This is a genomic window from Rahnella sp. P4_A8, assembly GCF_056402435.1.
In genome coordinates this window covers 1-57,671 of record NZ_JBFUHK010000025.1, presented here as the reverse complement: position 1 = coordinate 57,671, position 57,671 = coordinate 1, and the positions used below count along the sequence as shown (strand labels likewise).

Sequence of the window (57,671 nt, the reverse complement as noted above, 5' to 3'; positions counted from 1 at the left end):
AAAAGGCAATCCGCAGATTGCCTCGTTGGCTTATGAGGAAGGACTACTGAGCGGAAGACTTACGTTTTTTCAGCTTCAGACCTATCCAGAAGATCAGTGCCACACAAATCAGCGACGGCAGGAAGTTTGAGCCCAGTTCAGGGTATTCTGCGCGCACGATGGTGCTGTACAGTAACAGACCCAGCAGGAAGCAGGCTGCGGCCAGAACCGGTAACCCTTTCGGCATTTCACCGCGGTGGTAACGAACGTGCAGGCAATACACCGCTAACACCAGAGAAATGATCGGGAAGATCGAAAACGTTACGACAGAACTGAATAACGCATCGAAAGTGCCATTAATTGACAGCCCGGCAATCAAAGCCAAAACCAGAGTGCCATTATCCTGGTTCGGTTGTTCGGTCATCTTCTTTACCTCGGGTCATATTAGTGAGGGGGGTCACAGCCGTCCGTTCCTGCTGACGGCGATACCAGTAATATGCGCCTTTGGAAATCATCCGCAGCTGCAACACCAGGCGTTCCTCCAGCTGGCGGCGCTGTGCAATATCCACATCCAGCGCTTCCGCCCCGGCGTTGAAAACGATGATCACCATGGCTTCAGCCTGCGCTTCAGTAAAACTGCGCGGCATATGGTTTTCGAGTTGCAGATAGTCGGCAAGTTCCGCAATAAAATGCTGAATTTCACGGGCGACGGCGGCACGAAACGCCGATGACGTACCGGAGCGTTCACGTAACAACAGGCGGAATGCGTTGGGATTGTTACCGATGAATTCCATAAACGTGGAGACGGATGTGCGGATCACGCTGCCCCCTTTCGCAATGCGCTGGCGTGCCTGGCGCATCAGCTGACGCAGCATCAGACCACTTTCATCAACCATTGTCAGACCCAGTTCATCCACATCGCGAAAGTGCCGGTAAAAGGAGGTTGGCGCAATGCCTGCCTCGCGGGAAACCTCACGCAGACTCAGACTGGCAAAGCTACGCTCGGCACTAAGCTGGCTAAAAGCCGCCTCAATCAGTGAGCGGCGCGTGCGCTCTTTTTGTTGTGCTCTTACGCCCATAACCTTCATCCGGATAGTATTCTTCTTTTTGATTATTCGCCCGATATCGCTTCACTATACCAAAAATTTTAACGGCCGGAGCCAAAGATACAACAGCATAAAGTGGGTCAGAATGTTGCTGCATTACCATTAAATGACAACTGCATGTGGGGTAAATAGGTGTAATATGTTACTTTCTCGTTGTGATTTTGTATAAAAATAGGTTTCGAACCATGCCACTGCACTCACATTTTGATGCCATCATCATTGGCTCAGGCCCTGGCGGAGAAGGCGCCGCGATGGGACTGGTTAAACAAGGCGCCCGGGTTGCTGTCATCGAACGCTATAACAACGTCGGTGGCGGATGTACTCACTGGGGAACTATCCCTTCCAAAGCATTACGCCACGCCGTCAGCAGAATCATCGAATTTAACCAAAACCCGCTCTACAGTGATAACTCCCGCACTATGAGTTCGAGTTTCCCGGACATCCTGCGTCACGCCGATTCGGTTATTAATCAGCAAACACGTATGCGCCAGGGTTTCTATGAGAGAAACCAATGCCAGCTGTTTTCCGGAGATGCCAGTTTTGTGGATGCCAACACCATCAGCATCCGCTATGCCGATAACACACACGAACAAATTACCGCTGATAACATCGTTATTGCCTGCGGCTCCCGTCCTTACCGGCCAGCCAATGTCGATTTTGGCCATCCGCGGATTTACGACAGCGATCTCATTCTTGAACTGAGCCATGAGCCACGCCACGTGATTATCTACGGAGCGGGTGTAATCGGCTGCGAATATGCGTCGATCTTCCGCGGTCTGAACGTCAAAGTGGACTTAATCAACACCCGTGACCGCTTGTTGTCTTTCCTCGATCAGGAAATGTCAGACGCCCTGTCCTATCACTTCTGGAATAACGGTGTGGTTATCCGCCACAACGAAGAGTTCGAGATGATCGAAGGCGTGGAAGACGGTGTGATCATGCATCTTAAATCCGGTAAAAAAGTGAAAGCTGATGCACTGCTGTATGCCAACGGGCGCACAGGTAACACCGATAAACTGGGTCTGGAGAACATTGGTCTGGAAGCTGACAGCCGCGGGCTGCTGAAAGTGAACAGCATGTATCAGACTGCGCTGTCGCATATTTATGCGGTCGGTGACGTCATTGGCTATCCAAGCCTGGCATCAGCGGCTTACGATCAGGGACGTATCGCCGCGCAGGCCATGATTCAGGGCGAAGCGAAAGTCCACCTTATAGAAAACATTCCGACGGGTATTTACACCATTCCTGAAATCAGTTCCGTGGGTAAAACCGAACAGGAACTGACAGCGATGAAAGTGCCCTACGAAGTGGGCCGCGCACAGTTTAAACATCTGGCACGCGCACAAATTGCAGGCATGAACGTGGGTAGTCTGAAGCTCCTGTTCCACCGTGAGACCAAAGAAATTCTGGGAATTCACTGCTTTGGTGAACGCGCCGCCGAGATTATTCACATCGGTCAGGCCATCATGGAACAGAAAGGTGAAGGGAATACTATCGAGTATTTCGTTAATACCACCTTCAACTATCCGACCATGGCAGAGGCCTATCGCGTTGCGGCACTGAACGGCTTAAACCGCCTGTTTTAAGACTGCAGTTCGGTCCATGTAAGGCTGCATGTGCTCTTTGATGGCTTCCGCCAGCTGCTCGTAACGCCCGCGCAGTGGCGAACCGGGACGATATACCAGCGCGATGGTGCGTCGTGGTTCCGGTTTGTCACACATCAGATACGTCACGCCGTCACGGCTGCGCTCATTGGGCACAGCCAGTGATGGCAGCAACGTAATCCCGCTTCCCGCCGCCACCATATTACGCAGCGTTTCCAGACTGGTTGCCCGGAAATGGGTATCTTCATCCGCGCCTGCCTGGAAGCAGAAACCGAGCGCCTGATCACGCAGGCAGTGCCCGTCTTCCAGCATCAGCAGTTTTTCACCGGCCAGATCGGCCATCGCCACACGATCGCGAGATGCCCATGGATGATCGTCGTAGATCGCCAGCCTCATCGGCTCATCAAACAGCGGCACTTCAATAAACGCTTCGCTCTCTTTCACCAGCGCCAGAATGGCACAGTCGAGTTTTCCGCTGTCCAGCTGAGCCAGTAACTGATGGGTTTGCGCTTCGTGCAGATACATTTCCAGCTTCGGGAAGGTTTTGTGCAGCGAAGGAATAATCTGGGGCAGCAAATAAGGCCCGACGGTCGGGATCAGCCCGATATGCATCGGCCCGGACATCGCTTCACCCTGTTGGCTTGCCATCTCTTTCAGAACTTTCACTTCACGTAACACCGTGCGCGCCTGATCCACCAGCAACAAACCGGCTTGTGTAAACAACACTTTGCGGCTGGTTCTTTCAAGCAACATAACGCCAAGTTCATCTTCCAGTTTACGAATCTGACCGCTTAACGTCGGCTGACTGACATGGCATGAATCTGCTGCGCGGCGAAAGTGACGGAACTCCGCCAGCGCCACCAGATACTCTAGATCGCGAATGTTCATTTTTCCTCCAGTCCCTAAAAGGCAATGAGATAGCTGTTAACGATAGATAAGATAGCAATCAACGATTATATCTATCAACCATTATTGTGAATAATGCCTCCCAGCGAAACGGCAATGCCGAAAATATTTTGTATTTTATTGATTAATTAAGAGGTTATTCATGTTTGCAAGCCAGGAAGGGAAACACGTACCGCACGTTACTTTTCACACCCGACAGGGCGACCAGTGGGTAGATCTCAGCAGCGAGCAGCTGTTTAAAAATAAAACAGTGATTGTGTTTTCATTACCGGGAGCCTTCACCCCGACCTGCTCTTCAAGCCATCTTCCACGTTACAACGAACTGGCTCCGGTCTTTAAAAACCACGGCGTCGACAGCATTCTGTGCGTTTCCGTGAATGACACCTTCGTGATGAACGCCTGGAAAGCCGAACAAAACGCGTCCAACATCACTTTCATTCCGGACGGTAACGGTGAATTCACCAAAGGCATGGACATGCTGGTTGAGAAAGCGGATTTAGGCTTCGGCCCGCGTTCATGGCGTTATTCCATGCTGGTGCGCAATGGTGTAGTCGAGAAAATGTTCGTTGAGCCAAACAAACCGGGTGACCCGTTTGAAGTGTCTGATGCAGACACCATGCTCAAATATCTGGCACCAGAATTTAAAGTACAAGAATCCGTGTCCGTATTCACCAAACCGGGCTGTCCGTTCTGTGCGAAAGCCAAACAAATGTTGCAGGAACGCGGCATTCAGTACGAAGAAATTGTATTAGGTAAAGACGCGACCACCGTCAGTCTGCGCGCCGTGACAGGGCGGGCGACAGTGCCGCAAGTCTTTATCGGTGGACGCCACATTGGGGGAAGTGACGACCTGGAGGTTTACCTCCATTCAGAAACAGAAGCGTTGTGCGAAGTCGCACAATAAGCGTCGGGAAACCAAACAGTAAAATCAGGCGGACTTCGGTCCGCCTTTTTTATTTTACGCTAAACGCGCTTTCGCATCGGCAATCGCCTGCGCGACCTGCTGCGGAGAAACGCCACCTTTGGCGGCACGTTTGTCGAGACAGGATTGCAGTTCAAGGATCGCGTAAACGTCATCGCCAATCACATTGCTGAATTTCTGCAAATCAGCCAGCGGCAATTCTTCCAGCGCCTTCCCCTGATTAATCGCTTCGACCACCGCTTCACCCACAATATGGTGTGCTTCGCGGAACGGCACGCCTTTGGCAACCAGATAGTCTGCCAGTTCGGTGGAATTAGCGTAGCCTTGCTGTGCAGCTTCTTTCGCACGCGGGCGTTTCACCTGAATGCCGTCCAGCACCAGCGACGCCATATTCAGGCAATCCATCCAGGTGTCGAGCGCATCGAACAGCCCTTCTTTGTCTTCCTGCATGTCTTTGTTGTACGCCAGCGGCAGGCCCTTCATGGTCATCATCATGCCAGTCAGTGCGCCTTGTACGCGGCCACATTTGCCGCGGATCAGCTCCAGCGCATCCGGGTTTTTCTTCTGCGGCATCAGGGAGGAACCTGACGTTACGCGATCGGACAAATCAATAAACGCCGCTTCGCCGGTGTTAAAGAAGATCAGGTCTTCGGCAAAACGGGAAAGGTGAACCATACTGATGGCCGCGTTGGACAGCAGTTCAAGAACATGGTCACGGTCAGAAACGCTGTCGAGGCTGTTACGGGTCGCAGAAGCAAAACCTAACCAGCCCGCCAGCTGTTCGCGATCCATCGGATATGCCGTACCGGCCAGTGCGCCACAGCCCAGCGGGCTGACGTCCAGACGGGTCAGGGTATCTTTCAGACGGCTTTCGTCACGCGCCAGCATTTCAACATACGCCATGCACCAGTGCGCAAAGGTCACAGGCTGAGCGCGTTGCAGATGGGTGTAACCCGGCATCACCGCGTCCTGATTGGCTTCGGCGGTGGCAACCAGCGCCTGCTGTAAATGATGCAATGCATCGCCCAGTTCAACCACCTGCGCTTTACACCACAGTTTGATGTCGGTCGCGACCTGATCGTTACGGCTGCGGCCGGTATGCAGTTTCTTGCCAAGATTACCGACTTTGTCGATCAGTTTACCTTCGACCCAGCTATGAATATCTTCGGCGTCGCTGGCTAAAATAGCGCGGGGATTGGCACGGACTTCTTCCAGCAGCACGGTCAGCGCCTCTTCCAGCTGGATTTGCTCGTCAGCGGTTAATACGTTGACGGTCACCAGCGCTTTGGACCAGGCTACTGAGCCCACGATGTCCTGCTCTGCCAGCCGGTAATCGAAACGCAGTGAGTCATTGAGTTCTTTAAACCGCTGATCCGCTGCCTGAGTAAAACGTCCGCCCCAAAGTGCCATTTTCCTGCTCCTGAATTTTTTATGCAAAAGGGCGCACTATGCTGCGCCCTTGAAAAGGGTATACCGAATGCGCCGCCGGTGCGTTACGCCAGAATACGTGTGCCGATGGCGACGCCGTTAAACAGTGCCGGTAATTGTTCGGCATGACGCCAGCTGGCAATATCAACCGGACGTCCCAGAGAACGGGCGGCGTCCAGCGCAGCGTGAACTTTGACGATCATGCCATCGGTGATAATACCCTGCGCGATAAGCTGCTCGGCTTTCTCTGCGCTCATTTCCGGGATACGCTGACCTTTGCCGTCAAGAATGCCACTGACATCAGACAGCAGGATCAGATCCGCGCCCAGCGTGGCCGCCAGTGCGGTCGCAGCCTGATCAGCGTTAACGTTCATCAGCTCGCCGTTTGCGGTGATGCCGATAGAACTGACAATCGGCAGGTAGCCTGCGCCGTGCAGCGTGTTAATCAGCGCCGGGTTACCCGCTTCGGCTTTACCGACGAAGCCCAGTGATTCATCCAGTTGTGTAACGCTGACAGTACCGCCGTCTGCCAGAGACAGGCCAACGGCGTTGATATGATTTTTAACCGCCCACGCCAGCAGGGTTTTGTTAGCGCTGCCAGCAAGTGCGCCGGTGATAATGTCAATCTGATCAGCCGGAGTCACACGCAGACCGGCTTTTTTCACCACCGGCAGATTCAGCTTTTTCATCAGCTCGTCAACCAGGCAGCCGCCACCGTGAACAATAACCAGCGGGCGGTGATATTCCTGACGATAAGCCACTACCGCCATGAACAGGCGCTCGAGCGCTTCTTCATTGTCCAGCAACACACCACCTAATTTTATGACTAACGGATTCATAGCTGTTCGCGCCCCGACCGGTTGAGAATGTTAATTAATAACAATACATTTAATTTAATCTAACACCCCTGCACGTCTGAATAAACGCTCAGGGGCGGTTGTTTTTTGTTTGCTGACAATCTGACGAAGTATTAAAGCAGTGATTGTGTTTCCGGGAAGCCGAAACGGATATTCATGCACTGAACCGCCTGCGCGGACGCGCCTTTAAGCACATTATCCTCCGTCGCCACCACAATCAGATGTTCGCCTTTCACCGCAAAACCGATATCGCAAAACGGCAGGCCAACCACGTCTTTCAGCGCCGGAACGCCTTTGGTGTACAAACGCACCAGCGGTTTATCGTGATAAGCATTATGGAAGGCTTCCGCCACGTCCTGCTCCGTGACACCCGCGTTCAGACGGCAGGTGATGGTCGCCAGAATACCGCGCGGGAAGTTGCCCAGATGCGGTGTGAAAATCACCGGCACGCCAAGGTGCTCGGCAATTTCTGGCTGATGACGGTGGCTGAAAAGTTTGTATGGCTGAAGGCTGACTTCGCAGAAGCTGTTGCCGAGCGTGGCTTTACGGCCTGCACCACTAACACCGCTGGTGGCGTTGATCACCGGCCACTGGCTGTCATTGAGCAAACCATTTTCGATAAGGGGTTTAAGCGCCAGCTGCGAAGCGGTCGGGTAACAGCCCGGAACGGCGATCAGCTGTGCGTCTTTTAATTTGTCAGCCTGCCATTCGGCCAGGCCGTACACAGCTTGGTCGAGCAGGTCGAGATGCTGATGCTCAAAACCGTAGAATTCGGTATAAAACTCAGGTTTGCTGACGCGAAAAGCACCGGATAGATCAAACACCACGCAGCCCGCCGCCAGAAACTGTGGCGCTAAATCGTGRCTGACTTCATGCGCGGTCGCCAGAAATACCACATCGACACCTTTCGCGGCTTCCGCCACGTCAGTCAGTGGCGAAACAGGCAAATCGACGATGCCTTTTAATTGAGGATGCAAATCAGAAAGTAATTTTCCTGCATCTGCACTTTGCGCTGAAACCGTTAAACCGGTTATGTTCATATGTGGGTGGCGATTCAGGTAAGCAGCGAGTTCGGCTCCGGCATAACCTGTGGCACCAACAATCAGCGTATTTAACATAGGGCTTGTTCACCTTCTCAATTTTTGGGTAGGGGCCGGATGAATTTTTTTCCGGTTTCCTTACGCGCTGGCTTATTGTATTTTTATTCACAATTATTGCATGAATATGAATACTACCCTAACTAAAGGCTGTCAACAGTGAAGATGAAATTACCTCCTTTTATTGAGCTCTACCGGGCGTTAATCGCCACCCCTTCCATCAGCGCCACAGACGCTGCACTGGACCAGAGCAATGAGACGTTAATCAATCTACTGGCAGGCTGGTTCGGTGATTTAGGCTTCAAAGTCGAAGTGCAACCCGTGCCAGGAACACGCCATAAATTCAACATGTTAGCCAGTACCGGTGAAGGTGCAGGCGGGTTGCTGCTGGCGGGTCATACCGATACCGTTCCGTTCGATGACGGCCGCTGGACACGTGATCCTTTCACCCTGACCGAGCATGAAAATAAGCTCTATGGTTTAGGGACTGCCGATATGAAAGGTTTCTTCGCGTTCATCCTCGATTCATTGCGTGATGTCGATCTGACCAAACTGACTAAACCGCTGTATATTTTGGCGACCGCCGATGAAGAAACCACCATGGCCGGTGCCAGCTATTTCTCTAAAAATGCCAAAATTCGCCCTGACTGCGCGATCATCGGTGAACCCACGTCGCTCAAGCCGGTTCGTGCGCATAAGGGGCATCTGTCGAATGCAATCCGCATCACCGGTCAGTCCGGCCATTCCAGTGATCCGTCCCGCGGCGTGAACGCTATTGAACTGATGCACGAATCGATTACCCATTTAATGACGCTGCGCAATACGCTGAAAAGCCGTTACAACCACAGTGGTTTCGTGATCCCGTACCCGACCATGAACTTTGGTTATATCAACGGCGGCGACGCACCAAACCGTATTTGTGCCTGTTGTGAAATGCACATGGATATCCGCCCGCTGCCGGGTCTGACGCTGACCGACATTGATGGTCTGTTGAACGAGGCACTGGCCCCCGTCAGCGAACGCTGGCCGGGACGTATTGTGATTGAAGAACTGCATCCACCGATCCCGGGCTATGAATGTCCGCCGGATCACCCGCTGGTGCAGGTGGTCGAGAAATTACTGGGCGTGGAAACGGAAATCGTTAACTACTGCACCGAAGCGCCGTTTATTCAGGAACTGTGCCCGACGCTGGTGCTCGGACCTGGTTCTATCGATCAGGCGCATCAGCCAGATGAATATATTGATACTGCGTTCATTAAACCGACTCGTGAGCTGATTTCTCAGGTTGTTCATCATTTCTGTTATCACTGATACTGAATGAAGGATTGATGAAGAAACAATCAGGGCGCTCACGGGCGCCCTTTGATACTGTACAAAAGGTGGATTAGCCAAACTGATATCGCCGCTGTTGTAATTAAATTTCAGCGACATCGCCAAAAAGACCATTTTTCACGTGAGTGTTCAGGGGTTTTTGGGTTAAAACATGTGCTGCATTTAAAAAGTATGGCCAGGTTGGCAGGGTGAACGGGGCAAGAATGCCTGACGGGTGAAAGTTATTTACAGAATATAAAAATTAAACGAGAGAACGGGTCAGAGGTAATATGAACGAACAATATTCCGCAATGCGAAGTAATGTCAGTACTTTAGGTAAATTGCTGGGCGACACGATCAAAGATACGTTGGGAGAGCATATCCTGGATCGTGTTGAGAAAATCCGTAAGCTGTCGAAATCCTCCCGTGCCGGAAATGACGCGGATCGACAGGAGTTACTGTCAACGTTGCAAAACCTCTCAAACGATGAGCTGCTGCCTGTTGCCCGTGCTTTTAGCCAGTTTCTGAATTTAGCCAACGTGGCTGAACAATATCACAGCATTTCGCCGCACGGCGAAGCGGCCAGCAATCCTGAAGCGCTGGCGCAATTGTTCGATCGTCTGAAATCCAAAAACCTCTCTGAGCAGCAGTTACGGGATGCCGTTGACCAGCTTTCTATCGAACTGGTGCTGACCGCGCACCCGACAGAAATCGCCCGCCGTACGCTGATCCACAAACTGGTGGAAGTGAATAACTGCCTCAAGCAGCTCGACCATAACGATCTGGCCGATTACGAGCGCAAACAAATCATGCGCCGCCTGCGTCAGTTAATCGCGCAGTCATGGCATACCGATGAAATCCGCAAAAACCGCCCTTCTCCGGTGGATGAAGCCAAATGGGGTTTTGCGGTAGTCGAAAACAGCCTGTGGGAAGGCGTGCCGGCTTTTCTGCGCGAACTGAACGAACAGCTGGAAACCTCACTGGATTACAAAATGCCAGTGGAAGCCGTGCCGGTTCGCTTCACCTCCTGGATGGGTGGCGACCGCGACGGTAACCCGAACGTAACCGCCGATATCACCCGTCACGTGCTGTTGCTGAGCCGCTGGAAAGCGACTGATCTGTTCCTGCGTGATATCGCGGTGCTGGTGTCAGAACTGTCGATGACCGAATGCACACCGGAACTGCGTGAGCTGGCCGGCGGTGCGGACATCATCGAACCTTACCGCGAAATCATGAAACAGCTCCGTTCGCAGCTGACCAATACTCAGGTGTATCTGGAAGCCCGTCTGAAAGGCGAACGTGTTGCACGCCCGCACGATTTGCTGGTGAAAAATGACCAACTGTGGGCGCCGCTTTACGCCTGCTACCAGTCATTGCAGGCCTGCAACATGGGCATTATTGCCAACGGCCAGTTGCTGGATACCCTGCGCCGCGTGCGCTGCTTCGGCGTGCCGCTGGTGCGTATCGACGTGCGTCAGGAAAGCACCCGCCACACCGACGCTATCGCAGAAATTACCCGTTATCTGGGTCTTGGCGATTACGAAAGCTGGTCAGAATCCGACAAACAGGCTTTCCTGATCCGCGAACTGAACTCAAAACGTCCGCTGGTGCCACGTCACTGGGAACCGAGCGCCAACACCAAAGAAGTGCTCGATACCTGTCAGGTGATTGCCGAAGCGCCGGAAGGCTCGATTGCAGCGTATGTCATCTCGATGGCGCGCACGCCGTCTGATGTGCTGGCCGTACACCTGCTGCTCAAAGAAGCCGGTTGTCCGTTCCCGATGCCCGTTGCGCCGCTGTTCGAAACGCTCGACGACCTGAACAATGCCGACGATGTCATGAAGCAATTGCTGAGCATCGACTGGTATCGCGGTTTCATTCAGGGCAAACAGATGGTGATGATTGGCTATTCCGACTCCGCAAAAGACGCGGGCGTGATGGCCGCATCGTGGGCGCAATATCGTGCGCAGGATGCTCTGATCAAAACCTGCGAGAAAGCCGGAATTGCCCTGACTCTGTTCCACGGACGTGGCGGTTCTATCGGCCGTGGCGGCGCACCGGCACAGGCAGCGTTATTGTCTCAGCCTCCGGGCAGCCTGAAAGGTGGCCTGCGCGTTACCGAACAAGGCGAGATGATCCGCTTCAAATTCGGTCTGCCGGAAGTCACCATCAGCAGTCTGGCGCTGTACACCTCTGCAATTCTGGAAGCCAACCTGTTGCCACCGCCTGAGCCGAAACAAGCCTGGGTGGATATCATGGAACAACTGTCTGACGTGTCCTGCAAAATGTACCGTGGCTACGTTCGCGAAAATAAAGACTTCGTGCCTTACTTCCGCGCCGCAACGCCGGAACAGGAACTGGCCAAACTGCCTCTGGGTTCACGCCCGGCGAAACGTAAAGCCAGTGGTGGCGTCGAAAGCCTTCGTGCCATCCCGTGGATTTTCGCCTGGACGCAAAACCGCCTGATGCTGCCAGCCTGGCTGGGTGCCGGTGCCGGTTTGCAGGCTGTGGTTGATGACGGAAAACGCGACGAGCTGGAAACCATGTGCCGCGACTGGCCGTTCTTCTCCACGCGAATCGGTATGCTGGAGATGGTGTTTGCGAAAGCTGACCTGTGGCTGGCGGAATACTACGATCATCGTCTGGTTGGGAAAGAATTGTGGCCGCTCGGTCAGCAGTTGCGCGATCAGCTGGCAAGCGACATCAAAGTCATTCTGGCGATTTCTAACGACGATCATCTGATGGAAGATTTGCCGTGGATTGCAGAATCCATCGCACTGCGAAACGTCTACACTGACCCGCTGAACGTCTTGCAGGCTGAATTGCTGCACCGTTCCCGCGAGCTGGAAAAAGACGGCAAGCAGGATGCCAACGTCGAACAGGCGCTGATGGTGACGATTGCCGGTGTGGCAGCGGGTATGCGTAATACCGGCTAGTTTTCGCTGACATCAGCCCAAGAAAAACCCGCGAATTCGCGGGTTTTTTGTATTCAGTGTCGGGCAAAAAGATTAAGCGCGAACCGGCACGGCGATGTCTGGACGCACACCCAGCGTGTGGCAAATCGCGTAACTCATTTCTGCACGGTTCAGGGTGTAGAAATGGAAGTCCTTCACGCCTTCGCGGCTGAGGATTTTCACCATGTCCATCGCGATATTGGCACCGACCATTTTGCGGGTTTCGGCGTCGTCATCCAGCCCTTCAAACTGGCTGTTCATCCAGTGCGGTACACGCACATTGGTCATCGTCGCAAAGCGGGTCAGCTGTTTGAAGTTAGACACCGGCAGGATGCCAGGCACGATTTCCACGTCAATCCCCTGACCGGCGCAGCGGTCGCGGAAACGCAGGTAACTTTCCACATCAAAGAAGAACTGCGTGATGGCGCGGTTCGCACCGGCATCGATTTTACGTTTCAGGTTAATCAGATCTGACTGCGCGCTTTTGGCCTCAGGATGCACTTCCGGATAGGCTGCGACGGAAATATCAAAGTCGCCCACTTCTTTCAGCAGATGCACCAGATCGGTGGCGTACATTTCCGGCTTGCCGCCGCCTGCCGGCAAATCGCCACGCAGAGCCACAATGTGGCGGATGCCACTGTCCCAGTAATCCCGCGCGATCTGACGCAGTTCATCGCGGCTGGCATCGATACAGGTCAGGTGAGGTGCCGCTTCCAGACCGGTACGTTCTTTAATGCCTTTGATGATGCTGTGTGTACGATCACGCTCGCCGGAGTTCGCGCCGTAAGTCACAGAGACAAACTTAGGCTTGAGGCTGCTGAGACGATCAATAGAGCTCCACAACGTATCTTCCATCTCGCTGGTACGAGGCGGGAAAAATTCGAAAGAAACGTTAATCTGACCCTGTAATTCAGCCAGATTCTGATTCAGCGCTTCGCGCTGGTTTGCGTGGAAAAAGCTCATAAACACTACCTCATGGATCACTGCGTTTTGATTATGGTTCGTTATAATGGACGTTTGGACGTCTAAACGTATAGATAGAAAATGACGGAAAGAGAACAAAGTGTCAACGTTAAAATGAAGGCAGGGGATGATTAATCTTCACGCAAACTGAAAGAATTTCACGTTGCGAAAATGAGGCTGAGGGGAAGCTGAGGAAAGTTAGAGGTTTTTTACGCCTTCCCCTCATGGGAGAGGAAGGCGTAAGGAATTACAGAAGTTGCGTCAGACGATTAAGATCAGATTGCAACGCACCTGCGGTCACGTCACGTCCTGCACCCGGCCCGCGGATCACCAGCGGATTATCGCGATACCAGCGACTTTCGATAGCGAACACGTTATCGCACGGCAGTAATGCGGCCAGAGGATGGTCGTCACGCACCGCTTCAACACCCACACGGGCTTTGCCATTGGCATCGAAACGGGCCACGTAGCGCAGCACCAGGCCCATTTCACGGGCGGCTTCCAGACGTTGCAGCATTTGCTGGTTCAGCGCCTCACCGTCTTCAAAAAACTGATCTACGGAACCGTTCGCGCAACTTTCCGGCACCAGAGATTCCACGCGAACCTGCGTCGGTTCGATGTCATACCCCGCTTCGCGCGCCAGGATCACCAGCTTGCGCATGACGTCCTGACCGGATAAATCATCGCGCGGATCCGGCTCAGTCAGCCCCTGCTGCCAGGCTAAATCCACCAGTTCGGTGAACGGCAGCGTGCCGTCAAATTGCAGGAACAGCCAGGACAATGTTCCCGAGAAAATGCCGCTGATGGCCAGAATGCTGTCGCCGCTTTCGCGTAAATCACGCACCGTATGGTTAACCGGCAAACCAGCGCCGACAGTGGCGTTATACAACCAGTGGCTGCCGGTTTTTGAAAACGCGTCGCGGATCTGACGGTATTTATTCGTGTCCGACGCGCCTGCCTGTTTGTTGGCACTGATGACATGGAAACCGTAGCTGGCGAAATCCAGATACTGATCGGCCAGTTCAGCGCTGGCGGTGACATCCAGAACCACTAAATCGTCATAAGGATGCGCGCGCATCCACAGGAACAGCGATTCTTCGTCATGCGCCTGCGATTCATCATCAAAGAAGGCCAGCGCACGGCTGGCGTCCAGCCCTTCATAATTGAGCAGACTGCGCTTGCTGTCGACCACACCGGCCAGCACAAACTCAAAACCGCTGCGGGCAGAAATATTCTTTTGTTCACGGGCGAACAGTTCCAGCCAGCGTGAACCGATATTGCCTTTACCAAACAGCATCAGACCGATTTGCTTTTCAGCACGGAACAACGTTTTGTGCAGCCCCTGAATCAGGTGCGCGGTCGGGCCGATACGCAGTACAGCCACCAGACTGATACCGTCTTCGGCCTGCCAGATAAACTCCACCGGCTGATCTTTCATTTCCTGATAAAAACGGTGGCTGTGCAACGGATTCTTGCACACGCCCGCCCCGACCAGCGCCACCAGCGCCAGCCCTTCACGCAGGGTCAGACGCGCCGGAAGGGCCGCCTCTTCGAGAACCTGCAACGCGCTGCCCGCCACTTCAGAGGTGTAGCAAAGTTGCAGCAGATTACGGTCAGGATGAATGCCGGTACACAGCGGTTTGATCTGCGCACGTTTAAGCAGCAGCTCAACATCTTTTTGTGCCAGACCAAAATCGTGGCCGGAAGGAATGACCATTTCGATCAGACAAATATCATCATGGCTGGTGACAATTTTCGCGCCGGTACCGGAAGCCAGCACGCGTTCAATACGCGTTGAGCCCTGCTCCGGCTGGTAACTGCACCGCAGTTGCAAATCAATATCGCTGCCGGAAACCGGCTGAAGGGTACGGGTGTGCAGAACCGGTGCCGCCAGACGCGCCAGTTCACTGGCTTCATCGAGACGCAATAACGGCAGCAGGCAGGCATCTTTCACTTTGCGCGGATCGGCGCTGTAGACACCGGCCACATCACTCCAGATGGTCACACGGCTGGCATTAGCCAGTGCGCCAATCTGGGTGGCGGAATAGTCACTGCCGTTACGGCCAAGCAGTACGGTTTCACCCGCGTCACTGCGGGCGATAAAGCCGGTCACCACCAGATATTGCTGAGGATGCTGCGCGAGAAGTTGTTGCAGCAGCGGATACGAACGGCCTTCATCAACCTGAGGTTGCGCAGCGCGTTCAGCCCGCAGGAATTCACGGGCATCCAGCCAGGCGGCCGGTAATTCCAGCTTACACAGCACTGCAGACATCAGGCGTGCAGACCAGACTTCGCCGTGCCCGACGACTTCAGCATAAATTGCATCGGTCATTTTGCCGTCAAGCAAAACAGCCAGACGTTCGAGATCATGAATAAAAGAAGCAATAAGCGGTTCGGCCATTTCCGGCGGCAACAGACCGGTTATCAAATCACTCTGATAACGGCGCAAAGCCTGCTGAACCTGATGCGCAGAAATTCTGTCTGTCTGGCTGAGCTTCAGCCAGCTGATCAGCTGGTTGGTTGTGCTGCCAGCCGCCGACACCACCATCATGTCACCCGGCTTCGCATACTCGGCCATAATGCCAGCGACACGCAGATAACACTTCACGTCGGCCAGACTGCTACCACCAAATTTGTGCAACTGACGACTTCCCGCCGGCGCTGCAACCGCTATTGCATTCATACTTACCTCGTTGCCACTGACTGGAATGCATTTTCCAGATCAGCAATCAAATCTTCGCTGTCTTCAAGACCTACAGAAATACGGAGCAAGCTGTCAGAAATCCCGGCGGCTTTGCGCGCTTCCGGCGCCATGCCAGCATGTGTCATGGTCGCGGTATGAGAAATCAGGCTTTCGACGCCTCCCAGTGATTCTGCGAGGGTAAATAACTTCAATTCTTTCAGGAAATGGCGCAACTGAGCTTCATCCCCGTTAAATTCAAAACTGATCATGGCACCAAAGCCACGTTGCTGGCGGCAGGCAATTTCATGTCCCTGGTTTTCCGGCAGCGACGGATGATACAGCTTTTTGACCTGCAATTGTTTTTGTAAATAAGCAACAATTGCCAGTGCATTTTCCTGTTGCTGTTTCACGCGAACCGTTAACGTGCGCAAACCGCGCAATAACAGATAGCTGTCAAAGGCCGCAGCGGTAACGCCAATGTTGTTCGCCCACCAGGCGAGTTCTGTCGCATGTTCTGCGGTCTTAGATATTACCGTACCGGCGACCACATCAGAATGCCCGTTCAGATATTTAGTACATGAATGGACGACTAAATCCGCACCAAGCTGCAATGGATTTTGCAACGCCGGACTCAGGAAGGTGTTGTCCACCACTGTCAGGGCACCGGCGGCGCGGGACGCGTCGCAAATCGCCTGAATATCCACCACACGCAGCAAAGGATTGCTCGGCGTTTCAATCAGCACCAGCTTCGGCTTTTCTTTCAGCGCATCGGCCAGCGCCTGTGGATCACCCTGATCCACAAACAGCACGCGATACGCGCCACGTTTGCTCAGGCTGTCGAACAACCGGTAACTGCCGCCGTAGCAGTCGTGCGGCGCAACCAGTAAATCGCCAGGTTTCAGAAAGACCGTACACACCAGATGAATGGCTGACATACCGCTGCTGGTCAGAACCGCACCGGCGCCGCCTTCCAGATCAGCCAGCGCACGCTGGACAACATCCCGTGACGGATTGCCGCGACGTGAATAGTCATGGGCTCTTGGCTGATTGAAATCTTCAAAGTTATAGGTACTGGAAAGGTAGATTGGCGGAACTACACAACCATATTGCTGATCATTGTTCAGGCCACTGCCCACGGCAATGGTGGCTTGCTTGTGCGTCATAATCGTTTCTTCCTGACGAATTGCGAAGGATGAGGATATAAAGAGTAACGTCCGGATTTATAGACGTCAATACATCTGGACATCTAAACTTCTTTGCGTATAGATTGAGCAACAGCGCAATACCCGCTAAAATTATGGCGTTAATGAAGATGTCAGGCAGATCTGTCGTGCCGGGAGACGTAAGCTCAAGGTAACAAAATGAACAGTGCCGCAGGGAAAAACGTGAAATGTCCCTGTTAAATTCCGACATTTACTTAGTGAGAACAGTGAAAATCGGGCATAATCACGCGGTTTTCAGAATTTTATTTTTTGATAAATTTAAGGTGTCCCATGGCTGAGTGGAACGGCGAATATGTCAGCCCTTACGCTGAACACGGTAAGAAAAGCGAACAAGTTAAGAAAATCACGGTATCCATTCCGCTGAAAGTCCTCAAAATTCTCACCGATGAACGCACCCGTCGCCAGGTAAACAACCTGCGTCACGCGACCAACAGTGAATTATTGTGTGAGGCTTTTCTGCACGCCTTCACCGGTCAGCCTTTGCCGAATGACGAAGACCTGCGTAAAGAACGCAGTGACGAAATACCGGAAGCGGCGAAGATCCTGATGCGTGAACTGGGTGTGGATCCTGATACCTGGGAATACTGATCGCAACATCGCAAAGATGTGCTGAAAGACCGTGCGGCTCCCGTCGCGCGTTTTTTCAGTATCTGCGCGAAGAAAGAGAGTGCGGGAACGGGCATTTTATCTGGCGGGACGTCAAACGACAGGTAACAAAAAAGGCGCCAAAGGCGCCTTTTTTTGCTCTCAAGCGAAGCTTATTTGCTGCCTGGAACGCTGAAACGCTTGTTGAAGCGGTCAACGCGGCCACCGGTAGCCACTTCACGTTGCTTACCAGTGTAGAACGGGTGGCATTCGCCACAAACGTCCAGGTTCAGATCGTGACCCACAGTTGAGTGAGTTTTGATAACGTTACCGCATGAGCAAGTTGCAGTAACTTCTACATATTTAGGGTGAATACCTTGTTTCATGGAAAACCTCTTCTTAAGGCCGCGTCGCTATCCAACCCTGTTCTGTCAGACACCACGCGTAGTGGATGATAGGCTTTGAGTACGAAATGCACCAAAGGCGGCGAATCATACAGAATCTCTGACAACCGCGCAATCATGTTCATGCATTTCGAAGGACACAGTGTACACTATCTCGTCATTTTTTTATAGTCTGGACCCCCAATGCCTGTTGCCCACGTTGCTTTACCCGTCCCGCTCGCCCGTACTTTCGACTATCTGTTGCCGCCTGATATGCAGGTTTCAAAGGGTTGCCGGGTCAGTGTGCCTTTCGGAAAACGCGACGCCATTGGCATCGTCACTCAGGTCAGCGACTTCAGCGAATTTGGCCTGGAGAAACTGAAACCGGTGCGGGAAGTCCTCGACAGCTCCAGTCTGTTTACCCCTGATCTGTGGCGCATCTTGTTTTGGGCCGCCGACTATTACCATTACCCGATCGGCGAAGTGCTGTTCCATGCGCTGCCGGTATTGTTACGTCAGGGGAAAGCCGCTGAGCTTACACCGCTGTGGCAATGGTTCGCCACCGAGGAGGGGCGCGCGACGCCGCTCGACAGTCTCAAACGTGCGCCAAAACAACAGCAGGCGATGGCAGCACTGATGCAAAAACCGTTGTATCGTCATCAGGTTGCCGATCTTGATCTTACCGATACGGCCCTGCAGGCATTACGAGCCAAAGGGCTGACGGATTTACGCAGTATTGCGCCCGCCACGCACGACTGGCGCCAGGATTTCTCGGTGATCGGCGAACGTTTACGACTCAATACCGAGCAGGCCACCGCCGTCGGCGCGATCCGCAGTGAAGATCAGCAATTTTCCGCCTGGTTGCTGGCCGGTGTAACCGGCTCAGGTAAAACCGAAGTGTATCTGAGCGTGCTGGAAAACATTCTGGCGCAGGGTCGGCAGGCGCTGGTGATGGTGCCGGAAATCGGCCTGACGCCGCAAACCATCGCACGTTTTCGCGAACGTTTCAGTGCGCCGGTGGATGTGCTGCACTCCGGCCTGAACGACAGCGAACGCCTCGCCGTCTGGCTGCGGGCGCGCAATGGCGAAGCGGGCATCGTCATTGGCACCCGTTCATCGCTGTTTACACCGTTTGCGCGCCTCGGCGTCATTATCATTGATGAAGAACACGACAGTTCTTATAAGCAGCAGGAAGGCTGGCGCTATCACGCCCGTGATCTGGCGGTGTACCGCGCTCACGCTGAAAATATCCCGATTATTATGGGCTCGGCAACCCCGGCGCTGGAAACGCTGCACAATGTTGAACTGGGGAAATATCGTCAGCTCAAACTGACCAAACGTGCCGGAAATGCCAAACTCGCCCGTCAGAATTTGCTGGATTTAAAAGGGTTGCAGCTGAAAGTCGGGCTGTCTCAACCGCTGATCCAGAAAATGCAGGAGCATCTGAAAGCCGATAATCAGGTCATGCTGTTCCTCAACCGCCGCGGCTATGCGCCTGCCCTGCTTTGCCATGAGTGTGGCTGGATAGCCGAATGTCAGCGCTGTGATCACTATTACACTCTGCACCAGAATCAGCGTCAGTTACGCTGCCACCATTGTGACAGTCAGCGCGCCGTGCCGCATCAGTGTCCGCATTGCGGCTCAACACAACTGGTCTCGGTCGGCGTCGGTACAGAACAGCTGGAAAACGAACTGGCGCCGTTGTTCCCGGATACGCCAATCACGCGCATTGACCGCGATACCACCAGCCGGAAAGGTTCGCTGGAACAACACCTGAATGAAGTCCATCGTGGCGGCGCACGTATTCTTATCGGCACCCAAATGCTGGCAAAAGGGCACCACTTCCCTGATGTTACGCTGGTGTCATTGCTGGATGTCGACGGCGCGCTGTTCTCGGCAGATTTCCGTTCTGCCGAGCGCTTTGCCCAGCTTTATACGCAGGTTTCAGGCCGTGCCGGACGTGCAGGCAAACAGGGTGAAGTCGTATTGCAAACTCACCATCCCGAACATCCGCTGTTACAGGTGCTGTTGCAGCAGGGCTACGACGAGTTCGCCAGACAGACCCTGGCGGAGCGCAAAAGCGTCTTCCTTCCTCCTTATACCAGCCACATTATGATCCGCTCGGAAGACCACGATAATCAGCAATCTGCGCTGTTCCTTCAGCAGTTACGTAATCTGCTCGAATCCAGTCCGCTGAAAGATGATTCGCTGTGGATCCTGGGGCCGGTTCCTGCCTTACAAGCCAAACGCAGCGGACGTTTCCGCTGGCAGCTTTTATTGCAGCATCCTTCACGGCGCGTTTTGCAGCATCTGATCAAAAGCTCTCAGCCGCTGATTTCAAGTCTGCCGCAAGCCAAAAAAGTGAAATGGACACTGGATGTCGATCCGATTGACAGCTGATTCCAAAAGCGAATTTGCGTGAATAGTCAGGTTTTTTGCGTGATGCATCGAAAAAAGCATCTGGGTCACACTTTTAATGCAAATTAGGTAACAAATCCTACTCACATTCTGTTTAGAATGTGATGAGCTACACATCATGCGTAGCCAGGTGAGGAATGTTGATGTTGTTGTCTCAGTTTGATGCTGTTGCAAGGAGAGAGACGTTGGAGCACAAGAAAGAATTACCCGCCGCAACAATGAAAGATGTGGCTGAACAGGCAGGCGTTTCAACAGCAACCGTATCCCGTGCATTAATGAATCCGGAGAAAGTCTCCGCCGCGACTCGCCAGAAAGTTGATCAGGCCGTCATGGCCGTCGGTTATTCTCCTCATGCCCTGGCCCGCAACCTGAAGCGTAATGAATCACGCACTATTTTGGTGATCGTCCCCGACATCTGCGATCCGTTTTTCGCCGATCTGATCCAGGGGATCGAGCGCACGGCCGCCGAAAGCGGTTATCTGGTGTTGATCGGTGATTGTGCTCAGCAAAATCAGCAAGAGAAAACCTTTATCAATCTGATCATTACCAAGCAAATTGACGGTATGCTGCTGCTCGGCTCTGATTTACCTTTCGATGCCAGCAAAGAAGAACAACGCAATTTGCCACCGATGGTGATGGCGAATGAATTTGCGCCGGAACTTGAACTGCCGACAGTCCACATTGATAACCTGACGGCCGCGTTCGAAGCTGTGCATTATCTTCTCAAGCTGGGGCATCACCGTATTGCCTGCATCGCCGGGCCAAAGCATATGCCATTGTGCCAGTACCGTTCACAAGGTTATGTGCAGGCGCTGCGCCGCAACGGACTGAGCGTCGAGAGCAAGCTGACCATTCATGGCGATTTCAGCTATGAATCGGGGGCGCAAGCCGTCACCGAGTTGATGGCCCTGCCCGTGCCACCGACGGCGATTTTCTGCCACAACGATGTGATGGCGATTGGTGCCATGTTCCAGGCGAAAAAAATGGGTCTGCGTATTCCGCAGGATTTGTCGGTTGTCGGCTTCGATGACATCAAGGCCAGCCAGTATACCGATCCTCCGCTGACGACCGTTGCGCAGCCGAGATTCCAGCTTGGCCGTCAGGCCATGTTATTATTACTTGAGCAGTTACAGGGAAATCCGGTACAAAACGGTTCGCTGCTGCTTGATAGCGAGCTGGTGGTGCGGGAAAGCACTGCTGCCCCAAAAGCGTGAGTCCGATTTTATGCTGTTCAACAGTTTTAATTTCAGTAAATGTTCAGGGTTGAGTAACATGACGCACTTCTTCATTCATCACGACACAGCGAAACGATAGTGGCACAAAGAGACTATGTAAGCCGTGGGCGCTCAGGAGCGCGGCGGAAAAGTACCAGCCGGAGTAAAAAACGCAGTTCCACAACGATCTCCAAAACCATGGTGGTGTTAGCCGTTGCGGTACTGGTGGTGTTTGTCGGTGGCCTCTATTTTATTGCGCACAATAAACATGAAGAAGCGACAGTGTTGCCGACGCACGCTGTCCGTCCGGGTAATGGATTGCCACCTAAGCCAGAAGAACGCTGGCGCTACATTAAAGAACTGGAAAACCGCCAGATGGGCGTCACCACGCCGACAGAACCGACGGCGGGCGGACAGGTCGAATCCAAAACACAACTGACGCCTGAACAGCGCCAGCTTCTCGAACAGATGCAGGCCGATATGCGCCAGACACCAACACAGTTGTCTGAAGTGCCGTATAACGACCCGAATCAGGCCACGCAGGCACCAGCGCATACTCAGCGTCAGGTTCAGCAACAGCAGCCGACGTACGCGCAGCAGCAGCCGGTAACTCAGCCGCGTCAGGTTCAGCCACAGCCAACGTATACGCCGCAAACGCAGCCGGTACGTGCGCCTCAGGCCCAGGTGCAAACGCAACCCGTTCAGCCAAAACCGAAGCCGCAAGTGAAAGAGCCGGTGAAAGAAGCACCGAAACCGCAACAGCCAGCCACCATTACCCAGGCTGAGCCGGAAAAACCGAAAGCACAGGAAAAAACCCAGCGCTTTGTGGTTCAGTGCGGTTCGTTCAAAGGATCTGAGCAGGCGGAATCCCAGCGCGCCAAGCTGGCATTCGAAGGTTTTGAAGGCCGGATCACCACCGGCGGTGGCTGGAGTCGCGTCGTCATCGGCCCGTACAACAGCCGTTCTGGTGCTGACAGCACACTATCGCGCCTCAAAGGCGCTGGCATCTCCGGTTGCATTCCCGTCGCAACCGGGGGTTGAAAACCCGTAATCCTTCCCCAATCTATACTTTCAATATGCCCCGTAAGTTTGTGAGACACGTTCAGTGTCCCGCAAACCTGCGGGGATCTTTTCCGTCTGCAACGAGGAACCGCTCGTGACAACAATTGTAAGTGTACGCCGCAACGGCAAGGTCGTTATCGGTGGTGATGGCCAGGCCACATTGGGAAATACCGTCATGAAGGGCAACGTCAAAAAAGTACGTCGCCTGTATAACGACAAAGTGATCGCGGGCTTTGCTGGCGGCACGGCTGATGCCTTCACGCTGTTTGAGCTGTTCGAACGCAAACTGGAAATGCACCAGGGTCATCTGGTGAAAGCCGCCGTTGAACTGGCAAAAGACTGGCGTACCGACCGCATGTTACGCCGTCTGGAAGCCCTTCTGGCCGTGGCCGATGAAAACGCCTCGCTTATCATCAGCGGTAACGGTGACGTTATCCAGCCTGAAAACGATCTGATTGCCATTGGTTCCGGTGGCCCGTATGCCCAGGCTGCTGCACGCGCGTTGCTGGAAAACTCCGAGCTTGAAGCGCGCGACATCGTCGAAAAATCGCTGAGCATCGCCGGTGACATCTGCATCTACACCAACCAATTCCACACTATCGAAGAATTGTCTTCTAAAGCGTAAGGATCGAAAATTATGTCTGAGATGACCCCGCGCGAGATCGTCAGCGAGTTAGACAGTTACATCATTGGCCAGGATAAAGCGAAACGCGCCGTGGCTATTGCTTTGCGTAACCGCTGGCGCCGGATGCAGCTTGATGAAGCGCTGCGCCACGAAGTCACCCCGAAAAATATTCTGATGATCGGTCCGACCGGTGTCGGTAAAACCGAAATTGCCCGCCGTCTGGCGAAGCTGGCTAACGCGCCGTTCATCAAAGTAGAAGCGACTAAATTCACGGAAGTCGGTTACGTCGGTAAAGAAGTGGATTCCATTATCCGCGACCTGACCGATTCCGCCGTAAAAATGGTGCGCCTGCAATCTATTGAGAAAAACCGTTATCGTGCTGAAGAACTGGCCGAAGAACGTATTCTGGATGTGCTGATCCCGCCAGCGAAAAACAACTGGGGACAACCTGACGAAGCGCAGGAACCTTCTGCTGCACGCCAGAACTTCCGCAAAAAACTGCGTGAAGGCCAGCTCGACGACAAAGAGATTGAAATCAGCCTGGCATCCGGCCCGATGGGCGTGGAAATCATGTCCCCTCCGGGTATGGAAGAAATGACCAATCAGTTGCAGTCGATGTTCCAGAGCATGGGTGCTCAGAAACAGAAACCGCGCAAACTGAAAATCAAAGAAGCGCTGAAGCTGCTGATCGAAGAAGAAGCCGCGAAACTGGTGAACCCGGAAGATCTGAAAGAACAGGCAATCGAGGCCGTTGAGCAACACGGCATCGTGTTTATCGATGAGATCGACAAAATCTGTAAACGTGGCGGCCAGAGTTCAGGCCCGGACGTCTCCCGCGAAGGTGTTCAGCGTGACCTGCTGCCTCTGGTGGAAGGCTGTACGGTGTCTACCAAGCACGGCATGGTGAAAACCGATCACATTCTGTTTATCGCTTCCGGCGCATTCCAGACGGCCAGCCCGTCAGACCTGATCCCTGAGTTGCAGGGTCGTCTGCCTATTCGTGTGGAACTGCAGGCGCTGTCGACTGAAGACTTCGAACGCATACTGACCGAGCCAAGTGCTTCGCTGACTCATCAGTACAAAGCATTGATGGCGACCGAAGGCGTAACCATTGATTTCACCGCTGACGGTATCCGCCGTATTGCGGAAGCCGCATGGCAGGTGAACGAAACCACCGAGAACATAGGTGCGCGTCGTCTGCATACCGTTCTGGAGCGTCTGATGGAAGATATCTCTTACGATGCCAGCGAAAGCAACGGTATCTCCATAAACATTGATGCAGATTATGTTAGAAGCCACCTTGACCAGCTGGTAGCTGATGAAGATCTGAGCCGTTTTATCTTATAATTTGCTCATACGTTCCGAAAGTGATCTTCAGGGAGGCGTTTGCCTCCCTGATTTTTTTAGATTTCGGACTGATTCTTCACCTGAGAAATCACCTATGAGCACAATCACGCCTTTCACTCCGACAACCCCCGCCCGCGCCTGGCTCGAAAGCCTGCGCCCGAAAACCTTGCCACTGGCGTTTGCTTCTATCGTTATGGGTTCTGCCATTGCCAGCCTGCAAGGCGTTTTCCATCCGCTCATTGCACTACTGGCGCTGCTGACTGCGGGCTGTTTGCAAATTTTGTCAAATCTGGCGAATGACTATGGCGATGCCGAGAAAGGCAGTGACACGCCGGAACGCGTCGGGCCCTTACGCGGCATGCAAAAGGGCCTGATTACCGCCGGGCAGATGAAGCGCGCGATTATCCTGACCATCGCGCTGACCCTTATCTGCGGTACTGCGCTTATTGCCGTGGCCTGTCATAAGCCTAGTGACGTGGTCGGGTTTCTGATCCTCGGCTTGCTGTCGATTGGCGCCGCCATTACCTATACCGTCGGCACACGACCTTATGGCTACATGGGACTTGGCGATATTTCCGTGCTGATCTTCTTCGGCTGGATCAGTGTCGCAGGGACGTTTTATTTACAGGCAGGCTATTTCGACTGGATCGTAATGCTTCCGGCGACGGCGACAGGTTTGCTGTCCACTGCGGTACTCAATATCAATAATTTGCGCGATATCGAAACCGACAGCGCCAACGGCAAGAATACCCTGGCGGTTCGCCTCGGGCCGGTTAACGCACGACGCTATCACGCCATCATTCTGACCGCCGCCGTGCTGTGTCTGGTGATTTTCTCCGCCCTGCACCTGCCTCACTGGACCGGCTGGCTGTTTATTCTGGCGCTCCCAATGCTGGCAAAACATCTGATACGGGTGATGAAATCGACAACATCCACTGAAGTCCGCCCGTTGCTGGAACATATGGTAAAAACCGCGTTGCTGACTAACGTCTTGTTTGCAGTGGGTCTGTTGCTCAATTGAGTAAAGTTGGCCTGATGTGCGTTTATCAGGTCACTTTTCACATTTAACAATTGATGATTTTGCCAACATCCGCCGGAAAGGGATATACTGAACACTCATGCAGCAACCAGATGAAATCCTATGAAATACGATACTTCCGAACTTTGCGACATCTACCATGAAGAAGTGAATGTCGTTGAACCCTTGTTCTCCAACTTTGGCGGCCGTACTTCATTTGGCGGGCAAATCACCACCGTGAAATGCTTCGAAGATAATGGCTTGCTTTATGACCTGCTGGAAGAAAATGGCCGTGGCCGTGTATTAGTGATCGATGGTGGCGGTTCTGTTCGTCGCGCACTGCTGGATGCCGGACTGGCACGCCTTGCATTGCAAAACGAATGGGAAGGCATCGTGATTTACGGTGCAGTCCGTCAGGTTGATGATCTCGAAGAGCTGGATCTGGGTATCCAGGCGATGGCGGCTATCCCGGCTGGCGCAGGCAGTGAAGGGATTGGCGAAAGCGACATTCGTGTCAATTTCGGCGGCGTCACCTTCTTCTCCGGCGACCATCTTTATGCCGATAATACCGGTATCGTGCTGTCCGAAGACCCGCTCGATATTGAGTGATTTCCTTCTGAGCACAACAAAAAAGGACGCCAAGGCGTCCTTTTTTATTTGGAATATGAAGTAATTAAACTTCTTCCATTTTTCCCAACAATGCACGCAGACGATCCTGCCATACGTGTTGTTCTTCTTTCAGCTGCGCATTTTCACGCACCAGAGACTCATGGTTGCCGCTGGCTTGCTGAACTTCCTGAGACAGGGTGTTGTTCTGCTCTTTCAGTTCTTCGATTTCCATCTGCAACAGAGTAATGGTATCAATCGCTTGCTGAACTTTAGCTTCTAATTTCTCAAATACTTCAAATGACATTTTTCGGTCCCCTTATGTTCGCAAGGCGCACATCTTATGTTCTGCCGCATCGTCCGGACACGGCTCAAAAATTCCTGCACTCCGTCGATTTTTATAACGAATTCATCAGAGAATTGCGCAAAACCAGCGTGTGTCTTAACGGGTGATTGTATGTAGCCAGCTTTGTTCTGTCTACCCGCAACCCCTTTATCCACGCAGTCTGTTGCAATTTAACAGCGCCGGGTATCAGGAAATGCTTAAAAAGCAGCGTCACACACCAGAAATACTGTTTAATGCCGAATAACCTTAGCCGCTGCGCGGGAAGGCATGTTGATGTTCGTTTGTCACAAATGGCGGCTGAAAATGTTAAATCATGGACTTTTTGCGCTGCATCAAGTTCCAACAATACGCGAAATCGCTCATTTTTATGACGCGACACACAAAATTTGATTTCGCTATTTCTCGTTTATGCTCGTTAACGATAAATTCACATTACGTTCTCATTTAATGATGAACGCCAAAATCCGATTACGTTGACAAACGACATAACAGAAAAATTATAACTAACCATTAACATCATCCTTAGCAGGATCAAACTATGAGCCAAACCATGAGTTCCACATTAAAAGGTCAGTGCATCGCTGAGTTTCTGGGTACCGGGCTTATCATTTTCTTTGGTGCGGGCTGTGTCGCAGCAATGAAACTTGCCGGGGCAACCTTTGGCCAGTGGGAAATCAGTATTATCTGGGGTCTGGGTGTGGCAATGGCCATCTACCTGACTGCCGCCATCTCCGGCGCACACCTGAATCCGGCGGTGACCGTCGCACTTTGTTTGTTTGCAAACTTTGAAGGACGCAAAGTTCTGCCTTACATCATTGCGCAGGTCGCGGGAGCTTTCTGCGCCGCCGCACTGGTCTACGGCCTTTACTACAACCTGTTCTTCGATTTTGAGCAAAGCCACAACATGGTGCGCGGCAGCGTCGAAAGTCTGGATCTGGCCGGTATTTTCTCTACCTATCCAAACCCGCACATCAGCGTATTGCAGGCGTTTCTGGTAGAAACGGTGATTACGGCCATTCTGATGGCGCTGATCCTCGGCCTGACCGATGACGGCAACGGCATTCCACGTGGTCCGCTGGCGCCATTGCTGATCGGTATCCTGATCGCGGTTATCGGTGCCTCCATGGGGCCACTGACCGGATTCGCCCTGAACCCGGCACGTGACTTTGGTCCGAAAGTCTTCGCCTACTTCGCTGGCTGGGGCAAGGTTGCCTTCACCGGCGCGCGCGATATTCCTTATTTCCTGGTGCCGATTTTTGGCCCGCTGCTCGGTGCTTCTCTGGGTGCCATCGCGTATAAAGCGCTGATCGGCCGCCATTTGCCAAATCAGATTAATGAGCCGGCAGAAGAAAAAGCACCTCAGCCATCCAAACAGCATAAGGCCTGATCGGCTAAACTGTTCCATAGCTTACTCATTCGCAGGATGAATATTATGTCAGCAGATACGACTCACGAAAAAAAATACATTGTTGCACTCGACCAGGGTACAACCAGTTCACGCGCGGTAGTGCTGGATCACGATGCCAATATCGTCAGCGTGTCACAACGCGAATTCACCCAGATCTACCCTAAGTCAGGCTGGGTTGAGCACGACCCGATGGAAATCTGGTCATCGCAAAGCTCGGTGCTGGTGGAAGTGCTGGCGAAAGCCGACATTAACTCCGATCAGATTGCCGGTATCGGTATCACCAACCAGCGCGAAACCACCATCGTGTGGGAAAAAGAAACTGGCAAGCCAATCTATAACGCGATTGTCTGGCAATGTCGCCGAACTGCTGACATCTGCGAAAAACTGAAAAAAGACGGTCTGGAAGAATACATTCGCCATAACACCGGCCTGGTTATCGACCCTTACTTCTCCGGCACCAAACTGAAGTGGATCCTCGACAACGTTGAAGGCTCTCGCGAACGCGCTAAACGCGGCGAACTGCTGTTCGGCACCGTCGACACCTGGTTGGTCTGGAAAATGACGCAGGGACGTGTTCACGTGACGGATTACACCAACGCTTCGCGTACCATGCTGTTCAACATCCATGATCTGCAATGGGATGAGCGCATGCTGGAAGTGCTGGATATTCCACGTGAAATGCTGCCGGAAGTTCGCTCTTCTTCTGAGATTTACGGCCAGACCAACATTGGTGGTAAAGGCGGTACGCGTATTCCTATCGCTGGCATCGCAGGTGACCAGCAGGCGGCGCTCTATGGTCAGCTGTGTGTACAACCGGGTATGGCGAAAAACACCTACGGCACTGGCTGCTTCCTGCTGATGAATACCGGTACTGAAGCGGTCGCCTCTAAAAATGGCCTGCTGACTACCATCGCCTGCGGCCCGCGCGGCGAAGTCAACTACGCGCTGGAAGGGGCTGTGTTTGTCGGCGGTGCGTCCATTCAGTGGCTGCGTGATGAACTGAAGCTGATCAGCGACGCAACTGACTCCGAATATTTCGCCATGAAAGTGAAAGACACGAACGGCGTTTACGTAGTGCCTGCCTTTACCGGCCTCGGCGCCCCTTACTGGGATCCGTATGCCCGCGGCGCAATCTTCGGTCTGAGCCGTGGTGCGAACAGCAACCACATCATCCGCGCGACGCTGGAATCTATCGCTTACCAGACCCGCGACGTACTGGATGCCATGCAGGCAGACTCGGGCGCTCGTCTGCAGGCACTGCGTGTGGACGGCGGTGCGGTGGCCAACAACTTCCTGATGCAATTCCAGTCAGACATTCTTGGCACCCGCGTTGAGCGCCCTGAAGTGCTGGAAGTCACCGCGCTGGGTTCTGCTTTCCTGGCAGGTCTGGCCGTCGGCTTCTGGAACGACCTGGAAGAAGTGCGCAGCAAAGCGACCATCGAACGTGAATTCCGCCCAAGCATTGAAACGACGGAACGTAATGTCCGCTATAAAGGCTGGCAAAAAGCGGTGGCACGCGTTCGTTCGTGGGAAGATCACGACGAGTAATCGCCAGATATTATCACCAACACCCCTTTCTGAAACTCCCCATCCGGGGAGTTTTTTTATGCACCTTTCCCGTTGTGCTAAAATCTGCGCCACAGATGAGCCTCGCCTCACCGACCTCTTTTTTTCTTTCTACAGGCTTTCCAATGAAACGTGAATTAGCAATCGAGTTCTCCCGCGTGACCGAAGCTGCCGCGCTCGCCGGTTACAAATGGCTGGGTCGTGGCGATAAAAACCTTGCCGATAACGCTGCCGTTCAGTCCATGCGCATCATGCTCAATAAAGTCGATATCGACGGCACTATCGTGATTGGCGAAGGGGAGATTGATGAAGCGCCGATGCTGTATATCGGTGAAAAAGTCGGTACCGGCAACGGCGACGCGGTGGATATCGCGGTCGATCCTATTGAAGGTACACGYATGACCGCCATGGGCCAGTCCAATGCGCTGGCTGTGCTGGCAGTTGGCGACAAAGGTTCGTTCCTCAATGCACCCGACATGTACATGGAAAAGATCGCCGTCGGGCCGGGTGCCAAAGGCGCGATTAATCTCGAACTGACGCTGGCAGAGAATCTGGCCAATATTGCTAAAGCGCTGGATAAACCGCTGACCGAACTGACCGTCGCTGTTCTGGCAAAACCCCGTCACGACGACGCCATCCGCGAAATGCTGGCGTCAGGCGTGCGTGTGTTCGCATTCCCGGACGGCGATGTGGCGGCGACAATCCTGACCTGCATGCCGGAAAGTGAAGTGGATGTGCTGTATGGCATCGGCGGTGCGCCGGAAGGCGTGATTTCCGCTGCGGTGATCCGTGCGCTGGATGGCGATATGCAGGGCCGTTTGCTGGCGCGTCATGATGTGAAAGGCGATACACCGGAAAACCGTCGTATCGGCGAAGAAGAGCTGGCGCGCTGTAAAGCGATGGGGATCGAGGCCGGTAAAGTGCTGCTGCTGGATGATATGGCGCGTAACGATAACGTGATTTTCTCCGCGACCGGTATTACCAAAGGCGACCTGCTGGAAGGCATCAGCCGTCAGGGAAACATGGCGACCACCGAGACGCTGCTGATCCGCGGAAAATCCCGCACCATCCGCCGTATCCGCTCGACCCATTACCTCGACCGAAAAGACGCTGCGCTGCACGAATTTATTATCTGATCAACTTCCTTCCGGTCATCAAAAAGCAGGGCCATCAGCGCCCTGCTTTTGCACCATCAGGCAGTATGTCCTTCATGCTGGCTACGGTTCGACATCGGCCACCAGCACAGTAAAATCAGCAATGCCATCGTAAACATCAGTAACCCGAGGCTGAACTGACCGGTTTGCGGCAACATCGCCGACATCCATGCTACCAGCCCTGACCCCATATTCTGCAATCCGCCAACCAGCGCACCGGCCGCGCCCGCCAGATACGGGAAAGGCTCCATTGCACCGGTGGTCGCCAGCGGGAACAACATGCCAGCGCCAAAGAAAAACAGCGAAGCCGGCACCACCAGCGTCCAGATATTCATGATACCCAGCCAGCCAGGGATCCACATCGCCAGACCGGCCAGCAGACAACTGATGACCGAATGCCACATCAGTTGCTGGAAACTTTTCTCCGCCCGCCCGGCATACCAGGCACCAAAGAAGGCAGCAGGGATCGGCAGGATAAACAGTACGCTGACCATCACACCGCTCAGCCCGAGGACACCGCCCATCAGCACACCGCAACTGGCTTCAAACACCGCCACACCGGCCAGTGCACCGACCAGCATCACCAGATAGCGGCTGAAATTGGCGTCGGCCAGCAATAAACGCAGGCTGCCCAGCATGTTGCGCGGCGGATGGTCGGCAGTGAATTCCGGACGAGTTTCCGGCAACCAGCGGTACATCGAAAACGCCACACCGGCGCACAGAATCAGCAGGAAACCAAAACTGGCCCGCCAGCCTAACCACGCTGACAGTGCGCCACCAATCACCGGCGCCAGCAGCGGGCTGATCAGAATGCCCATGTTCAGCAGGCTGTTGGCATGGCGCAACGCGCCGCCACTGTAGAGATCACGCGGCATGGTTCTCGCCATTACGCCCGCCACACCGGTGCCCAACCCCTGAATGGCTGCAAAGGCGATCAGCATATTCAGGCTCGTTGACATCATCGCGCCCGCCGCACCAATCAGGAAAATCATCAGGCCGGTCAGGATCACCGGTTTACGGCCAATATTATCGGAAAGCGGGCCGTAAACCAGTTGCGAGCCGCCGTATGTCAGCAGATAGGCTGCCATCACCCGCTGTACCGCGCCCGGTTTCACGGCCAGACTGGTGGCCATGTCCGCGATATTCGGCACATAAATGGTTTGTGCCATTTGCCCGACAGCCACCAGCAAAATGAGCATGATAAGCAGGTGGATATTTTCCAGATTTTTCATTTTTCAGTTCATTATCAAATAAGATTGGAAAAGTGCAGAACAAATAACCAGTAAATTCAGCCAGACTACAGCGGCGCATAAGTTAACAAATTAATATGAATAAGCGAGTGTTGTAGGAAACTCTTCTCAACCTGTACTGGCAGCAGCGGGAACCACATGTGTAACGCAGGGTGTACGAAAATCGATATTGGCTAACGGGTGATGAACAGGCTGATAACATTTAACCGATACGGGATTCGGAAAATTTGAAATAAAATCAGGACATAATTTTGCAATTCATATTTCTCACTACATGAAGAAATCAGAAACCACGGGAGTTTTTTATGGCTGATTGGGTGACAGGAAAAGTCAAAAAAGTTGAGCACTGGACAGACAATTTGTTCAGCATCACGGTCAATGCGCCCATCGATCCTTTTACCGCTGGCCAGTTCGCCAAACTTTCGCTGGATATTGACGGCGAGCGGGTGCAGCGCGCCTATTCCTATGTAAACCCACCCTCCAGCGGCGAACTGGAGTTTTATCTGGTGAATGTGCCGGAAGGAAAACTCAGCCCGCGGCTTCACGTGATGCAGCCCGGTGACGAAATCAACATCACCAAAGAAGCCGCCGGATTTTTCGTGGTTGAAGAAGTGCCTGAATGCGCGACCCTGTGGATGCTGGCAACCGGTACCGCTATCGGGCCGTATCTGTCTATTTTGCAGGAAGGTATCGGACTGGAGCGGTTCAAGAATATTGTTCTGGTTCACGCGGCACGCTTTGCAGCAGATCTCAGCTATCTGCCATTAATGCAGCAACTGCAACGCCGTTATGAGGGCAAACTCCATATCCAGACCGTGGTCAGTCGCGAGGAGATTTCCGGTTCGCTGACCGGTCGCGTGCCTGCGTTGATTGAAAGCGGCGCACTGGAAGCGGCTGTCGGCCTTAAGATGCTGGCAGAGGACAGCCACGTGATGTTGTGCGGCAATCCACAGATGGTTCGCGATACCCAGCAAGTACTGAAAGACACGCGGGGTATGCGCAAACATCTCAAACGCAAGCCGGGCCATATGACCAGCGAGCATTACTGGTAAATCTGTTAGCGCAAAACTAGCGGAATTTAACGTCGTCCGGTTCCGGGCCAAAGCGATTTGCGCCCGGTGTGCCGGTAAAAGCGCCGCAGTCGATCAGCAACATAATGAAAATCACCGATGGCGCGAGCCGGCCCAGAACCCAGCTCCACGTCTGCGGCATCGCCGCTGCCCAGTTACCCGCCACCAGCATCCACGCCAGCACAAACAGCAGCGCCCACCAGGCCGATTTATTGCGGTCATGCAATCTTTTCACCAACACTGCGGCAGTCGGCCACAGTAAAACCACCAGCGCGAATCCGGCGGACTGATAGGTAATCCATTCCTGTGCGGCAAAAAAGAAATCAACCACCATCAGAATCAACCAGCTAACCATCCAGAGCCAGAAATCGCGGCGGCCCAGGCGGCCGTTAAAAGAAAACAGTGCATGCTGTAACGTCATTGGCAGTCCGTTCCGTAAAGTACAAGAGGAGTAAAATATTAAAACAGGCGGAGTGTAACTCACGGGCAGCGATGACGAGAATCTTTACGCACTCCTTTTGACATTACCCCCCGTTCCCCGCTTTAATCGGACTGTTGAAACAAAATAAGAAACGCCCTATGACTGTTGCTCAATCCTTATTACGACTGGCGCTGCCCGCGCTGCTTATGCTCGCTTGCCAGAATAGTGCACTCGCCGATCCGCCGGTCGATCACTCTGGCGCAGAGGAGATGCCAAAAGCCCCTTACCTGCTTGCTGGCGCACCCACCTTTGAAACGACGCTGATCAATTTTCGCGCCAAATACAATGAAGCCAATCCGACCCAGCAGATTGGCGAGTTCCGGTCGATCAGTGATAAATCTCCAAACAGTTCCCTGACCCGCGCTGCCAGCAAGATTAATGAAAACCTGTATGCCTCGACCGCACTGGAAAAAGGCACCGGTAAAATCAAAACGCTGCAAATCACCTATCTGCCGATTCAGGGGGCTGAAGAAAAGGCCGCACGCACGCTGGCGATAAGCTATATGGCTAACCTGATGCGTCAGTTCGACGCCACATTATCCACCGAGCAAAGCGTGGCAAGAGTCGCTTCTCTGATCGAAAAAGGAAAAGGTCAGCAGTTTTATAAGCAGGAGGTAGGCGCGGTGCGTTTTGTCATTTCAGACAATGGCGAAAAAGGACTGACATTCGCCGTTGAGCCGGTCAAGCTGGCGCTTGCTGAGCCGTGAGATGACGGTTTTTAATGACAAAAAGCAAAGCCTTTATGACCAATGATCTCTATACTGTTGCACAGGTAATCTGCTTATTTGGCAGAAATTTTAATCGACACTCGCGTCCCCTTTTGGAGGAAAAAACATGCGACATCCATTAGTGATGGGTAACTGGAAGCTTAACGGCAGCACCCACATGGTTAACGAACTGATTGCTGCTCTGCGTACTGAACTGAGCACAGTTGTAGGTTGTGGCGTTGCAATTGCTCCACCAGAAGTTTACCTGTCACAGGCTAAACACGCTCTGGCTGGCAGCCGTATTACGCTGGGTGCTCAGAACGTTGATGCTAACCTGTCTGGCGCATTCACCGGTGAAATCTCTGCCGACATGCTGAAAGACATCGGTGCGCAATACATCATCATCGGTCACTCAGAACGCCGTACTTACCACAAAGAAAGTGATGAGTTCATCGCGAAAAAATTCGGCGTGCTGAAAGAAGCGGGCCTGACTCCTGTTCTGTGCATCGGTGAAACCGAAGCAGAAAACGAAGCAGGCAAAACTGAAGCCGTTTGCGCTAAACAACTGGACGCGGTTCTGAGCACTCTGGGTGCGAAAGCATTCGAAGGCGCAGTCATCGCTTACGAACCTGTTTGGGCGATCGGTACCGGCAAATCTGCCACCCCGGCTCAGGCTCAGGCTGTTCACAAATTCATCCGTGACCACATCGCGAAACAAGATGCTGCGGTTGCTGAACAAGTTATCATCCAGTACGGCGGTTCTGTTAACGCTGCAAATGCTGCTGAACTGTTCACCCAGCCAGACATCGATGGCGCACTGGTTGGCGGCGCATCACTGAAAGCAGACGCTTTCGCTGTGATCGTGAAAGCCGCTGCTGAAGCTAAACAAGCGTAAGCCTGTTTCTTCTGCGCATAAAAAAAACCCCGGCATGCCGGGGTTTTTTTATTGCCTGTAACATGGCGATTAACGCCTCGAGATTTGGTCGAAAATTCCGTCTGTCGCAAAATGGTCTTTCTGCGCCTCAGCCCAGGTACCTGCAACCTGATCAATGGTGAACAGTTTCAGTTTCGGGAATTCAGCCGCGAATTTCTTCTCCACTTCCGGATCACGCGGACGGTAATAATTTTCTGCCGCGATAGTCTGGCCTTCCGGCGAGTACAGGTATTTCAGGTAAGCATCCGCCACTGTACGGGTATCACGCTTATCCACGACTTTATCAACCACAGAAACCGTTGGCTCCGCCAGAATCGATTCGCTTGGCGTGACGATTTCGAACTTATCTTTGCCGACTTCTTTTGTTGCCAGCAACGCTTCGTTTTCCCAGGCAATCAGCACATCACCGATACCACGTTCAACGAAAGTATTCGTTGCGCCACGTGCACCGGAGTCCAGCACTTCGACGTTTTTATACAATGCTTTCACGAAATCCTGAGCCTTCGCTTTGTCATTGTTGTTGTGATGCAACGCGTAACCCCAGGCTGCCAGATAGTTCCAGCGTGCGCCGCCAGACGTTTTAGGGTTCGGCGTAATCACCGATACACCCGGTTTGATCAAATCATTCCAGTCATGAATTTGTTTCGGGTTGCCTTTGCGCACCAGGAACACAATGGTGGACGTGTAAGGCGCAGAGTTGTCCGGCAGGCGGGTGATCCAGTTTTTATCGATACGGCCGCGTTCTGCAATAGCATCAACGTCATAAGCCAGCGCCAGTGTTACCACATCCGCTTCAATGCCATTAATTACTGACGTAGCCTGTTTGCCTGAGCCACCATGCGACTGGCGTACGGTGACGGTATCACCGGTTTTGCCCTGCCAGTATTTACTGAATGCCTTGTTATATTGTTCATAGAATTCGCGGGTTGGATCGTATGACACGTTCAGAATCTGAATATCTTTGGCAATTGCTCCGGTTGCCACCAACAGCAATCCCAAACCTGCAGCCCATTTACGCATCGTACTCTCCCGAAATAGTTTCTATGGATTTCATTTATTTGTTCGTTAAAGAGAGCGTGCCAGATAAAAACGAAACACATAAAGAATAAAAGGTTTTTTTCTATTACTTTATGGAATAAACAAAAAGAGTGGCGAAAAAAAACCTCCCGCAAAGGAGGTTCTTTTAAACACGCAATAAGCTGAATCAGAAAAGTTTTTTCGCCGTGTCGTACCAGTCTTCTTTAAATTTGCTTTTCTTGTTCTCTGGCGCGATACAAATCGAGATGAGTTCGTGAACCATTTTCTCGTTTTCAACACCCACGCAGAAACCGCCCTGAGAATAGTCACGATCTTCTTCCAGCAACAGGTCAACAGCATACGCACCCATGCGGGAAGCCAGGATACGGTCATAAGCGACAGGTGCGCCGCCACGCTGAATATGACCTAATACCGTGCCACGCGTTTCACGACAGGTTTCTTTCTCGATGTATTTAGCCAGTTCTTCAATGTCATCTAACTTCTCGGTGATGGCAACGATGGCATGTTTTTTGCCTTTCGCGATACCGGCTTTGATTTCAGCAACCAGATCATCACGTTTGAATTCAACTTCAGGGATAGCGATAAATTCGCAACCCCCGGCAATCGCTGCTGCTAAGGTCAAATCACCGCAATAACGGCCCATCACCTCAACAATAGAGATACGCTGGTGTGAAGAGGAGGTATCACGTAAACGGTCAATGGCTTCAACCACTGTGCCCAGCGCCGTGAAGAAACCGATAGTGTAGTCAGTGCCCGCAACGTCGTTATCGATTGTGCCTGGCAGGCCGATGCAACGGATGCCACCTTCTTTGGTCAGCAGGTCTGCACCGGCATATGAACCGTCACCGCCGATAACCACAAGGCCATCGATACCACGGTCTTTCATATTCTGCAGCGCAACTTTACGCATTTCTGGATCACGGAATTCCGGGAAACGTGCTGAACCCAGGAAAGTACCGCCACGGTTGATCATATCGGAGACGCTGTAGCGATCCAGTTTGCGCATGCGGTTTTCATACATGCCGAGGTAGCCATCTTCAATACCGTAGACTTCCAAATCTGCAGATAAAGCGGCGCGGACAACGCCACGGATCGCAGCATTCATGCCTGGGGCATCGCCACCACTTGTCAGTACACCAATTTTTTTGATCATGACTACCTCTGAACTTGTAGATGCAATTTCTTAAGAATCTTGAGCCAGCCTGTTGGGCGAATTTTTTTTATGCAGCCAAAAGGGCTTATTAGCGTTTGAGCCTATAGTATAACAAAACACCGGTGCTGAATTGATTCAAGTCAGCAAGAATACGCATACACCGCTCGGTACATCGCAATTTACTGATTCATACGGCTTTTACAAGATATTTCCAGTTCGTTACGATCACATTTCCACCTTGTTAATTTCCTGTTCTGCAAATCCAACCCAAATTGAGGACAAAAAAAACCCCACCTTTCGATGGGGGAAGACAGGGATGGTGTCTATGGCAAGGAAAAACAGGGATCTTACTCGGTCGTGCTGGTACTACTCGTCTTCTGGGCAGAAGAGGGCTGTAATCCAGATAACTGCATTTGCATCTGTTTCATGCGCTGCTCATGTTTCTGGTTCAATACATCTTTTTGCTCAGGGGTCAGCAGATTAAACATCTGGTTGCGGATGCGGGCCATTTCGACCTGACGATCCACCTGCTCCTGAGCCATTAATTCAGCTTGTGCTCGCACGGCGGCCTGATCAAACTTTTCGGCGGTAACCAGCCTGTGCATCGTTTCTATCTGTTCTACATTTACATGGGGTAGATCTTTACGAGCCTGGTGCATCAGGTCACGCATTTGCTGGCGCTGTTGCTCAGTAAGATTTACACCATCAAACATGGTGTTGCGTTCCTGAGGCTTATCCAACATCGTGCTATCATGTTCTGCTGGCATCGCCGACACTGGTTTCGCACCATCTGCTAAAACGACACCTGAACTCAGCGTCAGAAGCGTGGCCAAACCGAATGAAGCTGCCTTAAACATCACATACTCCTAAAGTCTTTATCGCTTCATCGCGAATCATTGAAAAGCAGTCTAAACCTGCTGCTGCAAACAAGCGTCAGTGCTTGTAAAAGTACGTAAAGTCATGGAATAGCGGCAATTGATGACGTATTTTGCGTCTAGAGGTAAATACAATGAATAAAATTTTGTTAGTTGATGACGACCGTGAACTGACTTCACTTTTGAAAGAATTGCTCGAAATGGAAGGCTTTAATGTTGTAGTGGCTTACGACGGTGAGCAGGCATTAGAGAAAATCGATAATACCATCGATCTTCTGTTACTTGACGTGATGATGCCGAAGAAAAACGGCATTGAAACCCTTAAAGAATTACGCCAGCGCCATCAGACGCCAGTGATTATGTTAACTGCTCGTGGCAGTGAATTAGACCGTGTCCTCGGCCTCGAACTGGGTGCCGATGACTATCTGCCAAAACCGTTTAACGACCGTGAGCTTGTGGCACGTATCCGGGCCATGTTGCGGCGTTCTAACTGGAGCGAACAGCAGCAAACCAATGAGAACAACGGTTCACCGACGCTTGAAGTCGATGGCTTACAACTGAACCCCGGCCGTCAGGAAGCCAGCTTTAACGGTGAAGCGCTGGATTTAACCGGCACTGAATTCACCCTGTTGTACTTACTGGCAAAACATCTCGGACAGGTCGTTTCCCGCGAACATCTGAGTCAGGAAGTGCTGGGTAAACGTCTGACGCCGTTTGACCGTGCTATTGATATGCACATCTCCAATTTACGCCGTAAATTACCCGATCGTCAGGACGGACATCCATGGTTTAAAACCCTGCGTGGACGCGGTTATCTGATGGTTTCTGCTTCATGATAAACAGTCTTACGGCACGTATTTTTGCCATTTTCTGGTTCACATTAGCCTTAGTGCTGATGCTGGTATTAATGGTGCCGAAACTCGATTCACGCCAGATTACGCCGTTGCTTGATAACGAGCAGCGGCAAGGCCTGATGATTGAACAACACGTTGAAGCTGAACTGGCGACCGATCCTGCCAATGACCTGATGTGGTGGCGCCGGTTGTTCCGTGCCATCGACAAATGGGCACCGCCGGGTCAACGCTTGTTGCTGGTGACCAGCGAAGGGCGCGTTATTGGCGCTCAGCGCAATGAAATGCAGATCGTACGTAACTTTATCGGCCAGTCGGATAACTCAGATCGTCCAAAGAAGAAAAAATATGGTCGCGTCGAAATGGTGGGGCCTTTCTCCGTTCGTGATGGCGAAGACAACTACCAGCTTTACCTGATGCGCCCCGCCAGCAGTTCTCAGTCTGATTTTATCAACCTGATGTTCGACCGTCCGCTATTGCTGCTAATCGTCACCATGCTGATCAGCGCCCCGCTGTTGCTCTGGCTGGCGTGGAGCCTGGCAAAACCTGCACGTAAGCTGAAAAACGCCGCAGACGACGTTGCACGCGGCAATCTCAAGCAGCATCCGGAACTCGAAGCCGGACCGCAGGAATTCCTTGCGACAGGTGCCAGTTTCAACCAGATGGTCAGCGCACTCGAACGAATGGTAACAGCACAGCAACGGCTGATTTCGGATATCTCACACGAGCTACGTACCCCACTGACGCGCCTGCAACTGGCCACCGCGTTGATGAGACGTCGTCATGGTGAGGGTAAAGAGCTGCAACGTATCGAAAATGAGGCTCAGCGCCTTGATGGCATGATCAATGACCTGCTGGTGTTATCACGCAGCCAGCATAAAAATGAATTATCGCGCGAAACCCTGAAGGCCAGCGAATTGTGGGCGGGTGTGATTGATGATGCACAGTTTGAAGCCGAACAGATGGGTAAAAACCTTGAGGTCACGTCGCCACCTGGCCCGTGGAAACTGATCGGTAATGCTGCGGCTCTCGACAGTGCGCTGGAAAACATCATCCGTAACGCCCTGCGTTATTCGCATCATCACATTGTCCTGAACTTCGCCCACGACAGTGAAGGGATCACTATCACCGTTGATGACGATGGCCCTGGTGTGAGTGAAGAAGATCGTGAACAGATTTTCCGTCCGTTCTACCGCACTGATGAAGCGCGTGATCGGGAATCCGGCGGCACCGGCCTTGGGCTGGCGATCGTGGATACCGCGGTTCAGCAGCACAGAGGCAAGGTAAAAGCCGAAGACAGCCCGCTGGGCGGCCTTCGTTTGATTATCTGGCTGCCGCTGCACCAGCGTTAAGATTCTGCTATTCTGCGTCCCTCTATCAGGGGGACGCATGCTTAACATTGTTTTATTTGAACCAGAAATCCCGCCCAACACCGGCAACATTATCCGCCTGTGTGCCAACACCGGATGTCAGCTTCACCTCATCGAACCTTTGGGCTTTGGCTGGGACGATAAACGTCTGCGCCGTGCCGGGCTCGATTACCATGAATTCGCCCATATAAAGCATCACGCTAATTATGACGCTTTCCTCAGCAGCGAAAATCCACAACGTCTTTTTGCCCTGACAACCAAAGGCACGCCAGCGCATAGCGCCGTGAGCTATCAGGATAATGATTTCCTGCTGTTTGGCCCTGAAACTCGCGGCTTACCGGCGTCTATTCTGGATAATCTGCCCGCACAGCAGAAAATTCGCATTCCTATGCGCGCAGAAAGTCGCAGCATGAACTTGTCGAATGCTGTTTCTGTGGTGGTTTATGAAGCCTGGCGTCAACTGGGATATCCGGGCGCATTGCTGAAAGAATAGCGGAATGGAAGTGAAGAAGATGGCATGCAAATTCATGCCATCTGAAAGCCCGTCAGATACCGTCGCCGAATTCAAAACCCTGCGCAATACCGTTGAAATGCTGATCCATATCCATGGAAGGACGCTCGCTTTCCGGACGCCCGACAATTCGCGCCGGAACGCCTGCAGCCGTGGTGTGCGGAGGAACTGATTGCAACACGACTGAGCCCGCACCGATTTTCGCACCAGCACCCACTTCAATATTGCCGAGGATTTTCGCACCGGCACCAATCATGACGCCTTCACGGATTTTAGGGTGGCGGTCACCGCAGGTTTTTCCTGTACCACCAAGCGTCACAGATTGCAGAATCGATACGTCATTCTCAACCACGGCCGTTTCACCGATGACAATCCCGGTGGCGTGGTCAAACATGATGCCGCAGCCAATACGCGCCGCCGGGTGAATATCTACGCCGAATGACACTGAAATCTGATTTTGGAAATAAATCGCCAGCGCTTTACGATCCTGCTTCCACAGCCAGTTACCGATACGGTATGCCTGCAGCGCGTGGAATCCTTTCAGATAGAGTAACGGGGTGGAATATTTGTCGACTGCCGCATCACGCTGATGCACAGCCAGAATGTCACGGGCAGCAGAGAGGATCATTTGTTCGTCGTTGCGATAGGCTTCTTCGACAACTTCACGGATCGCCATCGCAGGCATAATCGGATTGCCCAACTTGTTGGCCAGAATGTAGCTCAACGCGCCGCCCAGCGTTTCATGTTTTAGCAACGTCGCATGGAAAAAACTGGCCAGCATCGGTTCACACTCAGCCAGCGCTCTCGCCTCTGATTTAATGTTATTCCAGACCAGTTCTAATTCTTCTAGCGACATCACTTTTCCTTACGACTTTGCAAGTTCGGGTAATAAAAAGCCGCCCTGTCGGGAATACCAACAAGGTGGCTATTCTGCAGATGCCTTTCAGTGGCTGTGTTTTTCATCCTTGCTCGCACGGGCAAGCAAACTGATCGCCGCTTCACGCGCATCTTTACCGCAGTACAAGACCTGGTAAATCTGTTCAGTGATTGGCATTTCAACGTTATTACGCTGCGCCAGAGCCCGTACTTCTTTCGTATTGCGATAGCCTTCAACAACCTGACCGATGGTGTCCTGAGCAGTCTGAACATCCTTGCCTTGCCCCAGCATAATGCCAAAGCGACGGTTACGGGACTGGTTATCTGTGCAGGTTAACACCAAATCACCCAAGCCTGCCATGCCCATAAATGTGGCCGGATCAGCGCCTAAAGCGGAACCCAGGCGGGTCATTTCAGCCAGACCACGGGTAATCAGCGCGGTTCTTGCATTAGCCCCAAAGCCGATACCATCGGACATTCCGGCACCAATCGCGATAACGTTTTTAATCGCACCGCCCAACTGAACCCCGATAAAATCGGGATTGCTGTAAACACGGAAGCTTTTGCCACAGTGCAGCAATTGCTGCAGATCTTCGGCAAAACTGGCATCAGTGGCGGCCAGTGAGATTGCCGTTGGCATACCTGCCGCCAGTTCTTTGGCGAATGTCGGCCCGGAAACCACCGCTAACGGAATGGCATCACCGAGTTCTTCGCGCGCGACATCCTGCAACAGACGGCCGGTTTCTGCTTCCAGCCCTTTCGTCGCCCATACCACGCGCGCATCAGGGCGCAAATGGGGTTTCAGCTGACGCAAAACGTCACCAAATACATGGCTGGGTACCACAACCAGCACATTACGGCTGGCCGCTAACGCGACAGACAGATTGGTTTCGAGCAACAGATTATCGGGGAACGGAACATCAGGAAGGAATTCCTGATTACAACGGGCACGTTGTAATGCGTTGATGTGGTCGGGATTATGTCCCCACAGCACAACGGGATGGCCATTTCTGGCAAGAGTAATCGCTAAAGCGGTGCCGTACGAGCCGGCACCGATCACTGTCATTGACGCATTGACGGTTTTCATCAGGCATCCTGATGCGGTTCAGCACCTTCGCCTTCAGCTTGCTGTTGCAGATAGTTCATGAACAGAGCGTCAAAGTTAACAGGTGCAAGGTTCAGTTGCGGGAAGGTACCGCGGGAAACCAGGCTGGTGATGCACTCACGGGCATACGGGAACAGAATGTTCGGGCAATATGCACCCAGGCAATGCGCCATCTGGTTGCCATCAATACCGGAGATAGTGAAGATACCACCCTGCTGAACTTCGCACAGGAACGCAGTTTCGTCGCCCAGTGAAGAAGTTACCGTCACACGCAAGACGACTTCATATACGCCTTCAGCCAGCTGGCTGGAAGCGGTATCAAGATCCAGTTTAACTTCTGGCTGCCAGTCTTGCTGGAAAACCTGAGGCGCATTTGGCGCTTCAAAAGAGATGTCTTTGGTGTAGATACGTTGGATCTGGAAAGCCATCTCGGTGTTATTTTGTTCTGACATGTGAGTAGTACCCTCGGGTTAATAGTCCTTTTAAACACTTAATGAAAAACAGCCGCCGCCTTTATTAACCCAGCATTGGGTCAAGGCCACCGCGTGCATCAAGTGCATGTAAATCATCACAACCGCCGACATGCTGCCCATCGATAAAAATCTGAGGAACGGTTGAACGACCGCTGCGGGCGATCATTTTTTCACGTTTATCTGCATCGCCGTCGATAGCGATTTCATCGAATGAAGCTCCTTTGCTATTAAGCAGAGCTTTCGCACGATGGCAATAAGGGCAGGTTGCCTTGGTGTAGATTTCAATTTTTGCCATGGGTTCCACCTCAGAGTCGTAAAATTGAGTGCCGTAGCAGTTGGCTTAATGTCTTATTTACCGCGCACTAAAGGCAGGTTTTCACTGCTCCAGCCGCTGATACCTTCTTTGAGTGTAAACACGCGCTCAAAACCAGCAGCAATAAGGCCTTCAGCCGCAGTGCGGGAAGTTTGTCCTGTGGCACAAACCACGATAACAGGCTGTGCTTTATGTTTGGTCAGCTCACCCAGGTTGTTGTTCTTGATGTCAGCAGACAAAACATTCTGTGATTCAGCGATGTGGCCTTTGCGGAATTCTTCACGCGCGCGAACATCGACAACGATGGCATCTTCTTTGTTAATCAGGCGGGTTGCTTCGCCACGGGTGATCTCTTTAACTTTAGAAAAACGTGTTTTAAAGGTGGTCACAATTACTGCAATCAGTAACGCAACCCACGCCAGGCTGAGAACCGGATGCGCACTGATGAATGGCATAATATCTTGCATGGGGTGTAGCAACTCCCGTCAGTTGGGGGAAAATTCAAGGCTTCAGAGTATACCTGCGCGTCGGAGCAAATACAGCCAGTAAGCGCGGGTGAATGCCACAATCTGCGGCACATCCTGGAAAATTAACACGGCTTTATGCCGAAAGTTAACCCTCACCCCGCCTCATCTTTGATCTCCTCGGGCTATTCACACACGGCGCTGGGGTAAAATCAGCCCGCCTGAGTGCATTTAGCCGCGCCTGTTCATGCCGTTGCAACTGGCGAGCCTATTGAGCATTTCATCTTTTAAACTGAGGTCAATTGACATGTCGAGCAACAAAAAACCGATGGTTCTGGTGATTCTGGATGGCTACGGGCATCGTGAAGAACAACAAGATAACGCAATTCTGAATGCCAAAACCCCCGTCATGGATAATCTGTGGGCCACTCACCCGCATACCCTTATCGCCGCATCCGGGCTGGACGTCGGTCTGCCTGATGGTCAGATGGGAAACTCCGAAGTAGGCCATGTCAATTTAGGTGCCGGCCGCATCGTGTATCAGGATCTCACCCGTCTGGACAAAGAAATTAAAGAAGGCGACTTCTTTAATAATAGCGTACTGACTGGCGCTGTTGATCGCGCAATCGCCGCAGGCAAAGCGGTTCACATTATGGGACTGTTGTCTGCGGGCGGCGTTCACAGCCACGAAGACCACATCATGGCGATGGTCGAACTGGCGCAACGCCGTGGCGCGAAAGCCATTTATCTGCATGCCTTCCTGGATGGTCGCGATACACCACCACGCAGCGCTGAAGCGGCGCTGAAACGCTTCTCAGAGAAATTCGCACAAATCGGTACGGGTCGTATTGCGTCAATCGTGGGCCGTTATTACGCCATGGATCGCGATAACCGCTGGGATCGCGTGCAACTGGCCTATGATTTGATGTCACAGGCAAAAGGCGCATTTACTGCCGATAATGCGCTGGCTGGTCTGCAGGCCGCTTATGCCCGTGATGAAAATGATGAATTCGTGAAGCCAACCGTATTGCAGGCAGCTGGTGAAGAATCCGCGGCCATCAATGACGGCGATGCACTGGTCTTCATGAACTTCCGCGCAGACCGGGCCCGCGAAATCACCCGCGCCTTTATCAGTCCGGATTTCGATGGTTTTGCCCGCGAAAAAGTCATCAACTTCGGCGATTTCATCATGCTGACCGAATATGCTGCAGACATCAACGCAGCCTGCGCCTATCCACCGGCATCACTGAAAAACACGCTGGGTGAATGGCTGATGGCGCACGGCAAAACGCAGTTGCGTATTTCCGAAACTGAGAAATATGCCCATGTCACCTTCTTCTTTAACGGGGGCATGGAAGATTCGTTTGAAGGCGAAGACCGTATTCTGGTGAAATCACCAAACGTGGCGACTTATGACCTGCAACCGGAAATGAGCTCTGCTGAACTGACGGAAAAGCTGCTCGGCGCAATCAGCAGTGGTAAGTACGACACCATCATTTGTAACTATCCGAATGGCGACATGGTCGGTCATACCGGCGTTTACGACGCAGCAGTGAGTGCCGTTGAAGCACTCGATAAATGTGTTGCTCAGGTTGTGGACGCAGTGAAAGCCGTGGGTGGTCAGTTGCTGATTACCGCCGACCACGGTAATGCAGAACAAATGCGTGACCCGGCGACCGGTCAGGCACACACTGCACACACCAGCCTGCCGGTTCCGCTGATTTATATCGGCGGGAATGCACAAGCGGTTGAAGGCGGTAAATTATCTGATATCGCGCCAACCATGCTTTCACTGATGGGCATGGAAATTCCGCCGGAAATGAGCGGCAAGCCGCTGTTTATCGCGCGTTAATTTCTGTTAAAAACCGTCAAAAAAGGCGTACTGACACCCGTTGGTACGCCTTTTTTGTTTGTGCATCAGCGGGTTGATTAGTGTTACGATACGAAAAGGGACAGCCATATTGTCTATCATCCACGGTCGACAAGCGGAAAAAAGTTTGAGCAAATTCAATCATTTCAGCCTGATGAGAACCCGCCTTTCCGCTCAGGACAAGGCCGTATCTGCCTTCCCATCTCCAGCCTTACTACTTTGCGTTTCCCTGCTGTCTCTTTCTGTGAGTGTGCATGCTGACGACAATAAAGATCAGCTCAAAACCATTCAGCAAAACATCGCGGAAAAAGAGAAAAGCGTAAAACAGCAGAAACAGCAACGCGGCACGTTATTGCAGCAATTGCAGGCGCAGGAAAAAACCATCGCCTCAGCCAGCAGTCAGTTACGCAGCACTCAGTCAACCCTCGCCACGTTGGGAAAAGACATTTCCGGGCTGAATGCGTCCATTGATAAATTGCAAAAACAGCAAAAGACGCAGGAAGCTATTCTGGCAAAGCAGCTCGATGCCGCATTCCGGATCGGGCAGCATAAAGGCCTGCAATTACTGCTGAGCAGCGAAGAGAGCGCACGCAGCGAGAGGATCCTGGCTTATTTTGGTTATCTGAATGAAGCGCGACAGAAAACCATTGAGGATCTGAAACAGACCCGAGCCACGCTGGCTGAACAGCGTGTTTCTTTGCAATCGAAACAAACCCAGCAAAAAAGCCTGCTGAGTGAACAACAAACCCAGCAGCAGAAACTCGAACAGGCTCGTGCCGCCCGTAAGCAAACGCTCACGGCACTGGAGTCTTCATTGCAAAAAGATGAACAGAGCCTGACCGAACTGCGCGCTAACGAATCCAGCCTGCAAAACAAAATTGCCGCTGCCGAACGTGCTGCCAAAGCACGCGCAGAAAAAGAAGCGCGTGAAGCTGCGGCAGTCAGAGCGAAAGAACAGCAGGCGAAGAAATCCGGTTCCACCTACAAACCGACCCAAAGCGAGCAATCTCTGATGGCCCGTACCGGCGGTCTGGGCAGACCATCAGGTCAAAATATGTGGCCTGTTAATGGTTCGTTGATACATCGCTTCGGCGAACAGCTGCAGGGTGAACTACGCTGGAAAGGGATTGTTATCTCAGCAAGAGAAGGCAGTGATGTCCGGGCGATTGCTGACGGACGCGTCATTCTGGCGGACTGGTTACAGGGATACGGTTTGGTTGTGGTTATCGATCACGGCAAAGGCGATATGAGCCTGTACGGTTACAACCAGGATGCACTGGTCAGCGTAGGCGACCAGGTCAGAACGGGCCAGGCCATTGCTAAAGTTGGGAACAGCGGCGGACAAGGCCAGCCATCGCTGTATTTTGAAATTCGTCGTCAGGGCCAGGCCGTTAATCCACAGCCGTGGTTGGGAAGATAGCATTGCGATATAACAAGTCCGTTTTAGCTGCCCTTTGTGGTACTGCGTTTTTTGCTTGTCAGGTTCAGGCAGCGAAATTATCCATCCTGATCGATGACTTTGGTTATCGCCAGCATGAGGAAAACCAGGTACTTCAGATGCCAAAAGCGGTATCGGTCGCGATTTTTCCCAACGCACCCGATTCGCAGATGATGATGAACAAGGCTCACCAGCAGGGGCGTGAAATTCTGATCCATCTGCCGATGGCGCCACTTAGTAAGCAACCGCTGGAAAAAGACACGCTGACACCCTCCATGAGCGCCGCAGAAGTGAAACGTATTGTCGATCAGGCGATCATCAATATCCCTTACGCGATTGGCATCAATAACCATATGGGTAGTGCTATGACCTCCAGCCTGACCGGGATGGAAAATGTCATGCAGGCAATGAATGCCCACAACCTGTTTTTCCTCGACAGCATGACCATTGGTAACACCCAGTCAGTCAAAGCGGCTCAGGGCACCCGGGTGAAAGTCATTAAGCGCAATGTCTTTTTAGATGATGTGCAGAATGAAGCGGAAATCCGCCGTCAGTTTGAACGCGCAATTCAGCTCGCACGCAAGAATGGATATGCCATCGCGATAGGACACCCGCATCCGACGACGGTGAAAGTGCTGCAGCAAATGTTGCCGAATCTACCTTCCGATATCGTTCTGGTCAGGCCAAGTGATCTGCTGAACGAACCCCAGCGCAGCATACCCGCCGGTAAGGTCACGATTGCGCCCGTAAAATCATCACGTAAAGGCATCAGCGTCTGCCACCTCAGGCAACCTCTCCCGCAGATTTATGCCGACAGCATGTTTAAAATTCTCGGGGAAAGCCTGAAATCTTCACCCGCTGCGGCATTTGTTGAACGGCAGTATTCTGTGATAACAACTTTTACTAAAAAGTAGAAATCGCACTCATTGGCGGTTTCCTGATTATATTGGTGGTACGCATATATTTGGCATCACCAACTAACTTATTGATATCAATTGATTTCATAGCCAAACTAAAAAGTAGAGCTTCTGGGTTTTGCCTCATATAATGGGCGCTGTATATTTTTTTGACCGGACTGAGCAAGGGCGCTAACCGATGGGACAAGATCGATCTAAAATTCTGCTACTGGATAGTGGCAAGGAATGGGGAGGCGGGACTAACAGCATGTTAGAACTGCTGAAAAGAATCGATCGTGAAAAATATGAAATCAGCTGCTGCTTTTACAACGATTACGCCCGGGACAACGGCGAAACTATCAGTCAGATTTTAAACTCACTGAATGTACCGGTATTTTTTATTCCGCAGGTTAAGCAACCTGCCTGGGCGAAAATAGCTAAAGAAGTATTAAGAACGCTGTTTTTCTTTAGCAGTAATTTGCGTCAGAAAGCCATTTACTCTATCGACAAAATCTGGCGTATTAATCCCAATATCCGCAAAATTCACTCCCTGCTTGAACTCGGTCAGTTTGACATTCTCTATATGAATAATCAGCCCAGCTCTAACGTCGAAGGCTATTATTCTACTGCCGGTTTACCCACAGAAATCGTACAGCATTGTCGCATTGAACCGGTGCTCAACCGGGAGGTTGTGCGCATCGTTAACCGGTTCTGCCACAGCATTATCTCTGTTTCTCAAGGCGTTCAGGAACAGCTGCTCAAACGTGGTGTACGCAAAGAGTTATGTTTTACCGTTTTTAATGGCATTGATATTCATCAGCCATTGCCCGAAGGCACAAAAATCCGGGAAGAATTAGCAGCCGACAACGACACATTCATCTTTGGCAGTATAGGTTCTCTGATTAACCGCAAAGCTCATCACTTCACATTACTGGCACTAGACAAATTTAATCGCGCATTTCCGGAAGCCAAATGGAAAATGGTGTTTGTGGGTGAAGGCCCGAATTTACGCCGTCTCATTCAGCAAACTTCGGCTCTGAATATGATGGATAAAGTGGTATTTACAGGCTTCCAGAGCAATGCGCTGGAATATCTGTCCGCGTTTGATGCCTTTATATTAGGCTCAAAAAGTGAAGGGCTTCCGCGAGTCGTGTTGGAATCCATGCTGCTGAAAACGCCGGTGATTGGTTCGAATGTCACCGGTACAGCCGAACTGATTAAAAATGCAGAAACCGGCATGTTATTTGAGTATGGCGATATTGATATGCTCTTTAATCATATGAAAACACTGTATCTCAATGCCCATCTGAGAAATGAAATTGCAGAGCAGGCAAATCTGACTGTTCGCGAAAAATTTGCAATTGAAAAATATGTCTCAGGCGTTGAAACCGTTTTAAGCAGTGTGAAAAAGAAACAAGGCTGAATATGTTCAAATTTCTAAATCCAAAATATCGTCACATTCTTTCACGCCATAATTTGCCGTATGACGGGACCGTCATGGCAGGAAAACCAAAGAACAGCGTGACGTCTGTGGTGATCCCTTCCGCGGGGGCTGACTATATTGAAGAAGCTTGTCTGTGTGCAGAGTTTGCCGATAAATTTGCGACCGCATTACAGGAAATCGTGATTGTTACCGATCAGGCTGCCAGCCAGTTTCGCCCGTTACCGGAGAAAGTCCGGATCGTCACGCTTCACCCTGAAACCAAATCCGGTGATTATCGTTATAAACAAATTTATCTCAGCCGCCTGATCAAACTGATGGCGCCTTTGCAGGCCAGAACTGACGGTATTTTGATGATCGATTCCGATCTTAATTTGCTTAAAATGCCGGAAATTCAGTTACATGAAAATCATATTTATTCAAGTTTCCGTCAGGGCAAGATGATTGCCAAACTGGACGGTTGTGATCCTGAGATCATCCCGGCGTATTACAAAAACAGCGTGCGTCCTTATATTGTCGATCACGTGAACGGCGCTTTCTTAGCCGCCACGCGTAAAACCTGGGAGCGTTTGTGCCCGCTGTGGATTATGTTTTTCATCGATACATGGAACATTCTGCCAGACAACCAGCCCCCGACAGATCAACTGCCTCTGGCGGCCATGCTGGATACGCTGGACATCAAAAGCGTCAATCTGGGCGACTGGATGAACTGGCCGGTATCGAAAAAAATTGGCGGCACACCGTCGGTTATCCCTAAAGAAGTGATCGGCGCTCATGGCGGCTTCCCGCTGACAGAATGGCAAAAGTATCTGGCTTCACCGGATAATGAACTGTTATTCAAAGGTCAGGATTACACCCGTAAAGTGCGTTATCTGACGGATGACGAGAAACAAATGGCCGGTCCTGCGGCGTAAAGACTGCGCCCGCTATCAGCAAAAGCCCGCTATTTTCAGCGGACTTTTGCATTTTCAGAGCGCCAGATTACCAGTTAAGTATCACTTTGCCGGAATGCCCGGAGCGCATCGCATCAAACCCTTTCTGGAATTCATCAATCGGAAAATGGTGCGTAATCAGAGGTGTAAGATCTAATCCTGACTGGATCAGGGCGGCCATTTTGTACCAGGTTTCGAACATTTCCCTTCCGTAAATCCCTTTAATAAACAGTCCTTTGAAAATCACCTGATTCCAGTCGATTGCCATCTCGGTCGATGGAATGCCCAGCATCGCAATCCGGCCGCCATGATTCATGGCGTTAAGCATGCTGCGAAATGCCGCAGGTGCACCTGACATTTCCAGCCCGACGTCAAACCCTTCCGTCATGCCCAGCTCATCCATCACATTCTGCAAGCTTTGCTGGCTGACATTCACCGCCCGCGTCACACCCATTTTGCGCGCGAGTTCCAGACGGTATTCGTTCATATCCGTGATCACCACATGGCGGGCACCGACATGTTTGCAAATGGCTGCCGCCATGATGCCAATCGGCCCGGCACCGCTGATCAGAACATCCTCGCCGACCAGATCAAACGACAATGCGGTATGCACAGCATTACCAAAGGGATCAAAAATGGCAGCCAGATCATCAGAAATATTGTCCGGGATTTTAAACGCATTAAAAGCAGGCAATACCAGATACTCCGCAAAAGCGCCCGGACGGTTTACCCCCACGCCCTGTGCGTTGCGGCACAAATGCGTACGTCCTCCCCGGCAATTACGGCAGTGTCCGCAGGTAATATGCCCCTCGCCCGACACCCGGTCACCGATACTGAAACCTTTAACTTCCTGCCCGATGCCCACCACTTCGCCGACATATTCGTGTCCGACCACCATTGGTACGGGAATGGTTTTTTGTGACCATTCGTCCCAGTTGTAGATGTGCACATCGGTTCCGCAAATGGCGGTTTTACGGATTTTGATCAGCAAATCGTTGTGCCCTAATTCCGGCACGGCCACATCCGTCATCCAGATGCCTTCTTCACGTTTGAGTTTTGCTAAAGCTTTCATCGACATTCCTCAGGCGATCACGCCAAGTTTTTTGCCAATACGGGTGAAGGCTTCAACGGCCTTTTCGATTTGTTCCGTGCTGTGCGCTGCTGACATTTGAGTACGGATGCGCGCCTGCCCCTGAGGCACCACCGGGTAAAAGAAACCGGTGACGTAAATCCCTTCCTGCTGCAAAAGCGACGCAAACTCCTGAGCCAGACGAGCCTCGCCAAGCATCACCGGGATAATGGCGTGATCAGCCCCCGCCAGCGTGAAACCCGCGGCGGTCATTTTCTCGCGGAACAATTTTGAATTGCTGAGCAAACGCTCACGCAGTTCGCTGCCTTCTTCGAGCATGGAAAGCACTTTCAGGGAGGCAGAAACAATCGACGGTGCCAGGGAATTAGAGAAGAGATAGGGCCGCGAACGCTGACGCAACCAGTCGATCACTTCCTGACGCGCAGCGGTATAACCGCCGGAAGCCCCGCCCAGCGCTTTGCCAAGCGTGCCAGTGATGATGTCCACGCGCCCCATCACATCGCAATATTCGTGCGTTCCCCGCCCTTCGGCACCGACAAAACCTACCGCATGGGAATCATCGACCATCACCAGCGCGTCGAACCGTTCGGCCAGGTCGCACACGCCCTTCAGGTTGGCTATCACGCCATCCATTGAAAATACGCCGTCAGTTGCCACCAGAATATGACGGGCACCCTCATCTTTTGCCTGCTGCAAACGGGTTTCCAGTTCAGACATATCGTTGTTGGCATACCGATAGCGTTTCGCTTTGCATAAGCGAACACCATCGATTATTGAGGCATGATTCAGCGCATCCGAAATGATGGCGTCTTCTTCACCCAGCAGTGTTTCAAATAACCCACCGTTGGCATCAAAGCAGGAGGAATAGAGGATCGCATCGTCCATACCGAGAAAGTCAGCCAGACGGTGTTCAAGTTCTTTGTGCGTATCTTGTGTGCCGCAGATAAAGCGGACCGAAGCCATGCCGAAACCGTGGCTGTCGAGACCGGCTTTTGCAGCACGGATCAGTTCGGGATGATTCGCCAGGCCAAGGTAGTTGTTGGCGCAAAAATTGATCACCGGACGGCCGCCAGCGACGGAGACTTCAGCCTGCTGGGGCGTGGTGAGAATGCGTTCTTCTTTAAACAGCCCTTCAACCCGGGCCTGCTCCAGCTGATCTTCCAGCTGGCGATAAAACGAAACAGACATACAGTATTCTCCTGAAATGACTCATTCACGGAATACCTTACTAATCTGCATATAAAATAACGATGGAAGTGCTCACAATATCTTTGTTTTGCAGCATAGTTCACGCCTTACGCTCTGAAACATAAGAATCCCTGTTATCGGACACCTTCCCAATGTGAGCTTCATAATGAAGTGTTATGATATTACCCAATATACAGGCTGTGCATGGTGCGCAGTTCTTCAAATGATTAAAGGTGAATCCCATGATAATCGTCACTGGCGGCGCTGGTTTTATCGGCAGCAATATTATTAAATCGCTCAATGATATGGGATACCGCGATATTCTGGTGGTGGATAATCTGAAAGATGGCACCAAGTTCGTCAATCTGGTGGATCTGGATATTGCGGATTATTGCGACAAAGAAGATTTTATCGCCAGCATCGTGGCCGGCGACGATCTGGGTGATATCGACGCCATTTTCCACGAAGGCGCATGCTCTTCCACTACCGAGTGGGACGGCAAGTACATGATGGATAACAACTATCAGTACTCTAAAGATGTCCTGCATTATTGTTTAGATCGCAGCATTCCCTTCCTTTATGCGTCTTCCGCAGCCACTTATGGTAGCCAGAGCACCAGCTTTGTTGAAGAGCGTAAATACGAGCAACCGCTGAACGTCTATGGTTACTCTAAGTTCCTGTTTGACCAGTATGTTCGCGAAATTCTGCCGCACGCTGAATCTCAAATTTGTGGTTTCCGTTATTTCAACGTTTACGGACCGCGTGAAGGCCATAAAGGCAGCATGGCGAGCGTAGCGTTCCATCTGAATAATCAGATCAAGGCCGGGGAGAACCCAAAACTGTTCTCGGGCAGCGAAGGCTTCAAACGCGATTTTATCTACGTGGGTGATGTGGCAGCCGTGAACCTGTGGTTCTGGCAAAACGGTGTTTCGGGCATTTTTAACTGCGGTACCGGACGTTCGGAATCCTTCCAGGCCGTGGCAGATGCTGTCGTGGCATACCACAAGTCTGGCGATATCGAATACATTCCATTCCCGGAAAAACTCAAAGGCCGTTACCAGTCCTTCACACAGGCCGACATGACGGCCCTGCGTAACGCCGGTTACGACAAACCGTTCAAAACGGTTGCCGAAGGTGTTACGGAATACATGAGCTGGCTTAACCGCACAGTTTAAGCCCTGCACATTGAGGAATGGATTAACGGTATGAAAATACTGGTAATTGGGCCGTCATGGGTCGGTGACATGATGATGTCACAAAGTCTTTATCGCACCCTGAAAGCTGCGCACCCCGACGCTCAGATTGACGTGATGGCACCTGCATGGTGCCGTCCTTTACTTGATCGCATGCCGGAAGTACATCAGGCGCTGGCCATGCCGCTGGGCCACGGTGCGCTGGAATTGGGAGAACGTCGTCGTCTGGGTATTTCATTGCGCAATGAGAAATATCAGCGTGCATTCGTTCTGCCTAACTCGTTTAAATCGGCGCTGGTTCCTTTCTTTGCCCGTATTCCGCAACGCACCGGCTGGCGTGGCGAAATGCGCTATGGTCTGCTCAATGATTTGCGGGTGCTGGATAAACCCGCTTTTCCACTGATGGTTCAGCGTTATGCTGCTCTGGGCTACGATGCCCGGCAAATCAAAACTGCCGCTGATCTTCCACAACCCATTCTCTGGCCGAAATTAGAGGTCGGCGACGCTGAAGTCACCGCAGTTAAAACCTCATTCTCTGTGGATAACACCCGGCCGCTGATTGGTTTCTGCCCTGGCGCAGAGTTTGGTCCGGCAAAGCGCTGGCCTCATTATCACTACGCGGTGTTGGCTGAAAAACTGATCAGCGAAGGCTATCAGGTGGTGCTCTTTGGCTCTGCAAAAGATAACGCAGCAGGTGAACAAATTCGCCTGGCACTGACAGAAAACGCACAACCTTTCTGTCTCAATCTGRCGGGGAAAACCTCATTGGATCAGGCGGTGGTGATGATTGCCGCCTGTCATGCGGTCGTCAGTAATGATTCAGGCCTGATGCACGTTGCCGCCGCGCTGGATAAACCGCTGATAGCACTTTACGGGCCCAGCAGCCCGGACTTCACACCGCCCCTCAGCCATCAGGCAAAAGTTATACGTCTGATCACTGGCTACCATAAAGTCCGTAAAGGCGATGCTGAAGAAGGCTATCACCAAAGTTTAATTGATATTCAACCCGGACAAGTTTATCAGGAACTCACCCAGTTGCTGAGCGCAAGGAAGGAGCTTTAATGCGGGTTCTCATCGTCAAAACGTCGTCCATGGGCGACGTTCTGCATACCCTTCCGGCGTTGACGGATGCTATGCAGGCCATTGCCGGGATCCGCTTTGACTGGGTCGTGGAAGAAGGATTTAGCCAGATCCCCGGCTGGCATCCTGCCGTTGATCGCGTGATACCTGTCGCCATCCGCCGCTGGCGTAAAAACTGGTTCGGCTCTGAAACCCGTCAGCAACGCTGCGACTTCAAACGCGAAGTTCAGTCTCAAACCTATGATGCGATCATTGATGCTCAGGGTCTGATTAAAAGCGCGGCACTGATCACCCGTGTCGCCAAAGGTGAAAAACACGGTCAGGATTGTAAAAGTGCCCGTGAACCATTCGCCAGTTGGTTCTACAATCAGCGTCATGAAATCGATAAAAAGCAGCACGCGGTAGAGCGTACCCGGGAATTGTTTGCGAAAAGCCTGGGCTATGAAAAGCCATCAGGCCAGGGAGATTATGCTATTGCAGCACGTTTCCTCTCCCATCTTCCTGCCGACGCGGGCCGGTATCTGGTGTTTCTTCATGCCACCACCCGCGCCGATAAACATTGGCCGGAAGAACACTGGCGTGAGCTGATCAGCATGTTCGGCGGGCAAGATATCCGCATCAAACTTCCGTGGGGGGCAGACCATGAACATCAGCGCGCATTGCGTCTGGCGGAAGGGTTCCCTTATGTCGAGGTGTTGCCCAAGTTGAGTCTGGAAAAAGTTGCTGAGGTTTTAGCCGGTGCGAAAGCGGTCATTTCTGTTGATACGGGGCTGAGCCATCTGACTGCCGCGCTGGATCGTCCAAATATCACGCTTTACGGACCGACCGATCCGGGATTGATTGGCGGGTATGGAAAGAATCAGTTTATCCTCAAAGCCGAGAACAATTCACTGGAAAACTTACCAGCCAAAACCGTCTTTGAGCGTCTGAGTGATCTGACCGCTGCGAAAGAGGAAATGAACCGACCATGAGCTACGTGATTATTTTCATCTTGCTGTGGCCGTTCAAAATGCTGATGAAGCCTTTTCATCAGGGCAAAGGGCGAAATCTGGTCATACAAACCGCCAAAATTGGTGATTTCGTCAATATCACGCCTTTACTGAAGCATTTAAAAAAATCAGATGTCTTGATCAGTAAAACGGTTTTGCCTTTGGCTGCACACGATTCGACGATCGATTCTATTTATCTCATTGAAGATTACAAAAAATCTTTAGTCAGTAAAATTGGTCTCGCCTTTCGCCTGCTCAACCGCTACGACAATATTTATCTGCTACAACCTAACAGCGTTAACGGTTTCTATGCCGCCTTCTGTAATGCGAAGCATAAAGCCTTTCTGATCGCTTATACCCGCAAGTGGTATCACGGGATTTTTTATCAGACGGCCGACGTTGTTCGTTTGCATCAGAAAACCGATTTTACGCTGGAAAGTTATCTGAAGCTGGCAGACCCCAGCCTCAGTGCAGAAAGCTATACTAAACATGCCACCCTTCCCTTGTGGATACCTGAAAAAACCTTGCCGGAGCTGGCGGCAAGCAAGCAGGTCAAAATCGGTATCAGCATTTCGGCAGGCAATAAAGCTAAAACAATTCCGACAGCGGTATGGATTAAAATCCTTAATACCCTGGCTGGCCTTCCTTGTCAGTTTTATGTTTTTGGCCCGGAGAATGAGCAGAAATACCTTGATCAGTTGCTGGAAAAACTCAGTGCTCGCGAAAACATCATTAACCTGATCGGTAAGCTAAAATTGCATGAAGTCCCACATGCCATTTCTCAGATGGATATGTATATCGCCTCAGATTCTGGAAACGTGTATATCGCAGATGCGGTGAATATCCCAGTGGTATGTTTAGCGGGTCCTTGTGACTTAACTGAGCAGCATCCAACCTATGCGCCACTCATCCTGACGCCTGAAGATAAAAAACTCGCGCCTGAATCTTTTATTTTCTCAGCACCTTATCAATTCCGGCACAGTGCTGAAGAACTTTTTTCACTCAGTGATKCTCAACTGGAGAAAATACGTTCATTTGTTATAAGCAAAACAAGTCAGGTACAACATTATGTCTGACCATGAATATATGAGCTATCTCGAGCATAAAGAAGAGCTCGTGAATAATTTAGGGGATTCATCACTCTCTGTGGTCCATATCGCATTCGGAATAAATAATGCCTATGCCCGTGGTATGGGGGTCACTGTCTTTTCTGTCCTGAAAAACAACCCTGACTTAGCTTTTCATATTCATATATTAGGCAGTGCGCTCGATGAAATATCAAAATCCCGACTTCTTGAGCTGGCGGCAAAACATCCGC

The 57,671-nt window shown here is 52.0% G+C and carries 54 protein-coding genes; 31 read left to right on the top strand and 23 right to left on the bottom strand.

Features of this window, described 5'->3' with window-relative positions; translation table 11 throughout:
- Positions 1 to 43: 43 nt before the first annotated feature.
- Positions 44 to 403, bottom strand: coding sequence for a YijD family membrane protein (locus AC1DUO_RS14205; RefSeq protein WP_013577564.1), 360 nt, complete (start codon positions 401 to 403; stop codon positions 44 to 46).
- Positions 378 to 1,058 carry an HTH-type transcriptional repressor FabR gene (gene fabR / locus AC1DUO_RS14200; protein WP_013577565.1) on the bottom strand — a complete coding sequence of 227 codons (681 nt, stop codon included), beginning with the start codon at positions 1,056 to 1,058 and terminating at the stop codon, positions 378 to 380. The genes AC1DUO_RS14205 and fabR overlap by 26 nt, the downstream gene beginning before the upstream one ends.
- A gap of 212 nt (positions 1,059 to 1,270) precedes the next feature.
- On the opposite strand from fabR, the gene sthA reads away from it, so the two are divergent.
- The gene (sthA, locus tag AC1DUO_RS14195) at positions 1,271 to 2,671 is read left to right on the top strand and encodes a Si-specific NAD(P)(+) transhydrogenase (RefSeq protein WP_119262193.1); all 1,401 of its coding nucleotides are present in this window, start codon (positions 1,271 to 1,273) and stop codon (positions 2,669 to 2,671) included.
- Here the strand turns inward: sthA and oxyR are convergent.
- Positions 2,654 to 3,577, bottom strand: a complete 924-nt coding sequence (gene oxyR, locus AC1DUO_RS14190) for a DNA-binding transcriptional regulator OxyR (protein WP_013577567.1) — start codon at positions 3,575 to 3,577, stop codon at positions 2,654 to 2,656. The genes sthA and oxyR overlap by 18 nt on opposite strands.
- Before the next feature lie 160 nt (positions 3,578 to 3,737).
- Here oxyR and AC1DUO_RS14185 point away from each other — a divergent pair, with 160 nt between their 5' ends.
- Positions 3,738 to 4,499 carry a glutathione peroxidase gene (locus tag AC1DUO_RS14185; RefSeq protein WP_013577568.1) on the top strand — a complete coding sequence of 254 codons (762 nt, stop codon included), beginning with the start codon at positions 3,738 to 3,740 and terminating at the stop codon, positions 4,497 to 4,499.
- A 54-nt stretch (positions 4,500 to 4,553) separates the two neighbouring features.
- Here the strand turns inward: AC1DUO_RS14185 and argH are convergent, their stop codons facing one another.
- The 3 genes from argH to argC form a co-directional block, all read right to left on the bottom strand.
- Positions 4,554 to 5,927 carry an argininosuccinate lyase gene (gene argH, locus AC1DUO_RS14180; protein ID WP_013577569.1) on the bottom strand — a complete coding sequence of 458 codons (1,374 nt, stop codon included), beginning with the start codon at positions 5,925 to 5,927 and terminating at the stop codon, positions 4,554 to 4,556.
- Positions 5,928 to 6,010: 83 nt separating this feature from the next.
- Positions 6,011 to 6,784 (bottom strand): acetylglutamate kinase, encoded by a 774-nt coding sequence (gene argB, locus AC1DUO_RS14175; RefSeq protein WP_013577570.1) that lies wholly within the window; start codon positions 6,782 to 6,784, stop codon positions 6,011 to 6,013.
- A 131-nt stretch (positions 6,785 to 6,915) separates the two neighbouring features.
- Positions 6,916 to 7,920 carry an N-acetyl-gamma-glutamyl-phosphate reductase gene (gene argC, locus AC1DUO_RS14170; RefSeq protein ID WP_015690596.1) on the bottom strand — a complete coding sequence of 335 codons (1,005 nt, stop codon included), beginning with the start codon at positions 7,918 to 7,920 and terminating at the stop codon, positions 6,916 to 6,918.
- A 138-nt stretch (positions 7,921 to 8,058) separates the two neighbouring features.
- On the opposite strand from argC, the gene argE reads away from it, so the two are divergent.
- Positions 8,059 to 9,210 carry an acetylornithine deacetylase gene (gene argE / locus AC1DUO_RS14165; protein ID WP_041673179.1) on the top strand — a complete coding sequence of 384 codons (1,152 nt, stop codon included), beginning with the start codon at positions 8,059 to 8,061 and terminating at the stop codon, positions 9,208 to 9,210.
- 290 nt (positions 9,211 to 9,500) lie between these two features.
- Complete coding sequence (gene ppc, locus AC1DUO_RS14160; protein ID WP_013577573.1) at positions 9,501 to 12,146, top strand: phosphoenolpyruvate carboxylase; 2,646 nt, start codon at positions 9,501 to 9,503, stop codon at positions 12,144 to 12,146.
- 72 nt (positions 12,147 to 12,218) lie between these two features.
- On the opposite strand, the gene metF is transcribed toward ppc, so the two are convergent.
- The 3 genes from metF to metB all read right to left on the bottom strand — a co-directional run bounded on the left by metF (position 12,219) and on the right by metB (position 16,973).
- Positions 12,219 to 13,127 (bottom strand): methylenetetrahydrofolate reductase, encoded by a 909-nt coding sequence (gene metF / locus AC1DUO_RS14155; protein WP_013577574.1) that lies wholly within the window; start codon positions 13,125 to 13,127, stop codon positions 12,219 to 12,221.
- Positions 13,128 to 13,374: 247 nt separating this feature from the next.
- Positions 13,375 to 15,810 (bottom strand): bifunctional aspartate kinase/homoserine dehydrogenase II, encoded by a 2,436-nt coding sequence (locus AC1DUO_RS14150; protein ID WP_013577575.1) that lies wholly within the window; start codon positions 15,808 to 15,810, stop codon positions 13,375 to 13,377.
- A gap of 2 nt (positions 15,811 to 15,812) precedes the next feature.
- Complete coding sequence (metB, locus tag AC1DUO_RS14145) at positions 15,813 to 16,973, bottom strand: cystathionine gamma-synthase (protein WP_013577576.1); 1,161 nt, start codon at positions 16,971 to 16,973, stop codon at positions 15,813 to 15,815.
- Positions 16,974 to 17,303: 330 nt separating this feature from the next.
- Between metB and metJ the strand changes: the two genes are divergently transcribed.
- Positions 17,304 to 17,621, top strand: a complete 318-nt coding sequence (metJ, locus tag AC1DUO_RS14140) for a met regulon transcriptional regulator MetJ (protein WP_004392248.1) — start codon at positions 17,304 to 17,306, stop codon at positions 17,619 to 17,621.
- 170 nt (positions 17,622 to 17,791) lie between these two features.
- Here metJ and rpmE read toward each other — a convergent pair whose 3' ends face one another.
- The gene (rpmE, locus tag AC1DUO_RS14135; RefSeq protein WP_013577577.1) at positions 17,792 to 18,004 is read right to left on the bottom strand and encodes a 50S ribosomal protein L31; all 213 of its coding nucleotides are present in this window, start codon (positions 18,002 to 18,004) and stop codon (positions 17,792 to 17,794) included.
- 201 nt (positions 18,005 to 18,205) lie between these two features.
- On the opposite strand from rpmE, the gene priA reads away from it, so the two are divergent.
- The 7 genes from priA to rraA all read left to right on the top strand — a co-directional run bounded on the left by priA (position 18,206) and on the right by rraA (position 26,294).
- Positions 18,206 to 20,401, top strand: coding sequence for a primosomal protein N' (priA, locus tag AC1DUO_RS14130; RefSeq protein WP_015690597.1), 2,196 nt, complete (start codon positions 18,206 to 18,208; stop codon positions 20,399 to 20,401).
- A 203-nt stretch (positions 20,402 to 20,604) separates the two neighbouring features.
- Positions 20,605 to 21,633, top strand: coding sequence for a DNA-binding transcriptional regulator CytR (cytR, locus tag AC1DUO_RS14125; protein WP_041689037.1), 1,029 nt, complete (start codon positions 20,605 to 20,607; stop codon positions 21,631 to 21,633).
- A 99-nt stretch (positions 21,634 to 21,732) separates the two neighbouring features.
- Positions 21,733 to 22,674, top strand: a complete 942-nt coding sequence (gene ftsN, locus AC1DUO_RS14120; protein ID WP_071823634.1) for a cell division protein FtsN — start codon at positions 21,733 to 21,735, stop codon at positions 22,672 to 22,674.
- 115 nt (positions 22,675 to 22,789) lie between these two features.
- Entirely contained in the window at positions 22,790 to 23,320 is a 531-nt protein-coding gene (hslV, locus tag AC1DUO_RS14115) for an ATP-dependent protease subunit HslV (protein WP_015690599.1), read from the top strand.
- A 12-nt stretch (positions 23,321 to 23,332) separates the two neighbouring features.
- Complete coding sequence (gene hslU, locus AC1DUO_RS14110) at positions 23,333 to 24,667, top strand: HslU--HslV peptidase ATPase subunit (protein ID WP_013577582.1); 1,335 nt, start codon at positions 23,333 to 23,335, stop codon at positions 24,665 to 24,667.
- A 94-nt stretch (positions 24,668 to 24,761) separates the two neighbouring features.
- Positions 24,762 to 25,688: a 1,4-dihydroxy-2-naphthoate polyprenyltransferase gene (locus tag AC1DUO_RS14105; RefSeq protein ID WP_119262194.1), complete on the top strand. Its 927-nt coding sequence runs from the start codon at positions 24,762 to 24,764 to the stop codon at positions 25,686 to 25,688.
- 120 nt (positions 25,689 to 25,808) lie between these two features.
- Complete coding sequence (gene rraA, locus AC1DUO_RS14100; RefSeq protein WP_013577584.1) at positions 25,809 to 26,294, top strand: ribonuclease E activity regulator RraA; 486 nt, start codon at positions 25,809 to 25,811, stop codon at positions 26,292 to 26,294.
- Between the two features lie 64 nt (positions 26,295 to 26,358).
- Here the strand turns inward: rraA and zapB are convergent, their stop codons facing one another.
- On the bottom strand, positions 26,359 to 26,598 hold the full coding sequence (gene zapB / locus AC1DUO_RS14095; RefSeq protein WP_013577585.1) for a septal ring assembly protein ZapB: 240 nt from the start codon (positions 26,596 to 26,598) through the stop codon (positions 26,359 to 26,361).
- 577 nt (positions 26,599 to 27,175) lie between these two features.
- Between zapB and AC1DUO_RS14090 the strand changes: the two genes are divergently transcribed.
- The 3 genes from AC1DUO_RS14090 to glpX all read left to right on the top strand — a co-directional run bounded on the left by AC1DUO_RS14090 (position 27,176) and on the right by glpX (position 30,747).
- The gene (locus AC1DUO_RS14090) at positions 27,176 to 28,024 is read left to right on the top strand and encodes an MIP/aquaporin family protein (RefSeq protein ID WP_119262195.1); all 849 of its coding nucleotides are present in this window, start codon (positions 27,176 to 27,178) and stop codon (positions 28,022 to 28,024) included.
- Between the two features lie 45 nt (positions 28,025 to 28,069).
- Positions 28,070 to 29,593 (top strand): glycerol kinase GlpK, encoded by a 1,524-nt coding sequence (gene glpK / locus AC1DUO_RS14085; protein ID WP_013577587.1) that lies wholly within the window; start codon positions 28,070 to 28,072, stop codon positions 29,591 to 29,593.
- Between the two features lie 143 nt (positions 29,594 to 29,736).
- Complete coding sequence (glpX, locus tag AC1DUO_RS14080; RefSeq protein ID WP_013577588.1) at positions 29,737 to 30,747, top strand: class II fructose-bisphosphatase; 1,011 nt, start codon at positions 29,737 to 29,739, stop codon at positions 30,745 to 30,747.
- A 56-nt stretch (positions 30,748 to 30,803) separates the two neighbouring features.
- On the opposite strand, the gene emrD is transcribed toward glpX, so the two are convergent.
- Positions 30,804 to 31,997, bottom strand: a complete 1,194-nt coding sequence (emrD, locus tag AC1DUO_RS14075; RefSeq protein ID WP_119262196.1) for a multidrug efflux MFS transporter EmrD — start codon at positions 31,995 to 31,997, stop codon at positions 30,804 to 30,806.
- 323 nt (positions 31,998 to 32,320) lie between these two features.
- Here emrD and fpr point away from each other — a divergent pair, with 323 nt between their 5' ends.
- Positions 32,321 to 33,067: a ferredoxin--NADP(+) reductase gene (gene fpr, locus AC1DUO_RS14070; protein WP_112152574.1), complete on the top strand. Its 747-nt coding sequence runs from the start codon at positions 32,321 to 32,323 to the stop codon at positions 33,065 to 33,067.
- A gap of 16 nt (positions 33,068 to 33,083) precedes the next feature.
- On the opposite strand, the gene AC1DUO_RS14065 is transcribed toward fpr, so the two are convergent.
- Positions 33,084 to 33,506: a DUF805 domain-containing protein gene (locus AC1DUO_RS14065; RefSeq protein ID WP_037035321.1), complete on the bottom strand. Its 423-nt coding sequence runs from the start codon at positions 33,504 to 33,506 to the stop codon at positions 33,084 to 33,086.
- Between the two features lie 158 nt (positions 33,507 to 33,664).
- Here AC1DUO_RS14065 and AC1DUO_RS14060 point away from each other — a divergent pair, with 158 nt between their 5' ends.
- Together AC1DUO_RS14060 and tpiA are read left to right on the top strand one after the other, a co-directional pair.
- Positions 33,665 to 34,273 carry a DUF1454 family protein gene (locus AC1DUO_RS14060; protein ID WP_013577592.1) on the top strand — a complete coding sequence of 203 codons (609 nt, stop codon included), beginning with the start codon at positions 33,665 to 33,667 and terminating at the stop codon, positions 34,271 to 34,273.
- Positions 34,274 to 34,400: 127 nt separating this feature from the next.
- A complete protein-coding gene (gene tpiA, locus AC1DUO_RS14055) occupies positions 34,401 to 35,168 on the top strand; it encodes a triose-phosphate isomerase (protein ID WP_119262197.1) in 768 nt (255 codons plus the stop codon).
- A gap of 69 nt (positions 35,169 to 35,237) precedes the next feature.
- Here tpiA and AC1DUO_RS14050 read toward each other — a convergent pair whose 3' ends face one another.
- The 3 genes from AC1DUO_RS14050 to cpxP form a co-directional block, all read right to left on the bottom strand.
- Positions 35,238 to 36,227, bottom strand: a complete 990-nt coding sequence (locus AC1DUO_RS14050) for a sulfate ABC transporter substrate-binding protein (RefSeq protein ID WP_112197345.1) — start codon at positions 36,225 to 36,227, stop codon at positions 35,238 to 35,240.
- 184 nt (positions 36,228 to 36,411) lie between these two features.
- Positions 36,412 to 37,398 (bottom strand): 6-phosphofructokinase, encoded by a 987-nt coding sequence (gene pfkA, locus AC1DUO_RS14045; RefSeq protein WP_013577595.1) that lies wholly within the window; start codon positions 37,396 to 37,398, stop codon positions 36,412 to 36,414.
- A gap of 347 nt (positions 37,399 to 37,745) precedes the next feature.
- On the bottom strand, positions 37,746 to 38,255 hold the full coding sequence (cpxP, locus tag AC1DUO_RS14040) for a cell-envelope stress modulator CpxP (protein ID WP_013577596.1): 510 nt from the start codon (positions 38,253 to 38,255) through the stop codon (positions 37,746 to 37,748).
- A 152-nt stretch (positions 38,256 to 38,407) separates the two neighbouring features.
- Between cpxP and cpxR the strand changes: the two genes are divergently transcribed.
- The 3 genes from cpxR to trmL are packed head-to-tail and all read left to right on the top strand — an operon-like array spanning position 38,408 to position 40,987.
- Complete coding sequence (cpxR, locus tag AC1DUO_RS14035) at positions 38,408 to 39,109, top strand: envelope stress response regulator transcription factor CpxR (RefSeq protein ID WP_013577597.1); 702 nt, start codon at positions 38,408 to 38,410, stop codon at positions 39,107 to 39,109.
- On the top strand, positions 39,106 to 40,476 hold the full coding sequence (cpxA, locus tag AC1DUO_RS14030) for an envelope stress sensor histidine kinase CpxA (RefSeq protein ID WP_119262198.1): 1,371 nt from the start codon (positions 39,106 to 39,108) through the stop codon (positions 40,474 to 40,476). Before cpxR ends, cpxA begins: the two co-directional genes overlap by 4 nt.
- Before the next feature lie 37 nt (positions 40,477 to 40,513).
- Positions 40,514 to 40,987 (top strand): tRNA (uridine(34)/cytosine(34)/5-carboxymethylaminomethyluridine(34)-2'-O)-methyltransferase TrmL, encoded by a 474-nt coding sequence (gene trmL, locus AC1DUO_RS14025; RefSeq protein ID WP_013577599.1) that lies wholly within the window; start codon positions 40,514 to 40,516, stop codon positions 40,985 to 40,987.
- Positions 40,988 to 41,039: 52 nt separating this feature from the next.
- Here the strand turns inward: trmL and cysE are convergent, their stop codons facing one another.
- The 5 genes from cysE to AC1DUO_RS14000 all read right to left on the bottom strand — a co-directional run bounded on the left by cysE (position 41,040) and on the right by AC1DUO_RS14000 (position 44,239).
- The gene (gene cysE, locus AC1DUO_RS14020) at positions 41,040 to 41,861 is read right to left on the bottom strand and encodes a serine O-acetyltransferase (RefSeq protein WP_013577600.1); all 822 of its coding nucleotides are present in this window, start codon (positions 41,859 to 41,861) and stop codon (positions 41,040 to 41,042) included.
- An 87-nt stretch (positions 41,862 to 41,948) separates the two neighbouring features.
- Complete coding sequence (gene gpsA / locus AC1DUO_RS14015; protein ID WP_013577601.1) at positions 41,949 to 42,968, bottom strand: NAD(P)H-dependent glycerol-3-phosphate dehydrogenase; 1,020 nt, start codon at positions 42,966 to 42,968, stop codon at positions 41,949 to 41,951.
- Positions 42,968 to 43,438, bottom strand: coding sequence for a protein-export chaperone SecB (secB, locus tag AC1DUO_RS14010; RefSeq protein ID WP_013577602.1), 471 nt, complete (start codon positions 43,436 to 43,438; stop codon positions 42,968 to 42,970). Before secB ends, gpsA begins: the two co-directional genes overlap by 1 nt.
- A 64-nt stretch (positions 43,439 to 43,502) precedes the next feature.
- Positions 43,503 to 43,754 carry a glutaredoxin 3 gene (gene grxC, locus AC1DUO_RS14005; protein ID WP_013577603.1) on the bottom strand — a complete coding sequence of 84 codons (252 nt, stop codon included), beginning with the start codon at positions 43,752 to 43,754 and terminating at the stop codon, positions 43,503 to 43,505.
- Between the two features lie 53 nt (positions 43,755 to 43,807).
- Positions 43,808 to 44,239 carry a rhodanese-like domain-containing protein gene (locus tag AC1DUO_RS14000; protein ID WP_013577604.1) on the bottom strand — a complete coding sequence of 144 codons (432 nt, stop codon included), beginning with the start codon at positions 44,237 to 44,239 and terminating at the stop codon, positions 43,808 to 43,810.
- 304 nt (positions 44,240 to 44,543) lie between these two features.
- Here AC1DUO_RS14000 and gpmM point away from each other — a divergent pair, with 304 nt between their 5' ends.
- The 5 genes from gpmM (at position 44,544) to AC1DUO_RS13975 (ending at position 50,795) form a co-directional block, all read left to right on the top strand.
- On the top strand, positions 44,544 to 46,088 hold the full coding sequence (gpmM, locus tag AC1DUO_RS13995) for a 2,3-bisphosphoglycerate-independent phosphoglycerate mutase (RefSeq protein WP_013577605.1): 1,545 nt from the start codon (positions 44,544 to 44,546) through the stop codon (positions 46,086 to 46,088).
- A 145-nt stretch (positions 46,089 to 46,233) separates the two neighbouring features.
- Positions 46,234 to 47,526 carry a murein hydrolase activator EnvC gene (gene envC, locus AC1DUO_RS13990; RefSeq protein WP_015690600.1) on the top strand — a complete coding sequence of 431 codons (1,293 nt, stop codon included), beginning with the start codon at positions 46,234 to 46,236 and terminating at the stop codon, positions 47,524 to 47,526.
- Between the two features lie 2 nt (positions 47,527 to 47,528).
- Entirely contained in the window at positions 47,529 to 48,458 is a 930-nt protein-coding gene (locus AC1DUO_RS13985; RefSeq protein WP_013577607.1) for a divergent polysaccharide deacetylase family protein, read from the top strand.
- Between the two features lie 181 nt (positions 48,459 to 48,639).
- Positions 48,640 to 49,863: a glycosyltransferase gene (locus tag AC1DUO_RS13980; protein WP_013577608.1), complete on the top strand. Its 1,224-nt coding sequence runs from the start codon at positions 48,640 to 48,642 to the stop codon at positions 49,861 to 49,863.
- Positions 49,864 to 49,865: 2 nt separating this feature from the next.
- The gene (locus AC1DUO_RS13975) at positions 49,866 to 50,795 is read left to right on the top strand and encodes a hypothetical protein (RefSeq protein WP_013577609.1); all 930 of its coding nucleotides are present in this window, start codon (positions 49,866 to 49,868) and stop codon (positions 50,793 to 50,795) included.
- A gap of 67 nt (positions 50,796 to 50,862) precedes the next feature.
- Here the strand turns inward: AC1DUO_RS13975 and tdh are convergent, their stop codons facing one another.
- Complete coding sequence (gene tdh, locus AC1DUO_RS13970) at positions 50,863 to 51,885, bottom strand: L-threonine 3-dehydrogenase (protein WP_013577610.1); 1,023 nt, start codon at positions 51,883 to 51,885, stop codon at positions 50,863 to 50,865.
- 9 nt (positions 51,886 to 51,894) lie between these two features.
- The gene (gene kbl, locus AC1DUO_RS13965) at positions 51,895 to 53,091 is read right to left on the bottom strand and encodes a glycine C-acetyltransferase (protein ID WP_013577611.1); all 1,197 of its coding nucleotides are present in this window, start codon (positions 53,089 to 53,091) and stop codon (positions 51,895 to 51,897) included.
- Positions 53,092 to 53,333: 242 nt separating this feature from the next.
- Here kbl and rfaD point away from each other — a divergent pair, with 242 nt between their 5' ends.
- The 5 genes from rfaD to AC1DUO_RS13940 all read left to right on the top strand — a co-directional run.
- A complete protein-coding gene (gene rfaD / locus AC1DUO_RS13960; RefSeq protein WP_013577612.1) occupies positions 53,334 to 54,266 on the top strand; it encodes an ADP-glyceromanno-heptose 6-epimerase in 933 nt (310 codons plus the stop codon).
- Between the two features lie 30 nt (positions 54,267 to 54,296).
- On the top strand, positions 54,297 to 55,346 hold the full coding sequence (rfaF, locus tag AC1DUO_RS13955; RefSeq protein ID WP_477987671.1) for an ADP-heptose--LPS heptosyltransferase RfaF: 1,050 nt from the start codon (positions 54,297 to 54,299) through the stop codon (positions 55,344 to 55,346).
- Positions 55,346 to 56,335 (top strand): lipopolysaccharide heptosyltransferase RfaC, encoded by a 990-nt coding sequence (rfaC, locus tag AC1DUO_RS13950; protein ID WP_112152577.1) that lies wholly within the window; start codon positions 55,346 to 55,348, stop codon positions 56,333 to 56,335. Before rfaF ends, rfaC begins: the two co-directional genes overlap by 1 nt.
- Entirely contained in the window at positions 56,332 to 57,429 is a 1,098-nt protein-coding gene (locus tag AC1DUO_RS13945; RefSeq protein WP_477987669.1) for a glycosyltransferase family 9 protein, read from the top strand. Before rfaC ends, AC1DUO_RS13945 begins: the two co-directional genes overlap by 4 nt.
- Positions 57,422 to 57,671, top strand: a 250-nt coding sequence (locus AC1DUO_RS13940; RefSeq protein WP_477987667.1) for a glycosyltransferase, incomplete at its 3' end; no start/stop codon positions are given. The genes AC1DUO_RS13945 and AC1DUO_RS13940, both read left to right, overlap by 8 nt.

What these genes read in the sequence shown, in the direction of transcription:
- AC1DUO_RS14205 (WP_013577564.1), bottom strand. Translation starts at nt 403, where the DNA reads ATGACCGAACAACCGAACCAGGATAATGGCACTCTGGTTTTGGCTTTG.
- fabR (WP_013577565.1), bottom strand. Translation starts at nt 1,058, where the DNA reads ATGGGCGTAAGAGCACAACAAAAAGAGCGCACGCGCCGCTCACTGATT.
- sthA (WP_119262193.1), top strand. Translation starts at nt 1,271, where the DNA reads ATGCCACTGCACTCACATTTTGATGCCATCATCATTGGCTCAGGCCCT.
- oxyR (WP_013577567.1), bottom strand. Translation starts at nt 3,577, where the DNA reads ATGAACATTCGCGATCTAGAGTATCTGGTGGCGCTGGCGGAGTTCCGT.
- AC1DUO_RS14185 (WP_013577568.1), top strand. Translation starts at nt 3,738, where the DNA reads ATGTTTGCAAGCCAGGAAGGGAAACACGTACCGCACGTTACTTTTCAC.
- argH (WP_013577569.1), bottom strand. Translation starts at nt 5,927, where the DNA reads ATGGCACTTTGGGGCGGACGTTTTACTCAGGCAGCGGATCAGCGGTTT.
- argB (WP_013577570.1), bottom strand. Translation starts at nt 6,784, where the DNA reads ATGAATCCGTTAGTCATAAAATTAGGTGGTGTGTTGCTGGACAATGAA.
- ppc (WP_013577573.1), top strand. Translation starts at nt 9,501, where the DNA reads ATGAACGAACAATATTCCGCAATGCGAAGTAATGTCAGTACTTTAGGT.
- metF (WP_013577574.1), bottom strand. Translation starts at nt 13,127, where the DNA reads ATGAGCTTTTTCCACGCAAACCAGCGCGAAGCGCTGAATCAGAATCTG.
- AC1DUO_RS14150 (WP_013577575.1), bottom strand. Translation starts at nt 15,810, where the DNA reads ATGAATGCAATAGCGGTTGCAGCGCCGGCGGGAAGTCGTCAGTTGCAC.
- metB (WP_013577576.1), bottom strand. Translation starts at nt 16,973, where the DNA reads ATGACGCACAAGCAAGCCACCATTGCCGTGGGCAGTGGCCTGAACAAT.
- metJ (WP_004392248.1), top strand. Translation starts at nt 17,304, where the DNA reads ATGGCTGAGTGGAACGGCGAATATGTCAGCCCTTACGCTGAACACGGT.
- rpmE (WP_013577577.1), bottom strand. Translation starts at nt 18,004, where the DNA reads ATGAAACAAGGTATTCACCCTAAATATGTAGAAGTTACTGCAACTTGC.
- priA (WP_015690597.1), top strand. Translation starts at nt 18,206, where the DNA reads ATGCCTGTTGCCCACGTTGCTTTACCCGTCCCGCTCGCCCGTACTTTC.
- hslU (WP_013577582.1), top strand. Translation starts at nt 23,333, where the DNA reads ATGTCTGAGATGACCCCGCGCGAGATCGTCAGCGAGTTAGACAGTTAC.
- AC1DUO_RS14105 (WP_119262194.1), top strand. Translation starts at nt 24,762, where the DNA reads ATGAGCACAATCACGCCTTTCACTCCGACAACCCCCGCCCGCGCCTGG.
- rraA (WP_013577584.1), top strand. Translation starts at nt 25,809, where the DNA reads ATGAAATACGATACTTCCGAACTTTGCGACATCTACCATGAAGAAGTG.
- zapB (WP_013577585.1), bottom strand. Translation starts at nt 26,598, where the DNA reads ATGTCATTTGAAGTATTTGAGAAATTAGAAGCTAAAGTTCAGCAAGCG.
- AC1DUO_RS14090 (WP_119262195.1), top strand. Translation starts at nt 27,176, where the DNA reads ATGAGCCAAACCATGAGTTCCACATTAAAAGGTCAGTGCATCGCTGAG.
- glpK (WP_013577587.1), top strand. Translation starts at nt 28,070, where the DNA reads ATGTCAGCAGATACGACTCACGAAAAAAAATACATTGTTGCACTCGAC.
- emrD (WP_119262196.1), bottom strand. Translation starts at nt 31,997, where the DNA reads ATGAAAAATCTGGAAAATATCCACCTGCTTATCATGCTCATTTTGCTG.
- fpr (WP_112152574.1), top strand. Translation starts at nt 32,321, where the DNA reads ATGGCTGATTGGGTGACAGGAAAAGTCAAAAAAGTTGAGCACTGGACA.
- AC1DUO_RS14065 (WP_037035321.1), bottom strand. Translation starts at nt 33,506, where the DNA reads ATGACGTTACAGCATGCACTGTTTTCTTTTAACGGCCGCCTGGGCCGC.
- AC1DUO_RS14060 (WP_013577592.1), top strand. Translation starts at nt 33,665, where the DNA reads ATGACTGTTGCTCAATCCTTATTACGACTGGCGCTGCCCGCGCTGCTT.
- tpiA (WP_119262197.1), top strand. Translation starts at nt 34,401, where the DNA reads ATGCGACATCCATTAGTGATGGGTAACTGGAAGCTTAACGGCAGCACC.
- AC1DUO_RS14050 (WP_112197345.1), bottom strand. Translation starts at nt 36,227, where the DNA reads ATGCGTAAATGGGCTGCAGGTTTGGGATTGCTGTTGGTGGCAACCGGA.
- pfkA (WP_013577595.1), bottom strand. Translation starts at nt 37,398, where the DNA reads ATGATCAAAAAAATTGGTGTACTGACAAGTGGTGGCGATGCCCCAGGC.
- cpxP (WP_013577596.1), bottom strand. Translation starts at nt 38,255, where the DNA reads ATGTTTAAGGCAGCTTCATTCGGTTTGGCCACGCTTCTGACGCTGAGT.
- cpxR (WP_013577597.1), top strand. Translation starts at nt 38,408, where the DNA reads ATGAATAAAATTTTGTTAGTTGATGACGACCGTGAACTGACTTCACTT.
- cpxA (WP_119262198.1), top strand. Translation starts at nt 39,106, where the DNA reads ATGATAAACAGTCTTACGGCACGTATTTTTGCCATTTTCTGGTTCACA.
- trmL (WP_013577599.1), top strand. Translation starts at nt 40,514, where the DNA reads ATGCTTAACATTGTTTTATTTGAACCAGAAATCCCGCCCAACACCGGC.
- cysE (WP_013577600.1), bottom strand. Translation starts at nt 41,861, where the DNA reads ATGTCGCTAGAAGAATTAGAACTGGTCTGGAATAACATTAAATCAGAG.
- gpsA (WP_013577601.1), bottom strand. Translation starts at nt 42,968, where the DNA reads ATGAAAACCGTCAATGCGTCAATGACAGTGATCGGTGCCGGCTCGTAC.
- secB (WP_013577602.1), bottom strand. Translation starts at nt 43,438, where the DNA reads ATGTCAGAACAAAATAACACCGAGATGGCTTTCCAGATCCAACGTATC.
- grxC (WP_013577603.1), bottom strand. Translation starts at nt 43,754, where the DNA reads ATGGCAAAAATTGAAATCTACACCAAGGCAACCTGCCCTTATTGCCAT.
- AC1DUO_RS14000 (WP_013577604.1), bottom strand. Translation starts at nt 44,239, where the DNA reads ATGCAAGATATTATGCCATTCATCAGTGCGCATCCGGTTCTCAGCCTG.
- gpmM (WP_013577605.1), top strand. Translation starts at nt 44,544, where the DNA reads ATGTCGAGCAACAAAAAACCGATGGTTCTGGTGATTCTGGATGGCTAC.
- AC1DUO_RS13980 (WP_013577608.1), top strand. Translation starts at nt 48,640, where the DNA reads ATGGGACAAGATCGATCTAAAATTCTGCTACTGGATAGTGGCAAGGAA.
- AC1DUO_RS13975 (WP_013577609.1), top strand. Translation starts at nt 49,866, where the DNA reads ATGTTCAAATTTCTAAATCCAAAATATCGTCACATTCTTTCACGCCAT.
- tdh (WP_013577610.1), bottom strand. Translation starts at nt 51,885, where the DNA reads ATGAAAGCTTTAGCAAAACTCAAACGTGAAGAAGGCATCTGGATGACG.
- kbl (WP_013577611.1), bottom strand. Translation starts at nt 53,091, where the DNA reads ATGTCTGTTTCGTTTTATCGCCAGCTGGAAGATCAGCTGGAGCAGGCC.
- rfaD (WP_013577612.1), top strand. Translation starts at nt 53,334, where the DNA reads ATGATAATCGTCACTGGCGGCGCTGGTTTTATCGGCAGCAATATTATT.
- rfaC (WP_112152577.1), top strand. Translation starts at nt 55,346, where the DNA reads ATGCGGGTTCTCATCGTCAAAACGTCGTCCATGGGCGACGTTCTGCAT.